This is a genomic window from Bradyrhizobium sp. CCBAU 11386, from assembly GCF_028128955.1.
Classification (GTDB): domain Bacteria; phylum Pseudomonadota; class Alphaproteobacteria; order Rhizobiales; family Xanthobacteraceae; genus Bradyrhizobium.
Window position 1 is genome coordinate 57507 of record NZ_LBKA01000004.1, and the last position, 57671, is coordinate 115177.

General features: G+C 65.4%; 48 protein-coding genes (2 of these 48 cut by a window edge). 30 read left to right on the top strand and 18 right to left on the bottom strand.

All coding sequences use genetic code 11. The features are described 5' to 3' along the window. The 3 genes from XI09_RS01715 to XI09_RS01725 all read left to right on the top strand — a co-directional run. A protein-coding gene (locus XI09_RS01715; protein ID WP_271565412.1) for a nucleoside-diphosphate sugar epimerase/dehydratase crosses the window boundary here: on the top strand, positions 1–1580 show its 3' portion. The gene continues 334 nt to the left of window position 1, outside the view; only the last 1580 of its 1914 coding nucleotides appear in the window; its start codon lies off the left edge, out of view; the stop codon is at positions 1578–1580. A 463-nt stretch (positions 1581–2043) separates the two neighbouring features. After that, positions 2044–2259: a hypothetical protein gene (locus XI09_RS01720; RefSeq protein ID WP_271565413.1), complete on the top strand. Its 216-nt coding sequence runs from the start codon at positions 2044–2046 to the stop codon at positions 2257–2259. A 115-nt stretch (positions 2260–2374) separates the two neighbouring features. Further along, on the top strand, positions 2375–2635 hold the full coding sequence (locus XI09_RS01725; RefSeq protein ID WP_271565414.1) for a hypothetical protein: 261 nt from the start codon (positions 2375–2377) through the stop codon (positions 2633–2635). Here XI09_RS01725 and XI09_RS01730 read toward each other — a convergent pair. Then, positions 2623–3642 (bottom strand): MraY family glycosyltransferase, encoded by a 1020-nt coding sequence (locus XI09_RS01730; protein WP_271565415.1) that lies wholly within the window; start codon positions 3640–3642, stop codon positions 2623–2625. The two genes, XI09_RS01725 and XI09_RS01730, sit on opposite strands and share 13 nt — an antisense overlap. Next, entirely contained in the window at positions 3639–4598 is a 960-nt protein-coding gene (locus tag XI09_RS01735; RefSeq protein WP_271565416.1) for a lysylphosphatidylglycerol synthase transmembrane domain-containing protein, read from the bottom strand. The genes XI09_RS01730 and XI09_RS01735 overlap by 4 nt, the downstream gene beginning before the upstream one ends. Before the next feature lie 212 nt (positions 4599–4810). Here XI09_RS01735 and XI09_RS01740 point away from each other — a divergent pair, with 212 nt between their 5' ends. The 9 genes from XI09_RS01740 (at position 4811) to XI09_RS01780 (ending at position 17219) form a co-directional block, all read left to right on the top strand. Next, a complete protein-coding gene (locus XI09_RS01740; RefSeq protein WP_271565417.1) occupies positions 4811–5800 on the top strand; it encodes an SDR family NAD(P)-dependent oxidoreductase in 990 nt (329 codons plus the stop codon). Positions 5801–5807: 7 nt separating this feature from the next. After that, entirely contained in the window at positions 5808–7220 is a 1413-nt protein-coding gene (locus XI09_RS01745) for a mannose-1-phosphate guanylyltransferase/mannose-6-phosphate isomerase (protein ID WP_271565418.1), read from the top strand. A gap of 184 nt (positions 7221–7404) precedes the next feature. Beyond that, positions 7405–8409 carry a Gfo/Idh/MocA family protein gene (locus XI09_RS01750; RefSeq protein WP_092190753.1) on the top strand — a complete coding sequence of 335 codons (1005 nt, stop codon included), beginning with the start codon at positions 7405–7407 and terminating at the stop codon, positions 8407–8409. Between the two features lie 51 nt (positions 8410–8460). After that, the gene (locus XI09_RS01755) at positions 8461–9612 is read left to right on the top strand and encodes a DegT/DnrJ/EryC1/StrS family aminotransferase (RefSeq protein WP_271565419.1); all 1152 of its coding nucleotides are present in this window, start codon (positions 8461–8463) and stop codon (positions 9610–9612) included. 261 nt (positions 9613–9873) lie between these two features. After that, positions 9874–11400 carry a murein biosynthesis integral membrane protein MurJ gene (gene murJ, locus XI09_RS01760; protein ID WP_271565420.1) on the top strand — a complete coding sequence of 509 codons (1527 nt, stop codon included), beginning with the start codon at positions 9874–9876 and terminating at the stop codon, positions 11398–11400. A 771-nt stretch (positions 11401–12171) separates the two neighbouring features. After that, a complete protein-coding gene (locus tag XI09_RS01765) occupies positions 12172–12447 on the top strand; it encodes a DUF1127 domain-containing protein (protein WP_271565421.1) in 276 nt (91 codons plus the stop codon). 286 nt (positions 12448–12733) lie between these two features. After that, positions 12734–15043: a xanthine dehydrogenase family protein molybdopterin-binding subunit gene (locus XI09_RS01770; protein ID WP_271565422.1), complete on the top strand. Its 2310-nt coding sequence runs from the start codon at positions 12734–12736 to the stop codon at positions 15041–15043. Between the two features lie 125 nt (positions 15044–15168). Continuing rightward, complete coding sequence (locus tag XI09_RS01775) at positions 15169–15618, top strand: cytochrome c (protein WP_271565423.1); 450 nt, start codon at positions 15169–15171, stop codon at positions 15616–15618. Positions 15619–15935: 317 nt separating this feature from the next. Beyond that, positions 15936–17219 carry a cystathionine gamma-synthase family protein gene (locus XI09_RS01780; protein WP_271565424.1) on the top strand — a complete coding sequence of 428 codons (1284 nt, stop codon included), beginning with the start codon at positions 15936–15938 and terminating at the stop codon, positions 17217–17219. A 96-nt stretch (positions 17220–17315) separates the two neighbouring features. Here the strand turns inward: XI09_RS01780 and XI09_RS01785 are convergent, their stop codons facing one another. Continuing rightward, positions 17316–17735, bottom strand: coding sequence for a CHRD domain-containing protein (locus XI09_RS01785; RefSeq protein ID WP_271565425.1), 420 nt, complete (start codon positions 17733–17735; stop codon positions 17316–17318). Between the two features lie 154 nt (positions 17736–17889). Here XI09_RS01785 and XI09_RS01790 point away from each other — a divergent pair, with 154 nt between their 5' ends. Continuing rightward, on the top strand, positions 17890–18816 hold the full coding sequence (locus XI09_RS01790) for a c-type cytochrome (RefSeq protein ID WP_271565426.1): 927 nt from the start codon (positions 17890–17892) through the stop codon (positions 18814–18816). A 69-nt stretch (positions 18817–18885) separates the two neighbouring features. Here the strand turns inward: XI09_RS01790 and XI09_RS01795 are convergent, their stop codons facing one another. Then, positions 18886–19131: an Lrp/AsnC ligand binding domain-containing protein gene (locus tag XI09_RS01795; protein ID WP_018642903.1), complete on the bottom strand. Its 246-nt coding sequence runs from the start codon at positions 19129–19131 to the stop codon at positions 18886–18888. A 115-nt stretch (positions 19132–19246) separates the two neighbouring features. Next, on the bottom strand, positions 19247–21226 hold the full coding sequence (locus XI09_RS01800) for a hybrid sensor histidine kinase/response regulator (protein ID WP_271565427.1): 1980 nt from the start codon (positions 21224–21226) through the stop codon (positions 19247–19249). A gap of 309 nt (positions 21227–21535) precedes the next feature. Here XI09_RS01800 and thiD point away from each other — a divergent pair, with 309 nt between their 5' ends. The 4 genes from thiD (at position 21536) to XI09_RS01820 (ending at position 25556) form a co-directional block, all read left to right on the top strand. Then, complete coding sequence (gene thiD / locus XI09_RS01805; RefSeq protein ID WP_271565428.1) at positions 21536–22336, top strand: bifunctional hydroxymethylpyrimidine kinase/phosphomethylpyrimidine kinase; 801 nt, start codon at positions 21536–21538, stop codon at positions 22334–22336. A 215-nt stretch (positions 22337–22551) separates the two neighbouring features. Then, positions 22552–23364, top strand: a complete 813-nt coding sequence (locus XI09_RS01810; RefSeq protein ID WP_271565429.1) for a UDP-2,3-diacylglucosamine diphosphatase — start codon at positions 22552–22554, stop codon at positions 23362–23364. Next, a complete protein-coding gene (locus XI09_RS01815) occupies positions 23364–24407 on the top strand; it encodes a glycosyltransferase family 4 protein (RefSeq protein WP_271565430.1) in 1044 nt (347 codons plus the stop codon). Before XI09_RS01810 ends, XI09_RS01815 begins: the two co-directional genes overlap by 1 nt. A gap of 165 nt (positions 24408–24572) precedes the next feature. After that, entirely contained in the window at positions 24573–25556 is a 984-nt protein-coding gene (locus XI09_RS01820) for a threonine/serine dehydratase (protein ID WP_271565431.1), read from the top strand. Between the two features lie 70 nt (positions 25557–25626). Here the strand turns inward: XI09_RS01820 and XI09_RS01825 are convergent, their stop codons facing one another. Together XI09_RS01825 and XI09_RS01830 are read right to left on the bottom strand one after the other, a co-directional pair. Next, a complete protein-coding gene (locus tag XI09_RS01825) occupies positions 25627–26553 on the bottom strand; it encodes a hypothetical protein (protein WP_271565432.1) in 927 nt (308 codons plus the stop codon). Positions 26554–26817: 264 nt separating this feature from the next. Beyond that, on the bottom strand, positions 26818–28617 hold the full coding sequence (locus XI09_RS01830; protein ID WP_271565433.1) for a caspase family protein: 1800 nt from the start codon (positions 28615–28617) through the stop codon (positions 26818–26820). 192 nt (positions 28618–28809) lie between these two features. On the opposite strand from XI09_RS01830, the gene XI09_RS01835 reads away from it, so the two are divergent. Continuing rightward, a complete protein-coding gene (locus XI09_RS01835; RefSeq protein WP_271565434.1) occupies positions 28810–29253 on the top strand; it encodes an RbsD/FucU family protein in 444 nt (147 codons plus the stop codon). A gap of 146 nt (positions 29254–29399) precedes the next feature. After that, entirely contained in the window at positions 29400–29759 is a 360-nt protein-coding gene (locus tag XI09_RS01840) for a hypothetical protein (RefSeq protein ID WP_271565435.1), read from the top strand. A 405-nt stretch (positions 29760–30164) separates the two neighbouring features. Here XI09_RS01840 and XI09_RS01845 read toward each other — a convergent pair whose 3' ends face one another. Then, positions 30165–31583, bottom strand: coding sequence for a hypothetical protein (locus XI09_RS01845; RefSeq protein WP_271565436.1), 1419 nt, complete (start codon positions 31581–31583; stop codon positions 30165–30167). Positions 31584–31658: 75 nt separating this feature from the next. Here XI09_RS01845 and XI09_RS01850 point away from each other — a divergent pair, with 75 nt between their 5' ends. After that, a complete protein-coding gene (locus tag XI09_RS01850) occupies positions 31659–32855 on the top strand; it encodes an MFS transporter (protein ID WP_271565437.1) in 1197 nt (398 codons plus the stop codon). On the opposite strand, the gene dgcA is transcribed toward XI09_RS01850, so the two are convergent. Continuing rightward, positions 32825–33820: an N-acetyl-D-Glu racemase DgcA gene (dgcA, locus tag XI09_RS01855; protein WP_271565438.1), complete on the bottom strand. Its 996-nt coding sequence runs from the start codon at positions 33818–33820 to the stop codon at positions 32825–32827. The two genes, XI09_RS01850 and dgcA, sit on opposite strands and share 31 nt — an antisense overlap. 134 nt (positions 33821–33954) lie before the next feature. Between dgcA and XI09_RS01860 the strand changes: the two genes are divergently transcribed. The 3 genes from XI09_RS01860 to XI09_RS01870 are packed head-to-tail and all read left to right on the top strand — an operon-like array spanning position 33955 to position 36756. Continuing rightward, positions 33955–35088 carry an MlaE family ABC transporter permease gene (locus tag XI09_RS01860; RefSeq protein WP_271565439.1) on the top strand — a complete coding sequence of 378 codons (1134 nt, stop codon included), beginning with the start codon at positions 33955–33957 and terminating at the stop codon, positions 35086–35088. A gap of 2 nt (positions 35089–35090) precedes the next feature. Continuing rightward, the gene (locus tag XI09_RS01865) at positions 35091–35861 is read left to right on the top strand and encodes an ABC transporter ATP-binding protein (protein WP_027545159.1); all 771 of its coding nucleotides are present in this window, start codon (positions 35091–35093) and stop codon (positions 35859–35861) included. Between the two features lie 19 nt (positions 35862–35880). After that, positions 35881–36756 (top strand): MlaD family protein, encoded by an 876-nt coding sequence (locus XI09_RS01870; protein ID WP_271565440.1) that lies wholly within the window; start codon positions 35881–35883, stop codon positions 36754–36756. 418 nt (positions 36757–37174) lie between these two features. Here XI09_RS01870 and XI09_RS01875 read toward each other — a convergent pair whose 3' ends face one another. Then, a complete protein-coding gene (locus tag XI09_RS01875; RefSeq protein WP_271565441.1) occupies positions 37175–42883 on the bottom strand; it encodes a negative regulator of septation ring formation in 5709 nt (1902 codons plus the stop codon). A 398-nt stretch (positions 42884–43281) separates the two neighbouring features. Between XI09_RS01875 and XI09_RS01880 the strand changes: the two genes are divergently transcribed. After that, the gene (locus XI09_RS01880; RefSeq protein ID WP_271565442.1) at positions 43282–43656 is read left to right on the top strand and encodes an Hpt domain-containing protein; all 375 of its coding nucleotides are present in this window, start codon (positions 43282–43284) and stop codon (positions 43654–43656) included. Positions 43657–43826: 170 nt separating this feature from the next. Beyond that, the gene (locus tag XI09_RS01885) at positions 43827–44147 is read left to right on the top strand and encodes a 2Fe-2S iron-sulfur cluster-binding protein (protein WP_027548035.1); all 321 of its coding nucleotides are present in this window, start codon (positions 43827–43829) and stop codon (positions 44145–44147) included. An 18-nt stretch (positions 44148–44165) separates the two neighbouring features. Here XI09_RS01885 and XI09_RS01890 read toward each other — a convergent pair whose 3' ends face one another. Beyond that, entirely contained in the window at positions 44166–44633 is a 468-nt protein-coding gene (locus tag XI09_RS01890; protein WP_271565443.1) for an acyl-CoA thioesterase, read from the bottom strand. A gap of 184 nt (positions 44634–44817) precedes the next feature. Between XI09_RS01890 and XI09_RS01895 the strand changes: the two genes are divergently transcribed. Next, a complete protein-coding gene (locus XI09_RS01895) occupies positions 44818–45846 on the top strand; it encodes an NAD(P)/FAD-dependent oxidoreductase (protein WP_271565444.1) in 1029 nt (342 codons plus the stop codon). A gap of 108 nt (positions 45847–45954) precedes the next feature. Then, positions 45955–46569: a DUF2147 domain-containing protein gene (locus tag XI09_RS01900; protein WP_271565445.1), complete on the top strand. Its 615-nt coding sequence runs from the start codon at positions 45955–45957 to the stop codon at positions 46567–46569. Between the two features lie 242 nt (positions 46570–46811). Here the strand turns inward: XI09_RS01900 and XI09_RS01905 are convergent, their stop codons facing one another. Continuing rightward, positions 46812–47912 (bottom strand): hypothetical protein, encoded by a 1101-nt coding sequence (locus XI09_RS01905; RefSeq protein WP_271565446.1) that lies wholly within the window; start codon positions 47910–47912, stop codon positions 46812–46814. Positions 47913–48301: 389 nt separating this feature from the next. On the opposite strand from XI09_RS01905, the gene XI09_RS01910 reads away from it, so the two are divergent. Next, positions 48302–48658, top strand: a complete 357-nt coding sequence (locus tag XI09_RS01910; RefSeq protein WP_271565447.1) for a hypothetical protein — start codon at positions 48302–48304, stop codon at positions 48656–48658. A gap of 176 nt (positions 48659–48834) precedes the next feature. On the opposite strand, the gene XI09_RS01915 is transcribed toward XI09_RS01910, so the two are convergent. The 3 genes from XI09_RS01915 to XI09_RS01925 all read right to left on the bottom strand — a co-directional run bounded on the left by XI09_RS01915 (position 48835) and on the right by XI09_RS01925 (position 51339). Then, a complete protein-coding gene (locus XI09_RS01915; protein WP_271565448.1) occupies positions 48835–49104 on the bottom strand; it encodes a hypothetical protein in 270 nt (89 codons plus the stop codon). Positions 49105–49297: 193 nt separating this feature from the next. Then, positions 49298–50662 carry a sensor histidine kinase gene (locus tag XI09_RS01920; RefSeq protein ID WP_271565449.1) on the bottom strand — a complete coding sequence of 455 codons (1365 nt, stop codon included), beginning with the start codon at positions 50660–50662 and terminating at the stop codon, positions 49298–49300. Continuing rightward, positions 50659–51339 carry a response regulator transcription factor gene (locus XI09_RS01925; RefSeq protein WP_271565450.1) on the bottom strand — a complete coding sequence of 227 codons (681 nt, stop codon included), beginning with the start codon at positions 51337–51339 and terminating at the stop codon, positions 50659–50661. The genes XI09_RS01920 and XI09_RS01925 overlap by 4 nt, the downstream gene beginning before the upstream one ends. 351 nt (positions 51340–51690) lie before the next feature. Between XI09_RS01925 and XI09_RS01930 the strand changes: the two genes are divergently transcribed. Beyond that, a complete protein-coding gene (locus XI09_RS01930; protein ID WP_271565451.1) occupies positions 51691–52584 on the top strand; it encodes a MipA/OmpV family protein in 894 nt (297 codons plus the stop codon). Positions 52585–52590: 6 nt separating this feature from the next. Continuing rightward, a complete protein-coding gene (locus XI09_RS01935; protein ID WP_271565452.1) occupies positions 52591–53331 on the top strand; it encodes a hypothetical protein in 741 nt (246 codons plus the stop codon). A gap of 4 nt (positions 53332–53335) precedes the next feature. On the opposite strand, the gene garD is transcribed toward XI09_RS01935, so the two are convergent. From garD to gudD, 3 genes are all read right to left on the bottom strand, one after another. Further along, positions 53336–54877 (bottom strand): galactarate dehydratase, encoded by a 1542-nt coding sequence (garD, locus tag XI09_RS01940; RefSeq protein WP_271565453.1) that lies wholly within the window; start codon positions 54875–54877, stop codon positions 53336–53338. Between the two features lie 125 nt (positions 54878–55002). Next, positions 55003–56451: an aldehyde dehydrogenase family protein gene (locus XI09_RS01945; protein WP_271565454.1), complete on the bottom strand. Its 1449-nt coding sequence runs from the start codon at positions 56449–56451 to the stop codon at positions 55003–55005. 18 nt (positions 56452–56469) lie between these two features. Then, on the bottom strand, positions 56470–57671 hold the 3' portion of the coding sequence (gene gudD, locus XI09_RS01950) for a glucarate dehydratase (protein ID WP_271565455.1). The gene runs 142 nt beyond the window's last position; the window shows 1202 of its 1344 coding nt (coding positions 143–1344); the start codon falls outside the window, past its right edge; its stop codon occupies positions 56470–56472.

The window sequence follows — 57671 nt, forward strand, 5'->3', positions numbered from 1 at the left end:
TCGGTAAGGTGACGATCGTCCTCTACTGGTTCCTTGAAATTTCCTTCCTCAGCGCGTTGCGCCTAGCTTATCGCTACTTCCGCTATACCCGCGTGCGCCGCCACGCCCGCATTGACGATGCCGCGCCGACGCTTCTGATCGGCCGCGCCGCCGATGCCGAGGTGCTTCTTCGCGGCATCGAGAGCGGCGCCATCAAGCGCCTCTGGCCGGTCGGCGTGCTGTCGCCATCGCGGGCGGACCGAGGCCAAACCATCCGCAACGTGCCGGTGCTAGGCGGCCTCGACGATCTCGAGGATATCAACAACGACTTCGCCAAGCGCAACAAGGCGATCGCCCGCGTCGTCATGACGCCATCCGCCTTCGAGCCCGAGGCTCATCCGGAATCGATCCTGATGCGGGCGCGCAAGCTCGGCATAATCGTTAACCGCTTGCCGTCGCTCGATAGCGGCGACACGCCGCGGCTCACCGCGGTTGCGGTCGAGGACCTGCTGCTGCGGCCCAGCGAGAAGATTGACTATGCGCGGCTCGAAGCCCTGATCAGGGGCAAGGCGGTGATCGTGACCGGCGGGGGTGGCTCGATCGGTTCCGAGATCTGCGAGCGCGTCATCGCCTTCGGCGCCGCGCGGCTCCTGATCGTGGAAAATTCCGAGCCGGCGCTCTACGCGGTCACGGAGGCGCTGGCCGCGCATGGCTCGGCTGCTGCGATCGAGGGGCGCATTGCCGACATCCGCGACCGCGAGCGTATCATGCGCGTGATGGCCGAGTTCAATCCAAACATCGTGTTCCATGCGGCCGCGCTCAAGCATGTGCCGATCCTCGAGCGCGACTGGAGCGAGGGCGTCAAGACCAACATCTTCGGCTCGATCAACGTGGCCGATGCGGCGCTAGCCGCCGGCGCCGATGCCATGGTAATGATCTCGACCGACAAGGCGATCGAGCCGGTGTCAATGCTCGGCCTGACCAAGCGTTTCGCCGAGATGTACTGCCAGGCGCTCGACCATGATCTTGCCGCAGGGAGCGGTGGCGCCAAGCCACCGATGCGGCTGATCTCGGTCCGGTTCGGCAATGTGCTGGCATCGAACGGCTCGGTGGTGCCGAAGTTCAAGGCCCAGATCGAGGCCGGCGGCCCGGTGACGGTCACCCATCCCGACATGGTCCGCTACTTCATGACCATCCGCGAGGCATGCGATCTCGTCGTCACGGCGGCGACGCACGCGCTCGGAACGCAGCGTTCGAATGTTTCGGTCTACGTGCTCAACATGGGCCAACCGGTGAAGATCGTCGATCTCGCCGAGCGCATGATCCGTCTCTCCGGCCTTCAGCCCGGCCACGACATCGAGATCGTGTTCACGGGGATGCGGCCGGGCGAGCGCTTGCACGAGATCCTGTTCGCCTCTGAGGAGCCGGCGGCCGAGATCGGTATCGCCGGCATCATGGCCGCGCAACCGAACGAGCCGCCGATGCAGACGCTGCGCAAATGGATCGCAGTGCTCGAGCAGGCGATCGCGCGCGACGATCGCGCCACCATCAGGACCATCCTGAAGGATGCGGTTCCGGAATTCGGGTCGACCACGGCCTGATTATGCAGCCTTCCGCCAAGATCGTCGTCGCGAGCCAGCATTATCCACCGGATCCGAGCATGACGGCGGCTATCATGGTCGAGATCGCTGCCGCCTCGCCGAGGAGCACGAGGTCGTTGTGCTGTCAGGCTCGCCCGGCGCGGCGCCCGTCGCGCAGACCGGCCCGGGCAGGCCGCGCGTCGTTGCCATCCGAATGGCAGGAAGGGCGGTGCTGACGTGGCGCGGCGCGTCCGAGATGCTGTCTGCACTGCGCACATTCCTTCTTGGTGTCGCAGCTCCGCCCGGCGAAGTAGTGCTCACCTTCGGAGGATGCCCAGCTCGAGGCGTTTCTGGCATCCGCCAATCTCTGGATCATTCCGTACCGGAAGGACGTTGCGGGGGTGTCAGTGCCGAGCCGGTCTTACGATCTGCTGGCGGTCGACCGTCCCATGGGACTGTTGCTGAGCCGAAGGCCGAGGCCGCGTTGACGGTGGAGAACGGGCTCGGCTGGGGCTTGACGCCGGGCCGCGCCGATCAGCTCGCCAAGTTGATCCGTGCGGCGTCCCGTTCTAACGGCAGTGCCGTGGCGGCGCGCGCGGCGGAGGCCGCAGCGAGATTCAACCGCACGACGGCGATGAACGCCTATGCAGGTCTGATCGACGAATTGTTGCGCAATCCGGACCTTTCGGAGCAGCGATGACCGAGGGCAAACCGGTCGTACTGGCGACGGGAGCGCGCGGCTTCGTCGGCCGTGATGTTCTCTCACGCTGTCGGCGGGGCGGTCTGTTGCCCCTGAGGGTATTGACGGCGAAGTCGTGATCGAATCGATCTTCGTGACACTTGCGCGCGACAGCAACAAGAAGATCTCGGTGATCAGGCCGCCGCTGGTCTATGGTGTGGGCGCCAAGGGCGACCTGCTCGGCACGCTCCTCAACGTGATCGGACGGCAGGATACGCACGACAGCCTGATCGGCTCGCTCGAGCTCAACATCTCCAAGGCGATCGCAACCGGCTGGGAGCCGCAGGTCTCCCTCGACGAGGGCTTGCGGCTCGCGCTGTTGGCTCAGGACGCCTGAGGGAAGGAGAAGCGCCGCAGGACGAAGCCGATCGCGATCGCGCCTGCGAGCAGCGCGAGCAGCGTGACCGGCATCGAGCCGGCGCGCACGGTGACGATCGCCAGCAGTGCCAGCACGAGATTGAGCGCGAAGACCTCGCCGACCACGCGCGGGACCTTGAAGCCATTGTCGGTCGCACGCTGGTAAAAGTGCGAGCGGTGCGCCGACCAGAATTGTTCGCGGCGGGCGATGCGGCGAAACAGCGTGATGGTGGCATCCGCGAGGTAATAGGCCGGCAGCAGCAGCGCCGCGGCCGGCTGCCCGTGCCAGGCGAGCTCCAGCAGGCACCAGCCGAGCAGAAGGCCGATCGGCAGGCTGCCAACATCGCCGAGAAACACCTTTGCGACGGGACGATTGAACGGCGCAAAGCCGATCATGGCGCCGCACAGGGTAGTGGCGAGCAGTGCGGCCGGCCAGGACAGGTCGCCGAGCCATCCCAGCAGCAGCAGCGCCGCGGTGATCGGCACCACTTCCACGACCGTCATCAGGTCGAGCCCGTCCATGAAATTGACGAGGTTCACGAACCAGATTCCGGCGAGCAGGACGAGGCCGCGCTCCAGCGCGAGCGGCACCGCGGGCACGATGCGCGCCGTTTCGGGCGCGGTGAAAACGACGGCGCCGACGGCCGCGGCTTGCAGCACGAGCCGAACCAGCACCGGCAGCGAGACGATGTCATCGGCAAATCCCACCAGGGCGATCAAGACCGTGGCAGCCATCAGCGCCGGCGGGATCGCGACGTTTGCCCATGCTGCCCAGGTCGATGCGACCAGCAGCGTCGCTGATATCACCGCGATGCCCGCACCCTGCGGGGTCGGAACGCGGTGCGAGGATCGCGCGTTGGGCCGCGCCAGTGCGTAGCGCTGGAGCAGGGGACGGCTGGTCCAGGTGATGACGGCCGACACCAGCGCGGCGATCGCAACGCCAAGCAGCGAAGGTGCGGCGGCGAGCGCGTCGGCGGCCGGGTTCACTCCGGCACTCCGAGCGGGGCCGACCCTTGCGCGGCTTTCTCCGCGCTGAGGATCCAGACCAGGCCGCCGATCGCGCCGACGATGAAATACACGGCGCCGAACAGCAGCGAGACGTTGACGCCCTCGCTTGCGGCCAGCCCCGCGAAGCCGAACGCCAGGCCCATCGTGGCTTCACGCAGGCCCCAGCCGGCGATCGAGATCGGCATCATCGTGATCAGCATCACCGGCGGCACGAGCAGGAAGACGTCGCTGAAGCGGACGGGAGCGGCGATCGACTGCACGACGCACCAGGCGACGACGGCGGCGAGCACATGCACGATCAGCGACAGGATCGCGACGATCGGCCCGCGCCTGCGGCTGAAGATCACGCGATTCGCGATCACCGCGCAGGCGTGGATGTGGTGGGTGGCCCACCACGTCTTCAGCCATCGCCATTTCAGCGCGCCGAAGACCAGGAAGCCGAGGCCGCCCGCGAGCGCGGCGAGGTCGACGAGCAGCAATGCCGAGCGCCCGTGCGGATCGGTGATGAGGGTGTAGCTCCAGGGCAGGCTCGCGACGATGAGGATCGCGAGCGCGATGAGGCCGATCGCGCGATCGACAAAGATGGAGTAGGTGGCCGCACGCCATCCGGCGCCGCCGCGCGCGACCAGCCACAGCCGGACCGCATCGCCCCCGATCGCCGATGGCAGGGTCTGGTTGAAGAAGGATCCGATCACGTTGTAGCGCATGGCCCGCTCGAGCTCGAGCGGCGCGCCGCATTCGGCGCTGATCTCCCGCCAGCGCAGCACACCAATGAAGATCTGCAGGAAGGTGATGGCGATCGCGACCCCGATCCAGAACAGGCTGGTCACGGTGAAGCGCGATAACAGTTCGGTCAGATCGACCTTGCGCAGCGCCAGGTAGAGCAGCGCCGCGGAAATCAGGATCTTGGCCGTCGACAGCAGGATTCGGCGCATCTCGTCCGCATGAACAGGGTTTGCGAAGATTTGAGGCAACCCGACGCGAGGCGCCGAATTAGGCCGCTTTGGTATGGTTTTGGCGCCGATCTTGCAATAGCGGTGACGAGGTGCGGTTATGAACGGCCGTTATGACGTGCGGCGGGGCTATTGCGACGCCCACGATACCGGCTAAAGAGGCGGCGCGGGCCAGGGGTCCCCTTGGGAACAGGATGACGGATCAGGCGATTTTGGTCACGGGTGCCGCCGGCTTCATCGGCTTTCACGTCGCCCGGCAGCTGCTCGCCGAAGGCCGGCCCGTGATCGGGCTCGACAATCTCAACAACTATTACGATCCGGCGCTGAAGAGCGCGCGCCTGGAGCTGTTGCGCAGCGATTCCCGCTTCTCCTTCGTCAAGGCTGACCTTGCCGACCGCGAGGCCATCGCGGCGCTGTTCGGACGACACCGGTTTGCCAAGGTCGTGCATCTGGCCGCCCAGGCCGGCGTGCGCTACTCGATCGAGCATCCGCAGGCTTACGCCGATTCCAATCTCCAGGGCTTTCTCAACGTGCTGGAGGGCTGCCGCAACAACGGCTGCCATCATCTGGTCTACGCCTCGTCATCCTCCGTTTACGGCGCCAACACAAAACTGCCATTTGCCGTGCAGGACCGGACCGATCATCCCGTGAGCCTCTACGCCGCGACCAAGAAGGCGAACGAGGTGATGGCACAGTCCTACAGCCATCTCTACCGGCTGCCGGTCACGGCCTTGCGCTTCTTTACCATATACGGCCCGTGGGGACGGCCCGATATGGCCATGTTTCTGTTCGTGAACGCCATCATGGCGGAGAGGCCGATCCGGCTCTTTAACCATGGCAGGATGCGCCGCGACTTCACCTATATTGACGACGTCACCCGTGTCGTGTCCAAGCTGATCGATCGGGTGCCTGCCGACGACCCGGCTGCCGCAAATGCGCCGTCTAAGGTCTACAATGTCGGCAACCACCGCCCCGAGGAGCTGATGCATGTCGTCGGACTTCTGGAGCAGGAGCTGGGTCGGACGGCGATCAAAGAATTGCTGCCGATGCAGCCGGGAGACGTTTTGGAAACGTTCGCGGATGTCGAGGACCTGATGCGCGACACCGGCTTTGCACCGTCAACGCCGATCGAGCAGGGGGTTCGTAATTTTGTCACCTGGTATCGGGACTACTTCAAGGTTTGAGATGACGATGGACAAACGCATTATCCCCCTGATCATGTGCGGCGGTGCCGGCACGCGGCTGTGGCCGGCCTCGCGCGAGGTGCGCCCAAAACAGTTCCTGCCGCTGTTCGGCTCGCGCTCGACCTTCCAGGACACGCTGCTGCGCGTCTCGGACGCCTCGCTGTTTGAGCGTCCGATCCTCATCACCAACGCGTCCTACCGCTTCATGGTGCTGGAGCAGCTCGCCGAGATCGGTATCGAGGCCGACGTGATCCTCGAGCCGATGCGGCGCGACTCCGGCCCCGCGATCGCCGCAGGGGCGGTGTTCGCGCAGAACCGCGCCAGTGAGGCGATCGTGCTCGCGGTCGCCGCCGATCACGTGGTGCAGGACAAAGCCGCCTTCGTCGCGGCCTGCCGCGAAGGCCTCACCGCCGCGAGCGCCGGGCGCATCGTCACCTTCGGCGTCAAGCCGGAGCGGCCGGCGACCGAATACGGCTATATCAGCCTGGGCGAGGTGATCTCCGGCGAGGTGCACGCGGTCGCACGCTTCGTCGAGAAGCCTGACGCGGTGAAGGCGGCCGACTACGTCAATTCGGGCTATCTCTGGAACAGTGGCAACTTCATGTTCCCGGCGACCGTCCTGCTCGACGAATACCGCAAGGTCGATGCGGCCAGCGTGGAGGCGGTCTCCAATGCGGTCAACAACGCCGGCCGCGATCTCGGCTTCGTGACGCTGGAGCCGGAGGCGTTCGGTTCGGCGAAGGCGATCTCGATCGACTACGCGGTGATGGAGAAGACCGCGCGGGCGGCCGTCGTGCCGGTGTCGTGCGGCTGGTCCGACGTCGGCTCCTGGCACGCGGTGTGGGAATTGTCGGAGAAGGACGCGCTAGGCAACGCCGCGCACGGCGCCGCGGTGTTCGAGGATTCTCGCAACTGCAACGTCACCACCGATTCCGCGCTGGTTGCGCTCGAAGGCGTCGACGATCTCGTCGTGGTCGCGACCGCCGATGCGGTCCTGGTCTCGCGCCAGAAGGATGCCAACGGCCTGAAGCGCCTGGTGACCAAGCTCAAGGCGGTCGCCCCGAAGGTCACCGAGGAGCATCTCAAGGTGCACCGGCCGTGGGGCAGCTACCAGTCGGTCGACAATGGCGAGCGTCACCAGGTCAAGCGCATCGTGGTCAAGCCCGGCGGGCGGCTGTCGCTGCAAAAGCACCATCACCGTGCCGAGCACTGGATCGTGGTGCGTGGTGCCGCCCGGGTCACTGTCAACGAGACCGTGAAGACGGTGCACGAGAACGAGTCGATCTACATCCCGATGGGCGCGGTGCACCGGATGGAGAATCCCGGTAAAATCATGCTGGAGCTCATCGAGGTCCAGACCGGGAGCTATCTCGGGGAAGACGACATCATCCGGATTGAAGACGACTATCAAAGGTCGTAACCAGCAGGCTCCGAATCACGCGACCCGGGCCGAAAGAGCCGTATCTTTCAGCGGCTTAAGGCCCGGGGGACGTGTAACTTTTTGAATCAAATCGTGTCCGGACCGGAAGCTGTGCATTCGCCACAAATGTGGCGTCCGTGCTAGAAGCGGCCCGGGGATTTGCGTTGAATCGGGGTTTGCTCAAATGAGTTCCAAAGGGTCAGCACCTGCCAAGGCAGGCTTGCGCGTCGGCGTCATTGGCGCCGGCGTGATGGGCAGCAACCACGCGCGCGTGCTCGCGGGTCTTCCCGGAGTCACCCTCGTCGGCGTGGTCGATCCCTCGCCGGCGCACCTGACGCGCACCAGCGAGCTTGCCAACTGCCAGGGGTTCGAGACGCTCGACCAGCTCTTCGCCGCCGGCGTCGATGCCGTCACCATCGCAGCGCCCACCCATCTGCATCACGAGGTCGCGCTCGCCTGCATCGCCAAGAACATCCACGTGCTGGTCGAGAAGCCGATCGCCTCCACGGTCGCTGAAGGCCGTGAGATCGTCGCCGCCGCGCAAAAGGCCGGCGTCACGCTGATGGTCGGCCATGTCGAGCGCTTCAATCCGGCGGTCGCCGCCGTCAAGCAGGCGATCGCGGGCGAGGACATCCTCTCGATCGCGATCACGCGCGTCGGTCCGTTCCCGCCGCGCATGTCCAATGTCGGCGTCGTCATCGACCTCGCCGTGCACGACATCGACCTGATCCGCTGGTTCACCGAATCCGACATCGTCGAGGTGCAGCCGCAGCTGTCGAGCGCAGTCGCCGAGCGCGAGGACATCGCGCTCTTGCAGTTCCGCACCGCCAACGGCGTGCTCGCGCACATCAACACCAACTGGCTGACGCCGTTCAAGGCGCGCAGCGTCACGGTCGCGACCCGCGGCAAATACGTGATGGGCGATCTCTTGACGCGCCAGGTCACCGAGTGCTTTGGCTTCAAGCCCGATGGCAGCTATTCGATGCGGCATCTGCCTGTCGGCCACGACGAGCCGCTCCGCGCCGAGCTGATCGCGTTCCTCAAGGCCGTGCGCCACGGCGAGACGCCGGCGGTCACCGGCGACGAGGGCGTCGCCAGCCTCGAGATCGCCACGCAGTGCCTGGAGACGCCGTCGCGCCCCGCCGCGACGTCGCCCGCCCGCAAGGCTCCGCGCCGCGTCGCCGGCTGATCTCCATCCATGTCGGCTTCTCCAACTTCGCAGGACAATCAGCAAGGCGCCATGAACCAGCATCTGCGCTCCGAACCCATTCCCTTCATCGACGTCGGCTCGCAGCGCCGCCGGCTCGGCGCCTCGCTCGATGCCGCCGTCAAGCGCGTGCTCGACCATTGCCAGTTCGTCAACGGCCCTGAAGTCGCCGAGCTCGAGAAGCAGCTCGCGGCCTATTGCGGCGCCAGGCACGTCATCGGCTGCGCCAGCGGCACCGACGCGATCCTGATGGTGATGATGGCGAAGAATGTCGGGCCCGGCGATGCCGTGCTGTGTCCCTCCTTCACCTTCATCGCAACCGCCTCGCCGGTGGCGCGGACCGGCGCGACGCCTGTTTATGTCGACGTGGACGAGGCGACCTTCAACATGAGCCCGGAATCGCTGAAGCGCGGCATCGCGACCGCGCGCAAGGCCGGCCTCAAGCCCGCCGCGGTCATTCCGGTCGACCTGTTCGGCCAGCCTGCCGATCACGACGCCATCGCCGAGATCGCAAAGGCCGAAGGCCTGTTCGTGCTCGACGATGCCGCCCAGGGTTTTGGCGCGAGCTACAAGGGCCGCAAGCTCGGCACCCTTGCGCACGCCACCGCCACCAGCTTCTTCCCGGCAAAGCCGCTCGGCTGCTTCGGCGACGGCGGCGCGATCTTCACTGATGACGACGAGCTCGCAGCTAAGCTGCGCAGCATCCGCGTGCACGGGCAGGGCGTGGACAAATACGACAACGTCCGCCTCGGCCTGACCGGCCGGCTCGACACCATGCAGGCCGCGGTCCTGATCGAGAAGCTGAAGATTTTTGACGACGAGATCGCCGCCCGCAACCGGGTTGCCGAACGCTATGAGCGCGGGCTCAGCAACGTGGTCACCGTGCCGCGCCTTGCGCCGGGCCATACCTCGGTCTGGGCGCAGTACACGATCCGCCTCCCTGAGGGCACCGACCGTGACGGCTTTGCCGCCGCGCTGAAGGCCCAGGGCGTGCCGACCGCGATCTATTACGGCAAGTCGATGCATCAGCAGACCGCCTACAAGCAGTATCCGGTCGCCGAGGGCGGCCTGCCTGCTTGCGAGAGCCTGTCGCAGGACGTCATCAGCCTGCCGATGCACGCCTACCTGACCGAAGCCGACCAGGAGCGAATCATCGCCGCCGTGCGCGGCGCGCTTGCGGGCTGATTTCGCCGTTTTGCGGCGCTGGTCGTCATGCCCGGGCTTGTCCCGGGCATCTACGTTCTTTGTGTGCGTGGCAAGGCGTGGATGGCCGGGACAAGCCCGGCCATGACGCTGTGGAGACTGTCGGCGTTCCTGACGCGCAGCTCATGTGCAATTGCCCGCAAGCAGGGGAGGGAGCAAACCTTCCTGCAGCTTGCTCCTAGACCTAATCTCGCCATGCTGTAGAGCCTTATCGATTGACCGATAAGGCTCTACAAGAGACGCATGCTCGGACGTATCTTCACAGTCGGTGGTTACACGCTGCTCTCGCGGCTGACGGGATTTGCCCGCGACATCATGCTCGCGGCGATCCTTGGCGCCGGCCCGGTGGCCGACGCCTTTTTCGTGGCGCTGCGGCTGCCCAATCATTTCCGTGCGATCTTTGCCGAGGGCGCCTTCAACGCCGCCTGGGTGCCCGCCTATGCGCATGTCCATGGCGAGCGCGGGGAGGGGGCGGCACGGCTGTTCGCCGACCGCATCTTCACGCTGCTGCTGGCCTCGCAAGTTCTGCTGCTGATCGCCGCCTGGCTGTTCATGCCGCAAGCCATGAGCATTCTGGCGCCCGGCTTCGGCGAAGACGCCGAGCAGCGCAAGCTCGCGATCGAGCTGACCCGGATCACCTTTCCCTATCTGCTGCTGATCACGCTGGTGACGCTCTACGGCGGCATGCTCAACGTGATGCAGCGCTTTGCCAGCGCCGCGGCCGCCTCGATCTTCCTCAACGTCGCGATGATGATGACGCTGGCAGTTGCCGTCTGGTTTCCGACCGCGGGCCACGCCGCGGCCTGGGGCGTCCTCATCTCTGGCTTCCTGCAATATTTTTTGCTGGCGGGCGATCTCGCCCGCCATGGCGGCCTGCCGCGATTTGCGCCGCTCAAGCTCGACGAAGACGTCCGCGGCTTCTTTAGGGCGTTGGGGCCCGCGACGCTGGGCTCGATGGGCACGCAGGTCGCGCTGTTCGCCGACACCATCATCGCGACCTTCCTCCCTGCGGGTGCGCTGTCGGCGCTGTATTACGCCGACCGCCTCAACCAGCTGCCGATCGGCGTCATCGGCATTGCCATCGGCACGGTGCTGCTGCCGGAGATGTCGCGGCGGATCACCGCCAACGACCATGATGGCGCGATGAAAGCGCAGCGCCGCGCGTTCGACTTCACGCTGCTGTTCTCGATCCCGTTCGTGGCGGCCTTTATCACCGTGCCGGATGCGATCATGCGCGCGCTGTTCGCCCGCGGCGCGTTCTCGAAGGCCGATGCCGCCGCCGCCGGCGCCACGCTCGCGGCCTATGCCATCGGCCTGATCCCCTTCGTGCTGATCCGCAGCGCGGTCGCGACCTTCTATGCGCGCAAGGACACGGCGACGCCGGTTCGCGCGTCGCTGACCGGCATCGCCGTCAACGTCGCGCTGAAGGTTGCCCTGATGGGATCGCTCGCCCAGATCGGCCTTGCGCTGGCAACCGCTGTCGGCGTCTGGACCAATCTCTTGCTGGTGCTGTTCTTCGCCGTGCGGCGCGGCTTTCTCGTGCCGGACCGAGCCTGGCTGATGTCGCTCGCGAAATTCCTGCTGACCGGGCTCATCCTGGCCGCCGCCTTCTGGCTGATCGCACGCTTCAGCGGTTCTTGGCTGGGCTCGATGCACTTCCACGATGAGCTGATGCTAGTGCTGCTCGCGGTCGGCGGCACGATCGTCTACGCAGTCGCGATTCTCGCGTTGTTCGGCCGCCGCTGGCTGGTCTCGCTGGTGCGCGGCTAGGCGTGTCCCGATAGAGTTTGGCCTCTCAATGACTGCTCAGGGGGCGCGGCCTCACGTGCCGTGGGCCCTACCACTTCCGATCAAAGCTCCTGCATTGCCTTAACGATGCGGGAGATACCAGCGTCAATATTTGCGACCTGCTTATGAAGGCTCTCTATAGATAGTTGCGACTCCAATACCCCAACCACAGTGCCGCAGCGAGCGCACTGCAGAACGGAAACCTCTCGCTGTTCTCCTAACGGCACGATACGTCCGCGCTCGAAAGCGTGCCCTTCGCACTTCGAACATGTCGGAATGGTCATCTGACGCTCGCTCCTTGGAACGCTACTATTGCATGATGTGCTCATCATGGCGCGGTTCTAAGATGAGTGCATTCCAAATCGCAACTGAAACATCATAATGACTTCGCCGAGGGGCGGGAAAGCGTGGTTATCAGCGATCAACCGAGCGGCTCTGCTGTCTGTTCGCTTTCTTGCGCTTGATGTCAGGTCAAAAGTCGTCCCGCGGGCTAACGGTGCTAGGGGCTCGCCTCCAGGATGCAATCGGCCTCCGCACATCTCTTGATTTTGCGCGCTTGCCGTGGTATGGGTGTCTCATGATCAAATCCGTACGCACCGTCAACCGCAACCACATGACCCGCTTCGGCTGGGCCGTGGAAGGAGTCGTGCGCTAGGATTTCGACGACGACATCTTTCCACCAGGCCCCGCCGGCATCGGACGGGGCCTTTTCTTTGGCCACGCTCCCCGCCGGCACAACAGCAGGAGCATCCGATGCCACCCCAACAGACGAACATCGCATCCGAGACCGGGGGCGATGCCGCGAGGCTTCGCCTCGACCTCTCCACCATCTTGAGCCTGCTCAGGCGATATTGGTATGCGTTTCAGGAGCGGCGGCAGCGCCCTCGGGTCACATTGCAGGACCTGAGTGACAGGGAGCTGATGGATATCGGCCTGACGCGTGGCGAGATCGACTACATCACGCCGGAACGCGCTATCGATAAGCTGAGAGAGCGCGCCACGGATCTATGGAGCCGAGGGGGGATGTAGGTGATCAACCGTTAGAAGCGGAGATGCGCTTTGCGAACAAGCGGCAGTCAGCGCGACTACTTCTCTTTAGGAGTGCACTGCGGGACGAGTTCGGCAACTATCATGCCATCAACCGGACCGTTCTTCACATGGAAATGACCAAGCTGCGGCCTTTTCGTCGCATCCCGCTCTGACAGGCGAGGCGCCGGGCGAGTCTTCGCGGACTGTGCATGGCTAAACCCGTTTGCCTTGCCACTTTTTCCACGGCAATATGCCGGCAAAACAACCATAGGACGGGACGAGAAAAATGGCAGCCCCCATCAAGTTCGGCGTCGGCCAAAGTGTGCTGCGCAAGGAGGATGACGCGCTCATCCGCGGCAAGGGCCGCTATACCGACGATTATGCGCCGCAGGCTGCGCTCCGCTGCCTGATGCTGCGCTCGCCGCATGCGCATGCCAAATACACCATCGATGCGAGTCGCGCCCGCGGCTTGCCCGGCGTCGCGCTGATCCTGACCGCCGACGACGTCAAGGACCTCGGCAATCTGCCGTGCCTGTTCAATCTCGAGACCGATCCTTTCACCGGCCCGCCTTACCCGATCCTCGCGAAGGATGAAGTGCGCCATGTCGGCGATTCCATCGCCTTCGTGGTCGCCGAGACCATCGACCAGGCGCGCGACGCGATCGAGGCGATCGAGGTCAAATGGAGCCCGCTGCCATCGGTGACCGGCGTCGTCAATGCCGTGAAGAAGGGCGCGCCGCAGGTCTGGCCGGACAAGCCCGGCAATGTGCTGTTCGACGTCTCGATCGGCGACAAGGCCGCGACCGAAGCCGCCTTTGCCAAGGCGCATGCGGTCGCCGAAATCGCCATCGTCAATCCGCGCGTGGTCGCAAGCTTCTTGGAAACGCGCGCGGCGGTCTGCGAATATGACGCCAAGCGCGACCATCTGACGCTGACGGTCGGCAGCCAGGGCAGCCATCGCCTGCGCGACATCCTCTGCCAGAACGTGCTCAACATCCCGACCGAGAAGATGCGGGTGATCTGCCCCGACGTCGGCGGCGGTTTTGGTACGAAGCTGTTTCCGTACCGCGAATACGCCCTGATGGCGGTTGCCGCGCGGCAGTTGAAGAAGGCGGTGAAATGGGCGGCCGACCGCTCCGAGCATTTCATGGGCGACGCGCAGGGTCGCGACAACGTCACCACCGCGAAGATGGCGCTGACTGAAGACGGCAAGTTCCTCGCCATGGATTGCGACCTGATGGGCGACATGGGCGCCTATCTGTCGACCTTCGGACCTTACATTCCGCATGGCGGCGCCGGCATGCTGCCGGGCCTCTACGACATCCAGGCCTTCCACTGCCGGGTGCGCACCATCTTCACCCACAGCGTGCCGGTCGATGCCTATCGCGGTGCGGGCCGGCCCGAGGCGGCCTATGTCATCGAGCGTCTGGTCGATGCCTGCGCGCGAAAACTCGACATGACGCCGGATGCGATCCGCCGCAAGAATTTCATCCCGCCGAAGGCGCTGCCGTACAAGACCGCGACGGGGAAGGTCTATGATTCCGGCGACTTCGCCGCGCATCTCAAGCGTGCGATGGAGATCGCCGAGTGGAAGGAATTTCCCAAGCGCGCCAAGGCGGCCAAGAAGAGCGGCCTGATCCGCGGCATCGGCCTTGCGAGCTATGTCGAGATTTGCGGCGTGATGGGTGAGGAGACGGCCAACGTCCGCCTCGATCCCAATGGCGACGTCACCGTGCTGATCGGCACGCAATCGAGCGGGCAGGGGCACCAGACCGCCTACGCCCAGATCGTCGCCGAGCAGTTCGGGCTGCCGCCGGAGCGCGTGCATATCCGCCAGGGCGACACCGACGAGATCGCGACGGGTCTCGGCACGGGCGGCTCGGCCTCGATACCCACGGGCGGCGTCTGCGTGGAGCGCGCTGCGGGCGATCTGGGCAAGAAGCTGAAGGAGTTCGCAGCGCAGGCGCTGGAAGCGAGCGCGGGCGACCTCGAGATCACCGACGGCGTGATCCGGATCGCCGGCACCGACCGCTCGATCTCCTTCGCCGACCTCGCCAAGCGTCCCGGCGCCGATCCGTCGAAGCTGAACGGCAGCGCGACCTTCGCCAGCGCCGACGGCACCTATCCCAACGGCACCCATGTGGCGGAAGTCGAGATCGATCCGGCGACCGGCATCATCAAGATCGTCAACTACGTGATCGTCGACGATTTCGGCAAGACGCTCAACCCGCTCCTGCTCGCCGGGCAGGTGCATGGCGGCGCCATGCAAGGCATCGGCCAGGCCTTGATGGAGCAGGTGGTCTACGGCGCGGGCGATGGCCAGCTGATCACCGCGACCTTCATGGACTACGCGCTGCCGCGGGCGGCGGATGGCCCGTCCTTCGTGTTCGAGACCGCCAACGTTCCCTGCAAGACCAATCCCATGGGCGTGAAGGGGGCGGGCGAGGCCGGCGCGATCGGCTCCTGTCCGGCCGTCGTCAACGCCATCGTTGACGCGCTCTGGCGCGAGTACAAGATCGACCACATCGACATGCCGGCAACCCCGGAGCGGGTGTGGATCGCCATCAGCGAGCACCGTCGCCGTCACAGCCTGTAAGCCACAATCCTCCCCCGCGGGAATAAACGCCTCGCGCGGGGTTCTATCCATGAATGGACCGCGACTCCCGTGAAGCGGGGGGAGGGTCCAATCCCAAGACATCTGCGAGTCGGAGAAACTGACCAATGAAACGGACGATGATTGTCGTGACGACCCTGCTATTGGGCGCGGGCGCCGTGATGGCGCAGCAGGAGGTCGCGGTTCAGCAGGACAATCTGATGCGCTCGCAGGCCAAGAGCCTCTATACGGTCATCCAGAAGATGACCAAGGGCGACATCCCCTACGACCAGAAGGCCGCCGACGAGGCGATCGCCAATCTCGAGACCGACGTCGCCAAGATCGCCAAGACCTTCGAGGTCAATCCAAAGCAGGACGTGGTGAACGCGACCTATGGGGCCTCGCCGAAGGTTTGGAAGAACAAGGCCGATTTCGACTCCAAGATCCCGCCGGTGCAGAAGGCGATCGCGGAGGTCAAGGGCAAGATCACCGACGTCGCGAGCCTCAAGGCCGCCTATACCGCGATCAACGATCGTTGCACCGACTGCCACGAGACATATCGGCTGAAGTTGAAGTAGCGGCCCGATCTTTCACGCTCAACCTCCTGCTATTTCGTGTCATCACCCGTGAAAGCGGGCGGTACGCCGTGGCGGGGCAGGACCGTTTGACGTCTCTGGGATACTGGATTCCCCGCTTTCGCGGGGAATGACAGCGGTGAGAGACGCAGCAAATTCTATTCGCAAGGCCTGACGGATCGTTGTCGGAGCGGTTATCTTCAAACCCAGCCGACGCGACGTTGATGCGTGCCATTGGATGACGACGCATTGCTCCCCCCACGCCTCACCAGGGAGTTCCAACGCGCGACGAGGATCCAACCAGAACAGCGAGACAGGCCATGGTAAAACCGTTCCCGTCGAAGACCCACATCGGCAACCATATGCTGCATCCGGAAACGCTGATGCTGACCTATGGCTATGATCCGCAGCTGTCGGAAGGCGCCATCAAGCCGCCGGTGTTCCTGACCTCGACCTTCGTGTTCAGGACGGCCGAGGACGGGCAGGACTTCTTCGATTTCGTCGCCGGCCGGCGCGAGCCACCGGAAGGCATGGGCGCGGGCCTGGTCTATTCGCGCTTCAACCACCCCAACAGCGAAATCGTCGAGGACAGGCTCGCGGTCTATGAGCGCACCGAGAGCTGCGCGCTGTTCTCCTCCGGCATGGCGGCCATCGCAACCACGATCCTCGCCTTCGTCCGCCCCGGCGACGTCATCCTGCACTCGCAGCCGCTCTATGGCGGGACGGAAACCCTGCTGACGAACACGCTTGCGCGCCTGTCGATCGGCGCCGTCGGCTTTGCCGACGGCATCGACGAGACGGCGGTCAAGCAGGCCTCGGAGGAGGCGATGCGCAAGGGTCGGGTTTCGATGATCCTGATCGAGACCCCGGCCAACCCGACCAACGGCCTGGTCGACGTCGCGATGATCCGCCGCATCGCCGATGCGATCGGAAAGGCCCAGGGACACACGCCGATCATCGCCTGCGACAACACGCTGCTCGGCCCGGTGTTTCAGCGGCCGATCGAGCACGGCGCGGACCTTTCGCTGTACTCGCTGACCAAATATGTCGGCGGTCATTCAGACCTGATCGCTGGCGCCGCGCTCGGCGCGAAGGCGATCATGAAGGGCATCAAGGCGCTGCGCGGCGCCATCGGCACCCAGCTCGATCCGCATTCCTGCTGGATGATCAACCGCTCGCTCGAGACGCTGAGCCTGCGGATGGAAAAAGCAGATGCGAATGCGCGGCTCGTGGCGGATTACCTGCGCGATCATGACAAGGTGGCGAAGGTCCACTATCTCGGTCACCATGAAGAGGCCTCGCCGGCCGGACGCGTGTTCGCAAGGCAGTGCCTTGGGGCGGGCTCGACGTTCTCGTTCGACATCGTCGGCGGCAAGGAGGCCGCGGTCAAATTCCTCAATGCGCTGCAAATCCTCAAGCTCGCGGTGAGCCTCGGCGGCACGGAGTCGCTTGCCAGCCTGCCTGCGACGATGACCCATTCCGGCGTTCCCGCCGACATCCGCCAGAAGATCGGCGTTCTCGATTCCACGATCCGGCTGTCGATCGGCATCGAAAACCCGTCGGATTTGATCGCGGACCTCGAGCAGGCGCTGAGTGCGGCTTGAGTTCCTGGCTACTGATTTCAAATGCTTCTCTTGAATCGAAAAGGCCGGGCGCTCCCTCCAGCACCCGGCCTTCGCCGACGAAGCCGTCGTTGAAGCTTACTTCGTCACCTGACCGCGGATCTCGCCGCCCGGATTGGCCGCGGTGTGGATGTTGACGTAGAGCTTGCCGGCCAGCAGATCGGCGGCCTGCGCGTCGGTCAGGGTTGCAGAGCCCTCGACCGGGCTCGACGCCGCATTCGGGATCGCGACCGAGACGCCGGCGTTCTTGCCGGCCTCGGCGGGCCCATGGAAATGAGCGGCGGTGACAGGGCCGGAGAGGCCCGAATAGGTCACCTTCCAGGAGAGCTTCTTGCTCGCAGCGTCATAGTCCAGGGCGGCCGTTCCAGTGCCGCTGGTGGTGGTGGCGGGCACTTCGGACTTGCCGTCCAGCGTCGCCTTCAGTTTCTCCGCGCTGGCCGGCGCGGCGAACGCGACGGCAGCTCCGAGTGCCAGCGTGGCAAAAAGGGCTCTGTTCATGTGTCTCTCCCTGTTGACGCCTGATTGCTATTAACCTGCAAACAGTGCGCGTTTGAGTTTATTCCCGGATCGGGCTCAAACCATCTAAATTATTCGTGGCTGGAGCGGCCGCCGCCGAATCCGTAAGTTCGCCTGATCTCCATGGGACACCTCGATGCTGCGACGAACAATTCTTGTCATGCTGATGGCCGCCGTTGCAGGCTTGGGCGCCTATTGGTGGCTGACCGCGCCGGCTGCATCGGCCGTGCCGTTGCCATCCCGCGCGCCGGATCTTGCCAACGGGCAGGAGATCTTCAACGTCGGCGGCTGCTCATCCTGCCATGCCGTGCCCAACCAGCCCGACCGCTTGCGGCTCGGCGGGGGCCTGGCGCTCGGCTCGCCATTCGGCACGTTCTACGCGCCCAACATTTCCCCCGATCCCGCCGACGGCATCGGGCGCTGGAGCGAGACCGATTTCGTCAGTGCCGTGATGCGCGGCGTGTCGCCCGAGGGCAGGCACTACTTCCCGGCCTTTCCCTACACGTCCTACCATCTGGCGAAGGTGGAGGACGTTCGCGATCTCTTCGCCTATCTGAAGACGCTGCCGCCGGTGTCCGGCAAAGTGCGCGACCACGACCTGCCGTTTCCGTTCAACATCCGCCGCAATGTCGGAATCTGGAAATTGCTGTTCATGGATGGCAAGCCGTTCGTCGCCGACGGCGCGAAGTCGCCGCAACGGAATCGCGGCGCCTATCTCGTCAACGGTTTCGGCCATTGCGCGGAGTGTCATAGCCCGCGCAATCTGCTCGGCGGCATCATCACCGCGCAGCGCTTCGCCGGCGGTCCCAATCCGGAAGGCGAGGGATGGGTGCCGAACGTCACGCAAAAGGGCATCGGCGAGTGGAGCGCGAAGGATATCGCCTATTTCCTGAAGACGGGCGACTTGCCCGATGGCGACAGCGCCGGCGGCGCGATGAAGCGCGTGATCAGGAACACCTCGCAATTGTCGGACGAGGACATCGCGGCGATGGCGGATTACGTCAAGTCGCTGCCGCCGGTGGACGGTCCGCCGCGCCCGAAGCGCAAGGAGGGTGGCGCCTGAGGCCGGTCCTTTTCCGATTGGCACACAGGGATCGCGCCAGCATCCTTTGCTTGCGTCAATTCCGGGCAGCTAGCCGGTGCCGAATGCCTTGAAGGTGATGATGGTGAGCGTGTCCTGGATGCCCGGCAGCACCTGCACCTTCTCGTTGACGAAGTGGCCGATGTCGGTGTCCTTGTCGACGTAGAATTTCACCAGCAGGTCGTATTGGCCGGCGGTGGAGTAGATCTCGGAGGCGATCTCGGCTTCGGCGAGCGCATTGGCGACCGTGTAGGACTGGCCGAGCTTGCATTTGATCTGGACGAAAAAAGGAACCATTGCAGTCACTCCGAAGGCATATCTGGCGGCTAATAGGCCAAAACCGGCCGGGCTTGGCAAGCGAACTTGCTGGCGCCCGGGAGAGATCGCCCCGCGCGCGGACGCCGGTCCTGCCCTACGAGGTCAGGGCTGCCGCGGCGAATGCGTCCCGGAGCCGCTGCGCAAGCTCGATCTTGCGATAGGGCTTGGTCAGAAGGATCGATTGCGTGCGCGCTCGGCCCTGCTCGACCAGGGTCTCCAGCGCGTAGCCCGAGGTGAACAGGACCGGGAGACCGGGGCGAATGAGCCGGGCCTGATCGGCGAGCTCCCAGCCGCTCATGCCCCCCGGCATCACGATATCGGTGAACAGCATGTCGATGCTGGGATCGGTGCGCAGTCGCTGCAGGGCCTCCTTGCCGTTGACGGCCGCAATCACGCGATATCCAAGAGATTCCACCCTGCGGATGGCCGAGGAGCGCACGAACGGATCGTCTTCCGCGACCAGGATCGTCTCGTAGCCTCGCGGCGCCGCCTCCTCGCTCTCCGGCGCGTCGGCCACCGATTGTCCGGCGCCGGGGCGCGGCAGGTAGAGCCGGACCGTCGTCCCCAGGCCCTGCTCGCTATAGATCGCGACATGGCCGTCGGATTGCTTGGCGAAGCCGTAGACCATGCTGAGGCCGAGGCCCGAGCCCTTGCCGACTTCCTTGGTGGTGAAGAACGGCTCGAAAGCGTGCTCGATGACGTCAGGCGTCATGCCTTCGCCGTCATCGGTGACGGAGATCAGGGCGTAGCTGCCGGACGCCACTTCCGGGTGAAGGGCGCGATAGTCGTCGTCGATCGCGGCGAGCTCGGTGCTCAGGGTGAGATGCCCGCCGGCCGGCATGGCGTCCTGCGCGTTGAGCGCGAGATTGAGGACTGCGGCTTCGAGCTGGGCGCGGTCGGCGAAGGCCAGGATCGAGCCGGGGCCGAACGCCGTGTTGATCTCGATGTTTTCGCGCAAGGTCCGCTTGAGCAGCTTGTGCATGGACTCGAGGAGGTCGCGGCACTCGATCGTCCGCGGTTGCAGCAATTGGCGGCGGCTGAACGCGAGCAGCCGCTGCGTCAGCTCCGCGCCCCGCTCGCCCGACAGGCAGATATCGTCGGCGAAACGCCTGAGGTCGGGATGGGCCTTGAGCTGGTCGCTGAGAAATTCCGCGTTACCGATGATGACGGTGAGCAGATTGTTGAAGTCGTGGGCGATGCCGCCGGAGAGCTGGCCGACCGTCTCCATCTTCTGCGCCTGCTGAAGCTGCTGCTCGGTCAGCTTGCGCGTGGTCAGGTCGTGGACGATTCCGACGTAGATCAGCTCGCCGTCCTGCCACGCCTGACCCACCGACAGATTCATCGGAAAGGTCGATCCGTCCTTGCGCAGGCCGCCGGCTTCCCCGTTTGCGAAGCGCCGCGCATGACCCGTGGATGAGGGCCTCTCCTCGTTGGACATCAGCATGCCGATGTCGCGGTTCATGACCTCGTCGGCGCGATAGCCGAACAAGCGTTCGCAGGCGGGATTGAACAGGAGAATGCGGGCTTGCGCGTCGAACAGGATGACGCCGTCGACCGCGGTCTCGACCACGGCGGTGAGGCGAGTCATGCTCTCGCGCAGCGCGCGCTGGGCTTCACGGACCTGTCCGAGCAGCTGGGCTGCATCCCGGTTCTTGGTCTCCTCCTCCTCGAGCGCGGCCTGGACCTGCCGGAGCTCGAACGGCGAGGGGATCGTCAGGATCTTCGGCAACAGCGGCCAGAGCGCACCGGCCGTGAAGACCGACGCAATGGCCGTCGCCGCCTTGACCATGCCCTCGATGCCGTAGACCGGGACCCAGAGCGTGTAGATCGACAGCACATGCGTCAGGCCGCACGCCATGATGAAGACCGCGAACGCCCAGTAGACCCACCCGAATCTGAGGTCGCGCCGCTTGGTGACGAGGATCGCAAGGGCGAACGGAATCGAGAAATAGGCTGCGGCGATGCAGGCGTCCGAGACGACGTGCAGCCAGATCAGTTCGGGCTCCCAGAGCAGGCAGATCCCGTGCGGCGAGAACATCGAGGAGTCGAGGAGACGTTCGAAGAAGGCCCACATGATTCCACCCCGAGAGGCTTGCAGGTCGGGTCGGCCCGCAGCATTGGTGCCATTGGACGGCTCTGCCGCCCAAGGCCTCACTCATCGGTGTGGAGGCCAAGGGCCAAGGCCGTGTCGGGCCATATATTGCAGCATGTTCCTGATTCGGGGGCGACAATGCCGCCCCGAATCGGCTCCGCCTGATTGGCCTGGACCCCGACCGGCGGTGTCGCGAATCACCGCTGCCGCGGCCGGTCCGGCTTGCTGGCGTTCCAGGGGCGCGCTAGGACAGGCCATGGCGGTGTTCCTCTCAAACGACTGTATCCGGCGATGACGACGCCCGTGGCGCTGACCATTGCCGGTTCCGATTCGAGCGGCGGCGCCGGCATCCAGGCGGATCTGAAGACCTTCGCGGCGCTCGGCGTCTACGGCGCCTCCGCGATCACGGCGCTGACGGCGCAGAACACGCGCGGAGTCACCGGCATTCATGCGGTGCCGGCTGATTTCGTCACTGCGCAGATCGATGCGGTGTTCTCCGATCTCGACGTCGGCGCGGTGAAGATCGGCATGGTGGCCCAGGCCGCCAGCATCGATGCGATCGCGGCCGCGCTGGCGCGCTGGAAGCCCCGCCATGTGGTGCTCGATCCCGTGATGGTCGCAACGTCAGGCGATCGCCTGCTGGCGTCCGAAGCCGTGGAAGCCCTGCGCACACGACTGATGCCGCTGGCCTCGGTGATCACGCCGAACCTGCCGGAGGCCGCGGCTCTCCTCGGCGAGCAGGTCGCGGCCAGCGAGGCCGGGATCGAAAGCCAGGGGCGCCGCCTGCTGGCGCTCGGCTGCCGTGCCGTCCTGATCAAGGGTGGGCACGGCGAGGGGGCCGAGAGCATCGACTATCTCGTCACGTCCGAAAGCACAATCGCGCTCGCCGCGCCCCGCGTCGCCACCCAAAACACCCATGGCACCGGCTGTTCGCTGTCCTCGGCCGTGGCGGCAGGTCTTGCTAGGGGCGAGACTCTCGAGCAGGCGGTGCGCAACGCCAAGGTCTGGATCAGCGCCGCGATCGCGGCTGCCGACCGCTTCAGCGTCGGTCACGGCCACGGGCCGATCCATCATTTCCACAAGTTCTACTGACGCCGGCTTCGAGCTGCGCGCCGGCCCCGCCGTTAACCAATAAGGCGACGGGATCCGGGCTTTTGCGGACAGCCATGGCCGCTTCATGTCGCCTGATTGTCGCATGCGACTGATATTCGCGGGGAGGGCGAGGCGAGGTTTGATTCGTATCTGAGGGTGCCTCAAAGGTTCAATTGGTCATCCCCCTGTCACGGGATATTGTTACAGGCTGTCGCATGGGAAGCTACGATGTGAGTGACGAGAGCCCTGAAAGGCGCTTTCGCACCTTGTTCATCTCCGACGTTCATCTCGGAGCCCGCGGTTCACAAGCCGACCTTCTGCTGGACTTCCTGCGCTACCATGACGCCGAGACGATCTACCTCGTCGGCGACATCGTCGACGGCTGGGCGCTGAAATCGAGCTGGCACTGGCCGCAATCGCATAACGACCTCGTCCAGAAGCTTTTGCGCAAGGCGCGCAAGGGCGCCAAGGTGATCTACATCCCCGGCAATCACGACGAGTTCCTGCGCAATTACTACGGCACGCATTTCGGCGGCATCGACGTGGTCGAGAACACCGTCCACACCGGCGTGGACGGCAAGCGCTATCTCGTCATCCACGGCGACATCTTCGATCTCGTGGTGCAGAACGCGCGCTGGCTCGCCCATCTCGGCGACAAGGCCTACGACTTCGCGATCCAGATGAATCGCTTCGTCAACTTCTTCCGGCGCATGTTCAAGGTGCCCTACTGGTCGCTGTCGCAATGGGCCAAGCAGAAGGTCAAGAACGCCGTCAACTATATCGGCGCGTTCGAGCAGGCGCTCGCCGCCGAAGCGCGCCGTCACGACGCCGACGGCGTGATCTGCGGCCACATCCACTATGCCGTGATCCGCGACGAGGCCGGCATCCGCTACATGAACTGCGGCGACTGGGTGGAGAGCTGCACCGCGCTGGTCGAGCACGACGACGGCCATTTCGAGATCATCACCTGGGCGGATCAGCTGCAAAAGCCGGCAGCCGTCCCGCAGGTCGCAGCAAGGGCCGCTTGATGCGCATCCTGGTCGCGACCGACGCCTGGCACCCGCAAGTCAACGGTGTGGTTCGGACGCTGACCAAGCTTGCTGACGCCGCCAAAGGGCTCGGCGTCGAGTTCACGTTCCTGACGCCGCAATCGTTCCGCACCTTCGCGATGCCGAGCTATCGCGACGTGCGGCTCGCGATGCCGCGCCCGGCGCGGATCGCGAAGCTGATCGAGGAAGCCCGTCCCGACAGCATCCATATCGCGACCGAAGGGCCGATCGGCCTGATGGTCCGCCGCTATTGCCGCCAGCGCAAGCTGCCGTTCACGACCAGCTTCCACACCCGCTTTCCCGAATATGTCCGCGCCCGGGTGCCGGTTCCGGGCTCGCTGATCTGGCGGGCGCTGCGCCGTTTCCATGCGCCGAGCCGGGCCGTGATGGCGGCGACCCCGGCGCTCGCCGGCGAGCTGACCGAGCGCGGCTTTGACAATGTCGTGCTGTGGCCGCGCGGCGTCGACACGCACTTATTCCATCCCCGCGCGATCGATCTCTGCCTGCCGGCCCCGGTGTTCCTCTCGGTCGGCCGCGTCGCGGTGGAGAAGAATCTCGAGGCGTTCCTCGACCTCAAGCTGCCCGGCACCAAGGTGGTCGTCGGCGACGGCCCGGCGCGGGCTTCGCTCGAAGAGGCCTATCCCGACGCGATCTTCCTCGGCGAGAAGCACGGCGAGGCGCTGGCGGAAATCTATGCGGCCGCCGACGTGTTCGTGTTTCCCAGCAAGACCGACACGTTCGGCCTGGTCCTGCTGGAAGCGCTCGCAAGCGGCCTGCCGGTCGCGGCCTTCCCGGTGAAGGGCCCCCGCGACGTGATCGGCGATGCGCCGGTCGGCGCCCTCGATCACGATCTGCGCAATGCCTGCTTCGCCGCGCTCGACGTTTCCCGGCAGGCCTGCGTCGAATTCGCCGCCAACTACACCTGGGAAGCCTCGGCGAGGGCCTTTATCGACAGCATAAGGGCCGTCGGCGCGGTGCTGCCCGGCCGGAACGGCGGGGAACAGCCACGCTTCGTCGCCTGAAGGGGCTAGAGCCATTTCCGTTCCGATGGATCGGAACGGGCTCTAGATTCTTGTTTTGACGCGTTTTCTTCACGCGAACCGGTATCCACTTCGCTCGAAAACGCTTTCGAAACCCTCGCGCGGAGGTGTCTTGCCCGGGCCTCATCCGCCGCGATAAGGTCAGCCATGACCGAACAGCCCCTTCCGATCGGCCCTGCCGATATCGATGCCGCAGCGCGGGTGATCGCGCCCTTCGCCATCCGTACCCCGCTGTTGTCCTTTCCCGTGCTCAACGAGCGCGTCGGCGCAAAAGTGTTCCTGAAGCCGGAGATGCTCCAGCGCACCGGCTCCTTCAAGTTCCGCGGCGCCTTCAACAAGGTCGCCTCGATCCCGCAGGACCAGCGCGCCGGCGGCGTCGTGGCATTCTCCTCCGGCAACCACGCCCAGGGCGTTGCGGCGGCGGCCAAGATCCTCGACATGCAGGCGACCATCGTGATGCCCGCGGACGCGCCGCTGTCCAAGCGCGAGCGCACCAAATCCTATGGCGCCGAGGTCGTGCTGTACGACCGCGACCGCGACGACCGCGAGGCGATCTCGCGCGGCATCGCCGAGAAGCGCGGCGCGACGCTGGTCAGGCCGTATGACGATCCCTTCGTGATCGCAGGGCAGGGCACCGCCGGCCGCGAGATCGCGGAAGACATGGCAACACTTGGCCTCGCGCCCGACATCGTGGTGGCTCCGGCCTCTGGCGGCGGACTGATCGCCGGCGTCGCGACCGCCGTGAAGGCGCGATATCCGCAGGCGCAGATCGTGGTGGCCGAGCCGGAAGCGTTCGACGATCACGGCATTTCGCTGACCGCGGGTCATCGCGAGCCGCATGGGCCGGCTGGCCGCACCATCTGCGATGCGCTGATGGCGCTGATCCCCGGCGAGATGACCTTTGCGATCAACAGCAAGCTGCTAGCGCGCGGCGTCACGGCATCCGACAAGGAAGTCGGCGCGGCGGTGGCGTTCGCCTATCGCGAGCTGAAGCTGGTGGTCGAGCCCGGCGGCGCCGTCGGCCTTGCCGCGCTGCTCGCGGGACGTCTCGACGTCGCCGGCAAGAACGTCGTCATCGTGCTCTCCGGCGGCAATGTCGATGCCGATTTGTTCGCCGAGCTGGTGGCCTGACTATAGTTGAACTGCGAACAAGGGACCTCGGTCGATCCCTCTCGAAGAGGGCCATTCCGGGTCCTTTCAGCTACTTGCCAGCGACAAATACATAACCATATTGTTGCGCCAATTTCTCGCAACGCTCTCGGCGCTGCTTTAGCCGAGGGCGTCTGAAATTATCCATGGGAAGCACTGCATCGAGGAACATAAAACATTGTAGCTGCACGCTAGCCAGGATGTTCTCCGCATGCTTGAAGTTATTTTCGTGATTCGGAGAGATCAGATATTTGAGCGCCTCGTGGCCGTGCAATGTCATCAGAAAGCAGAGATCTATAATGGCGATCAGATCATCCTTCTTTTGTTGCTGGCTGTAGCCCGCCTTTGTCCAATTCGCAATTGCTCCTGTCGCATCGCGTGATGCCTTGAAGAATGTCGAGAAGGCCGTAACGTTGTTGACCACTTGTGAGCCAAGCGCACCAAGCTCCGCGGAATTCTTCTCGAATACGGTCAGGTAGCTTTCTTTGCGAGCGCTGTCGGCAAACCCAACACCGGAGTCAGGCTCCGTTGACGAATGCGAGGCGGTCGCATCACTCACCCTCAGATATTGGGCCGCGAAGTCACCGATGATGTTGGCCGCTGAAAAGACGCGTAAGATGCTGACAATCTCGGCGACAAAGAGGTCGATCGTGGTCAGTCGTTTGAATGCCGTGTCCAGCGTGCGGCGGATAAGCTCCAGAAGGGCCCCCAGAAGTGCCGCGCTGAACAGAAGTGGAATAACCTTATCTCTCTCCGAGAGCGCTTCGTATGCGAAAACCACGGAAATGATGAAGGTCGCGACGTATAGCAGAGCTGTAATCAAAAGGTCATCATTGTAGCGCGTGATCATGTCGCGCCAGCTCGTTGGCTCCCAAGTCTCTTCGACGGGGGCACCGAATGCTTTGCTCTGCTTGCGGGAGATGACCGCTGCGAGCTTTTCTTTCAGAATTGCCAAATCCTCTTCGTCGCTTCCGTTCATCGCCACCCCCTATATTCAAGCGATATCCCGTATTCCGATCTCAGTTCTTCAAAGGGCTCTATTTGCATCAGAAATGGAACTTCGGTTGGTGTGACGCCAGTTCAAGGGTCAATATTTCTCGGCGGAAATGCTGGCTGGGAATTACTGTTCATATCAAGCAAGACTCCTGCCAAGAATGACCGGACCATGATATGTGTTCGTTTCTGACGTGAAGGAGGGGCAGAGCGTTTCCGCTCTGCCCCTTTGTCGTTTCGCTTGCCGCGATCAGTGCATGAAGCCGCGGTGATTGTTGCCGTTGCTCATGGACGGCGCCTGGTTCATCGACTGCCGGAAGTTGTTGCCGCCGTTGTTGACCATACGGGTGGTCGCATTGAACTGCGGGCGGTTGTTCTGCTGGGTGTTCTGGACCTGCACCTTGTTCACCGGGTTGTTGTTGAGCTTCACGATGCCGGTGTTGCCGTTGTTGACGCGGCTCGGGTTGTTCTGCGTCTGAACAGGCTTCACGTCGACCGTTGAACCGCCCTTGCCGACATTCACCGGCATGCTCACGATCTTGCCGGGGGTGCCGTTGCCATTGCCGGCGTTCGGCGTGTTGTTGGTCGCGGGCAGCGTCACGATCTTGCCGATGCCGCCATTGTTGTTGGTGGTGTTGGTCGGCGCGGGCAGGGTGACGATCTTGCCCGGGGTCTGCGACGGCGTGCCGTTCGGCTGGTTGTTGCCCGCCGGCAGGTTGACGATCTGGCCGCCATTGCCGAGCTTGCCGATGACGTTACCGTCCACGGGCTTCTGCACGACCGGCAGATTTCCGTTCATCTGACCACCACCATTGCTCTGCTGGAGCGGCATGTATTTGGGCTGGCCGAGATTGCCGATCTTGAAGGTCGGCGCAATGTTCTGCGGGGCCAGGAACTTCGTCGCCTGCATCAAGGGGATCAGCTTCGGCTGTGCTGCGAGCTTCAGCGCGGACACGGCGTAGGGGCTGTTGCCATAGCTGTCGTAGAAGGTCTGGTAGCCGAGCGGCGAATTCGCAAGCACCGCCTTGTGCCAGGCCTGCGTGAGCAGGAGGTTGTTGAGCAGCCAGCGGATGTGATCGCACAGCGGATCGTGCGGGTACATCTGGATGAACTCCTGATAGTACTCCGGCCGTCCCTCTGACACGACGTAGTCATAGGCCTGGCGCGTCGAGCGGCTCGGCAGGTTGGAGGCCATCTGCACGACGGGTGCATTCACCGGCGCGCGGTTGGCAGCGACAGCCGTGTCGCCGAAGAAGGTGAAGTCTGATGTCAGCGAGGAGCTCTCCCACGGGATCTGCGCGCCGCTGGTGGTCTGGTTCACTTCCAGACGCACGCGCTTGAACAGCTGCTCGATCGGCACGTTGGGCTCGCGCGCGGCGTTGAGGAAGGCCTGGGTGTAGGGGCTGTGGCCGCCGGTGCCGTCGAGCGCCTCGGCGCCCGGCGCGGTCGAATAGCCGACGATCGAGCCGTTCGGCGCATCGACGATGGCAAGGCCGCGGCCGGCGTCGTTGACGCTCGGGAACGGGTTGTTGCGGCAGGCATCGAGGATGACGATGCGCATGCGGCTCGGGATCGTCTCCAGCGTCGACATCACGTCGACCAGGCGCACCGAATTGGTGACGAGCTCGGTCGGGCTGGAGACCTTGGCGTCGACGGGAACGAGATAATTCTCGCCGGCGAGCTGCACGCCGTGACCGGCGTAGTAGACCATCGCCACGGTATTCGGACCGCGCGCGGAGACCTTGGCGGAAAAGTCCTGCACCACGCGGAGCATGTCGTTCTGGGTGAGGTCGGTTGCGGCGACCACCTCGAAGCCGGCCGAATTCAGGAACTTCGCCATCGACTCGGCGTCATTGTCGGGATTCTGGAGCTGCGGCGCGTTCTGGTAGTTCGAATTGCCGATCACCAGCGCCACCCGCTGCTCCGGGCCTTGCAGTGCGGTGGGGGCCGGCTCGACCGGGGCGACTTGCGCGGAAACAGGCCCGCAGGCGAAGCCGAACAGGCTTCCGATAAGGCCCGCAGTCATCAGGAAAGGCTTTAGGCGGAACATGGCGTGCTCCTCTGGCACTGATCTCGATACGAGATTGGTTGCGAGGTAGCTTGGCCGCGTTCGACCCCGCGGTCCGTGATGGCAATCACCCTGGGTGGCTGCGTGATCTGAATCACGCTTGGAACCTGCTATGGTGAATGGCCGGTTTCGCCGGCGACAGAAAAGACAAGCCTTCAGGGGAAATGCCGTCACATGCTGAAATCGATCGATCCGATCCTGACGCCCGATCTGCTCTGGCTGCTGGCCTCGATGGGCCATGGCGACGACCTCGTTTTCGTCGACGCCAATCATCCGGCAACGCGTATCGCCAAGACGACATCCTCGCAGCGCCTGATCCAGCTGCCGGGCATGCGCATGGAGACCGCCGCCCGCGCCATCATGTCGGTCTATCCGCTCGACGATTTCGATCCCGATCCGGTGCGCGTGATGATGCCGGTGGACGATCCCGATCGCGTGCCCGACGTGCAGCGTGCGGTGCTCGCGGAGATCGAGCGCGCCGTCGGCCGCACTGTCGCTCCCGGCAAGCTCGCGCGTCCGGATTTCTATCGCGCGGCGGCGGCGAGCTTTGGCGTCGTGCAGGTCGGCGACAGCAGGGGCTATGGATGCTTCCTGATCCGCAAGGGCGTGATCAGCTAGGGATGCCTTGCGTTCGATCGACGGATCGCCGCTCTTGGCGCAAGGCGTGACGCGATTCCCGTTTGCGCTATCCTGCGCGTGGCTGCAAACAGTTCTGCACTCGGATTTGAATGGTCATCTCGCAACCGGCTGTCTATGGTCGATCCATGTCGCGCCTTGTGTGTCTATCTGTTGCTATCGTCCTGTCGCTGCTGCCGGCCACGGCGCCGGCGGAGTCCATCAAGAAACGCCCCGCGGCGGTCTGGCGCGGCTACGGCTTCCTGCCGGGCTACCGTCAACCGCTGAGCAACAGCATTCCGCTCTATAAACAGAAGGACGCAATGCGGCGCCTTGCGCGCAACGACCGGCGCCATTGGTACATCGATCCGGTTCCCCAATATTATCGCTGGGATGGCGAGTGGCACTATTTCGGCCGGCCCGGCTTCGGCGGCGGCCGCTACAATGGCGGCAGCTTCGGTCCGTGCTGGACGCGGACGCCGATCGGCCCGGTCTGGAATTGCGGGTAATGGGGCGGGTGCGGCGGTCAATCCGTCATTGCGAGCGGAGCGAAGCAATCCAGACTGTTGCCGCGGAAAGACTCTGGATTGCTTCGTTGCGCTCGCAATGACGATGTTGAGAGAGTGCTGGTCGCACTCCGCTCTCGTGCCCCGGACGCAGCGCAGCGTCTCTTCGACGGTGCGCTGCCGAGCCGGGGCCCATGTTTGCGAGAGCACCCGCGCAACAGCCTGGGTCCCGGCTCTGCGCCGCAACGCTCGCGCGTTGCAGGCTTGTCCGGGACACGAGAGGGAGCGTGGTGATCCACCTTGTTCCGTCATTGCAAGCGTAGCGAAGCAATCCTGACTGTCGCCGCGGAAAGATTCTGGATTGCTTCGCTGCGCTCGCAATGACGATGTGGAGAGAGCGCGCTCTCTTTACGAGAAGAACGCGATCTTCTCGGCCTGGGTCATGCGGCGGATCGGCGCGAGCGGGTCGTTGGCGGGCGCGCGGGGTTTTTGCAGGATGCCGCTGGCGAGGATGCTGGCGCCGAGCGAGGACTCGGGCAAGGACGCCGACAAGGGTGAGGGCATCGGCAGCGGTGCGGTCGGCGCTGCTGCGAAGGATGCCGTGGCCGCCATGGCCGGGGCCGGCTGCTCCATCACTTCGGCGGCGGCTTCCGCGATGGCATGGGTGAGGCGCGCCAGCGATTCCATCGCGATCGGCGCTTCCTCTGCGTGCTCCTTCACGATCGGCGCGGCGGCGGGTTCCGGCGCGGCCGGCTCCGGAAGCTCGGCGGCGACGGGCGCTGCGACCGCCGCAGCCACCGGCTCGGGAATGGCCGCTGCCATCTCGACCGGCTCGATGATCTCGTCGAACTCCGGATCGGGCGCGGCCATCTCCAGCGCGATGGCTTCGAGCACGGCCTCGTCCTCGGCTTCCGCCGCGGCATCGAGCGAGAACTCGTCGGTGACTTCCGCGAAAGCGGCAGGCTCGGTGGCCGGCTCTTCGAAAACTGCGTCGTCGGGCGCGGCATCTTCAAGCGCGACCTGGCTTTCGGCTGCGATCTCCGGCGCGACGGCAGCGCCCATTGCCGGCTCGGCCATTGCGAGCGCTTCAGCGGTGCCGGCCGTCTGCGCGGCGGCTTCGGGCTCGGCAGCCACCGCGCTCTCCTGCGGCGTCTCCGTAAAAGCCACGGGGGCTTCGCTCGCCATCGCGGCGGGCGCGGCCTCGACGGGCGAAGCCTCTGCGACCGGCGGTGCTTCCCGCGCCGGAGCCGGCGAAGGAGGCACTGCCGACGCCTGCGGCGTTGCGTCGCCGTCGGCATCAAGCTGCTCGACCCGATCCTTCAGCAGATCGAATGCGGCCTTGAGCTCGGTGTGGGGGTCGATGGTCGAAACCTGTCCGCAGGCGGCCTCGATCGAGGCGAGCTGCGAATCAATGAGGTCGCAGATCCGCCCGTCGGCGCCGATCTCGCGCCAGCGCCAGGAGATCTCCTTGATGATGCGCACGCCGCGCGGGATCGGGGCGAGGCTCGCCTCGATCGCGGCGGGGTCGAACGCCGCGATCGCGATCGTCTCGGCCTCGCGGATGGCGCGGCGGATCTCGACCAGCGCCTCGGGCAGGCGGTCCTCGACGACGGGTTGCCGCTGTGCCGCAAGGGTTTCTTCGATCTTGGCGACCGCATCGAGCACCATGCTCGTGTCGGCATTGCGGTTGCGCTTGGCATATTCGCCGAGGAACCAGCGGCCGCGCGCGGTCTCCATGAAGGCTTCGCGGATCGCGTCGTAATCCTGCTCGTTCGGCTCGGCCGCACGGGCTGATATAGGCGAGAGGGCGAATGCTTCGTTGGCCATGTCATTCTCGTCGCGCAAATCACTGCGCGTTACTGTAACGATCACCACGATATCGACCGAATCGCAATTAGTTTGATGGCAGGCGAATCACAAATCCCCACGCAAGCCGCCGTGAAGCGGCGATTCGCCGTGAGCCTGGCCCTGTTCTACTCGGCCTTCTTCGCGGTCCTGGGCACGCATATGCCCTTCTTCCCGGTTTGGCTGAAGGCGATCGGCATCGACGCGGCCTGGATCGGCCTCATCAACGCGCTGCCGGCGATCACGCGCTTCACCATGCTGCCGCAGATCACGGCCTTCGCCGAAAAGCGACATGCCATTCGCGCCGGCATCATGGTGTCGGTGCTGGCGACGGCGATCGGATTTGCGGCGGTCGGCCTGCAGCAGCAGCCGCTGGCGCTGTTCCTGATCTACGCGCTGACCAGCATGATGTGGACGCCGACGATGCCGCTGACCGATGCCTATGCGTTGCGCGGTGTCGCCCGTTACGGACTCGATTACGGACCCTTGCGGCTGTGGGGCTCGGCGGCGTTCGCCGCCGGCTCGCTCGCCTGCGGCTATCTCGTCGACAGCATCGCGGCGCGCGACCTGATCTGGGTCATCGTCGCGTGGGCCGTCGTTGCGGTCCTCGCCAGCCTGCTGCTTCAGCCGCTCGATGATGTCAGGCGCAGGACGACGGAGACGCATGCCGGCAAGACGCTGCTGCACGATGCCGCCTTCTGGGCCGTGATCGCCTCGGCGGCGCTGATCCAGAGCAGCCACATCGCCTTCTACACGTTCTCGGCCATCACCTGGCAGCTCCATGGTCTCGGCGGGCTGACGATCGCGGCGCTGTGGACGCTGGGTGTGATCGCCGAGATCGTCGTGTTCGCGCTGTCGCCGCGCTTCTCGCTGCATCCATCCACGCTGATGGCGATCGGGGGCCTAAGCGCCGTGGTGCGCTGGATCGTCACCGCCAACGAGCCGTCGCTGGCGTGGCTCGCGATCGTGCAGCTCGGCCACGGCCTCTCCTTCGGCATGACCATGGTCGGCACCATGAACCTCCTGGTGCAGCGCGTGCCGTCGCATCAGATCGCGCGGGGGCAGGGCTACTACGCCGCCTGCAACGGGCTGCTGGGCGCGGCGACCTCGATCGCGTCAGGCGCGATCTACGCCCGCATCGGCGATGGTCTGTATTACGTCATGGCGGCGATGGCCGCGGCCGGCGCGGTCCTGATCTGGTCGGCGCGGCATCGGCTCAAGGCTCATCCCCACAGCGATGAATCGGGCGGATAGACCAGGCTCTCGTCATAGCGCAGGCCGTGATCGCGGTCGCGCGCCAGCAGCAGCGGGCCGTCGAGATCGACGAAGCGCGCCTGCGGCGTCACCAGCATCGCGGGGGCCATCGACAGCGAGGTTGCGACCATGCAGCCGATCATGATCTCGAAGCCGAGCGACTGCGCCGCGTCCGCCATGGCGAGCGCCTCGGTGAGGCCGCCGGTCTTGTCGAGCTTGATGTTCACGGCGTCGTAGCGCGCGCGCAAGGGAGCGAGCGAGATGCGGTCATGCACGCTCTCGTCGGCGCAGACCATGAGCGGCCGCTTGATCCGCGCCAGCGCGCCGTCCTTCCCGGCCGGCAGCGGTTGCTCGACCAGGGTGACGCCGACCGCATCGCAGGCGGCGAGATTGTGCTCCAGATTGGCCTCGGTCCAGGACTCGTTGGCATCGACGATCAGCTCGGATTCGGGGGCCGCCTTGCGCACCGCCGCGATCCGCTCCGGATCGCCGTCGCCGCCGAGCTTGATCTTGAGCAGCGGCCGGTGCGCCGCTTTCGCGGTCGCCGCGGCCATGGCCTCTGGAGTGCCCAGCGAGATCGTGTAGGCGGTGGTGCGTTCGCCCGGGATCGGGCGGTCGAGCAGGTTCCAGGCCCGCAGGCCCGCCGCCTTGGCCTCGAGGTCGATCAGGGCGCAATCCAGCGCGTTGCGGGCCGCGCCGGGCGGCATGGCGGCTTGCAGCGCCTGCCGGGTGATACCGCCCGCCACGGCCGCCTGCATGGCCTCAATGGCGGCCAGGGTCGCCTCGGGGGTCTCGCCATAGCGGGGATAGGGCACGCATTCGCCCCGGCCGGTCAGGCCGTTCTGGCTCACTTCGGCCACAACGGTCACGGCCTCGGTCTTGGCGCCCCGGCTGATGGTGAAACTGCCGGCGATGGGAAAGCGCTCGATTCGCGCCCGAAGAGCCGGAACTTTGCTGGAAGTCATTTTGAACTCTGGCGAAATCTGAACCTGCTAGTTACCTCTAGCAACTAACGTTAACCAGTTGGGGATACCTTCTCTGGGTAAGGGCGCGTGCGCAACTATCTGATTTCCTCCGCCCCGGCACGGGAGCGGACATTTTGAGTAGCGATCCGAAGCTGGAACGGATTGCGAAGGGCAACGCGCTGGCACTCTGCGCCACCGGAACCTGGACCGCGAGCTTCGCGCCGGTCCTGGAGCGGATGGTGGCGGATGCCGAGAAGCTGGCCGGCGGTTCGCAAAACATCTTCATCGACGTCTCCGAGGTCGCCAAGCTCGACACGTTCGGCGCCTGGCTGATCGAGCGGCTGCGCCGCAGCCTGACCCACGGCGCGGTCGAGGCGCAGATCGCGGGGCTGTCCGCCAATTATTCGAGCCTCGTCGACGAGGTCCGGCGGGTCAGGGCGACGCCGGTGGTCGACGCCGGCACGATCACCATCACCGGCATGCTGGAGCAGATCGGCCGGGCCGTGGCGGGTGTCGCCGGCACGGTTGCGGGCCTGATCGACATGCTCGGCGCGGTGCTCGCAGCGGGCGGCCGCGTGTTGATCCATCCGCGTTCGTTCCGCCTGACCTCGACCGTGCACCACATGGAGCAGGTCTGCTGGCGCGCGGTGCCGATCATCGTGCTGATCACCTTCCTGATCGGCTGCATCATCGCCCAACAAGGCATCTTCCATTTCCGCAGGTTCGGCGCCGACATCTTCGTCGTCGACATGCTGGGCGTGCTGGTGCTGCGCGAGATCGGCGTGCTCCTGGTCGCCATCATGGTCGCGGGCCGCTCGGGCAGCGCCTACACCGCCGAGCTCGGTTCGATGAAGATGCGCGAGGAGATCGACGCGCTGCGCACCATGGGCTTCGACCCGATCGAGGTGCTGGTGCTACCGCGCATGCTGGCCCTGGTGCTGGCGCTGCCGATCCTGGCCTTCCTCGGCGCCATGGCCGCGCTCTATGGCGGCGGGCTCGTCGCCTGGCTCTACGGCGGCGTCGATCCCGAAGCCTTCCTGCTCCGCCTGCGCGATGCCATCTCGATCGACCATTTCATCGTCGGCATCGTCAAGGCGCCGGTCATGGCCGCCGTGATCGGCATCGTCGCCTGCGTCGAAGGGCTCGCCGTGCAGGGCAGTGCGGAATCGCTCGGACAGCACACCACGGCGTCGGTCGTGAAGGGCATCTTCTTCGTCATCGTCATGGACGGCGTGTTCGCCATCTTCTTCGCCTCGATCGGAATGTGACGATGGCTGGCGAGATCCAAAATCCCATCATCCGCGTCCGCGACATCACCGTGCAGTTCGGCAGCACGCGCGTGCTCGACGGCCTCAATCTCGACGTCAAGCGCGGCGAGATCCTCGGCTTCGTCGGCCCATCGGGCGCGGGCAAGTCGGTGCTGACGCGCACCATCATCGGCCTCGTGCCGAAGGTCGCAGGCTCCATCGAGGTGTTCGGCGTCGACCTCGATTCCTCCAACACGTCGCAGCGCCGCAATGTCGAGCGGCGCTGGGGCGTGCTGTTCCAGCAGGGCGCGCTGTTCTCCTCGCTCACCGTGCGGCAGAACATCCAGTTTCCGATGCGCGAATACTTGCGCGTCTCGCAGCGGCTGATGGACGAGATCACCATGGCCAAGCTGACCATGGTCGGCCTCAAGCCCGAGGTCGCCGAGCGCTTCCCGTCGGAGCTCTCGGGCGGCATGATCAAGCGCGTCGCGCTCGCACGCGCGCTTTCGCTCGATCCGGACCTCGTTTTCCTGGACGAGCCGACCTCGGGCCTCGACCCGATCGGCGCCGGCGACTTCGACGAGCTGGTCAGGACGCTCCAGCGCACTTTGGGCCTGACCGTTTTCATGGTAACGCACGACCTCGACAGCCTTTACACAGCTTGCGACCGCATCGCCGTTTTAGGGAACGGTAAGATCATTGCGGCAGGGTCGATCGCCGACATGCAGGCCTCGCAGCATCCCTGGCTGAGGCAATATTTCCATGGCAAGCGCGCCCGCGCGGTCATGGGCTGAGTGGTAGCCGGAGCACCTGATGGAAACGCGGGCGAATTACGTACTGATCGGATCGTTCACGCTGGCAGTGATTGCCGCGGCGATCGGCTTCGTGCTGTGGTTTCAGTCGCTGCACACCACCAAGCAGCGCAGCCCGCTGCGCGTGGTGTTCGAGGGCCCGGCGGCGGGCCTGCGCAACGGCGGCAGCGTCAATTTTAACGGTATCCGGGTGGGTGAAGTCGTCTCGGTGAAGCTCGACAACCCGCGGCGGGTTGTCGCACTCGCCATGGTCGAGAACAACGCCCCGATCCGCAAGGACACCCTCGTTGGCCTCGAATTCCAGGGCCTCACGGGCGTCGCCGCGATCTCGCTCAAGGGCGGCGAGGAGGCCGCGCCCGCGCCGCCGCTCGACGAGGACGGCATCCCGACGCTGACCGCCGATCCCAACAAGCTCCAGGACGTCACCGAGGCGATCCGCGGCACGCTCCAGAACATCAACAAGATCGTCGCCGACAATCAGGAATCGGTGAAGAACTCGCTCAAGAACCTCGAGACCTTCACCAACTCGCTGGCGCGCAACTCCGAGAAGATCGACGGCGTGATGGCCAAGGTCGACGGCGTGATGCTCAAGGCCGACAGCCTCATGCTTGGCCTCAACACGCTCGCCGGCGGCAGGGACGGCGGCGAGCTGTTCCAGGCGGTGAAGTCGATCCGCGAACTCGCTGATGATTTCGACAAGCGCTCCGGATTGCTGATCACGGACGGCCGCCGCACCCTCGGCGACATCAGCCGCGCCGTGAACAATTTCGACCGCAACCCGACCCGCGTGCTGTTCGGTGCCAGCAACAGCGCGCCAGCCGCCGCTCCGCCGCCCGAGCCGCCGAAGCCGGCGGCGAGCGAGCGCAAGCGGCAGTAGCGGGCCACCTGGTCCTAGCGCCAGGTCTCGTGTCCCGGACGCGCTGCAGCGCCTTGGCGCTGCTGCGCAGAGCCGGGACCCAGAAGGCAACACGGACCAATGCCGCGATATGGGCCCCGGCTCCGCAGCGCACCGCCGAAGGGGCGCTGCGCTGCGTCCGGGGCACGGGACGAGAGTGGGGCGCGTCCTTTCTCCATCCGTCATTGCGAGCGTAGCGAAGCAATCCAGACTGCCTCTCAGGAAGCAGTCTGGATTGCTTCGTCGCAAGAGCTCCTCGCAATGACGGTGCTTGTAGGAACGCCGCAATTTCCCGATGCGAAGTGAACTGCTGGCGCGATGACGCCCCAAAGCAAAAACGGAGGCCGTAAGGCCTCCGTTTTCATTCGCTATTCGCTACTCGCCATTCGCGAGCTCTGTCTTACCCAAGCCGTCCCGCGCTGTGCGCGAGCAGGGTGTAGACGAGGCCCGTCTCCGAGGTCAGGTGGCTGCGTAGCTCCTGCGGGCCGCGGCCGTCGCGGGCGACTTCGTCGAGCAGGCGTTCGAACTCCGCGACATAGCGGTCCACCGTGCCCTTGAAGTTGCGGTCGGCGCGATATTTGCGGGCGACCTCGTCGAAGGCCTTCTGGCCGGCGGGCGTGTAGAGGCGCTTGGTGAAGGCTTTGTTCTCGCCGCGCTGGTAGCGGTCCCACATCTCGGCGGCGAGGTTGCGGTCCATCAGCCGGCCGATGTCGAGCGACAGCGATTCCAGCGGATTGCTGCTGCCTTGCGGAGCCTGCGGCTGCGCAGCCGGTGCAGCTGGGCGGCCGCGCGGGGCCTCGCGGCCGGTCGGAGCGCCCTGGTTGGCGTCCGTACGGTTCAAGAGATCCGACAGCCAGCCGTCGCGGCCCTGGTCGTTGCCGCCAGGTGCAACCGGCGGAGCTTCGGTGCGGCGCGAAGTGGCCGGCATGCCGAGGTCCGGCGGCGGCAGCGTCGAGGCGCTGCCGGTGTCGCGGGTGCGGGTCTCGGTGCTGCGCGCGCCGACGGCCGCCAGCATCGGCTCTTCCTGGCGCTGCACGCTGGCGCGGCCCGCCGTCGAGACGTCGAGGCCGCGGCCATGCTGGGCCACGATGCGGTTGAGCTCGGCGAGGGCCTCGATCTGGTCGACGATCACCTTGCGCATCTGCGCAGTGCTCTCGGCGGCCTCCTGCGGCATCTCGAGCACGCCGCGGCGCAGCTCGTTGCGGGTGGCTTCGAGCTCGTTGTGCATCTCGAAGGCCATCTGCTTCATGCTGGAGACGAGGTTGGAGAACTTCTCCGTCGACTGCTTGAACATCGCATCCGCCTCGTCCGTGGTCTGGCGGTAGATGTCGTGCATGGCGTCGAGGGTCTGCCGGTGCTCTTCCTCGGATGCCGCGCGCACCGCCTCGAACTGGCGGGTGATTGCGGCGGAACCTGCGCCGGCGGTCTCCGCGACGACGCGGGCGATGTCGCGGGCACGCTCTTCGGCCGCGGCCAGCGATTCATCGAGCAGGCCGGTGAAGCGCGACAGGCGCTGGTCTAGATCGGCCGTGCGCAGGTCGATCGTGGTGACGAGCGATTCCAGCGCCTGCTTGCGTTCGGCGAGCGAGGCGGTGGTGTTCTTGTTGCTCACCTCGACGACCTGGGCGGCTTCGACGAGCGCCTTGCCGTGCGCGTCGAACTGGGTCGACAGCTCGCCGAGATCTTGGAGCGCCCGCGTGGTCTTCGTGTTGAAGACGTTGAGCTGGTCTTCCAGGTTCTGCGTCGCAGCGCCGTTGCGCGAGGTGACGTCGTTCATCGCCGAGACGAAGTCGGCAACACGGGTCACCAGCGCCCGCTCCAGCGAGTTGAGGTTGTCGTGCGCACCGGTCAGCACCTCCTGGAGGAGGATGTTGCCTTCGCGCAGACGCTCGAACAGGGCGACCGTGTCGGTACGCAGGATCTTGCTGGTCTCCTGCATCTCGGTGACGGCCGCGATCGAGACCTGGCGCGACTGGTCGATCGCCGCACGCGAGGCCTGCTCGAGGTCCTTGAGCGACTTGCCGACCGCGCCGGTGGCGATCTCGCTCGCCGCGTTGATGGTGCGGGCGACTTCCGAGCCGTTGCCCATCATGGTCTGCGAGAACGCATGGCCGCGCGTCTCGATCGACTTCAGCGCGTCCGAGGTGACGCGGTCGATGTCGAGCGTGAGCTGGCTGGTCTTGGAGCCGATCGCATCGACCAGGGCGCCGCGCTTGGCGTCGATCATGTTCGACAGACGGTCGGCCTGCTGCTGCACATAGGTGACGATCTCGTCGGTCTTGCCGGTCATGGCCTGGCCGAAGCTGCTGCTGGCGGCGAGCACCGAGCGCTCGACGTCGGCCGAGCTCGACTTGACCCGCGAGCTCGCCTCGTTGGAGGCGGAGATCAGCGCGTTCTGGGCGTTGAGCGCGCTGGTCTGGATGTCGTTGGTCGCGTTCGCGGTGGCCGCGCTCAGTGCACGCTCGATCTCGGTCGAGATCGTGCGGATCTGGCTCGCGGCATCCGCCGAGGTCGAGGTCAGCGAGGTCTGGGCCTCACGCGCGCTGTTGAGGATGGTCGAGGCGGTGTCGGCGCCGACCGCGGTCAGCGTGCGCTCGATGTCCGTGGTCAGCGACTTGATCTGGCCTGCCGCGTCCGTCGAAGCGGAGATCAGCGTGCCCTGGGCCTCGCGCACGCCGCTGGTGAGCGCCTCGATGGTGGCGCCGCCGGCGGTCGCCAGCGCGCGCTGCATCTCGGCCGCGAGCGAACGGACCTGGCTGGTCTGTTCGGCCGAGACCGCGAGCAGGGTGCTCTGGGCGTCGCGGGCGCTGGTCGTGATCGTCTCGGCGGTCGACTGGCCGACCTGCGAGAGCGAACGATGCACTTCGGCCGCGAGCGACTTGACCTGGCTCGCCGCATCCGAGGATGCCGTGACCAGGGTGTTCTGCGCCTCGCGGGCGCCGGTCGTGATGGTCTCGGCCGTCGCGGTGCCCGCCATCGAGAGCGAACGCTGCACATCCGAGGACAGTGCCTTGATCTGGTTGGCGGTCTCGCTCGAGGCCGCGATCAGCGTGCTCTGCGCATCGCGGGCGCCGGCGGTGATGGATTCCGCCGTGGTGGCGCCGGCCATCGACAGCGAGCGCTGCACGTCGGCGGTGAGCGTCTTGACGTGGTTGGCCGCGTCCGAAGATGCGGTGACGAGCGTGGTCTGCACCTCGCGGGCGCCGGCCAGGATCGAGGCCGCGGTCGCAGAACCGGCCGCCGACAGCGTGCGTTCGACGTCGGCCGCGAGCCCCTTGATCTGGTTGGAGGCATCGCCCGAGGCGGCAACCAGCGTCGACTGCGCTTCGCGGGCGCTGGTCAGGATCGAGTTCGCGGCACCGGTGCCGACCGCGGTCAGCGCGCGCTCGACCTCGGAGGAGGTCATCTTGAGCTGGGCGTTGACGTCGGAGGAGACCGTCATCAGCGACTGCTGGGCGGTGCGCGCCCCGGTCTGGATGGTCTCGCTGGTGTTGACGACGAGGTTGGTGAGCGAGCGCTCGGCGTCCTCGACATGCGAGCGGATCGCGGTCGAGATCATCTCGGCGCGGGACATCATGTCCTCGCTGGCCTGGCGGCCGCTGCTCTCGATGCGGCCGGCGACGGCCTCGACGCGCGAGCCGAGCAGGTCCTCGAACTGCGCCACGCGCACGTCGATGTCGCTGGCGACCGAGCCGACCTTGGTCTCGATGGCCTGCTGGATGTCCTGGAAGCGCGCCGTGACCGTGTCGGTCAGATGCATGCTGCGGCCGTCGATGATCTCGGCGACGCCGGTGATGCGGCGGTCGACCGCCTCGATCGCCTGCGCGGTGCCGTCGGTGAGCGTCGAGGTCAGGAGCGTGAGGCGCGTGTCGATCGACTGCACGGCCTGCGAGGCTCCGTTCGTCACCGCGGTGGTCAGGTAGGTGAGGCGGGAGTCGATGGACTCGAGCGCCTGCGAGGCGCCGCCGGTGAGCGTCGTCGTGAGGTGCGTCAGGCGCGTATCGATCGTCTGGATCGTCTGGGAGGCGCCGTCGGTCAGCGACGTCGTGAGGCTGGTGAGGCGGGAGTCGATGGACTCGAGCGCCTGCGAGGCGCCTCCGGTCAGCGACGTCGTGAGATGAGTGAGACGGGAGTCGATCGACTGGATCGCCTGCGCGGCACCGTCGGTCAGCGACGTGGCGAGCGTGTTGAGACGCCCGTCGATGGTCTCGGTGACGGACCTGGCGCGGGTGTCGAACGACTGTTCGAGCGCGGCGACACGGCCGCCGAGCTGCGCGTCGAAGGTCTTGATGTGGCCGTCGATCGTGCTGTCGAGGCTGGCGATCTTGCTGTTCAGCGAGGCATCGAGGTTGGTGACGCGTTCGCCGACCGTGGTCTCGAACTGCATCAGGCGCTGGTCGAGCACGGCCGTGATCTGGCCGCCGTTCGAGGTGAAGCGGGTGTCGAAATTGTCGACATAGGTCTTCAGCGTCTCGGCGATGTCCTGCGTGCGCTGGCCCATCCGCTCGACGACTTCGCCGCCGAACGTCTTCACGGTGCGGTCGAACTCGGAGATGTGACGGGTGATCAGCGCGCCCAGCGTGCCGGAGTCGCGGGCGAACTTCTCGACCAGCTCGGTGCCCTGGTTCTTCACCAGTTCGTCGAACGCGCTCATCTGGAGCGACAGCGAGTCGTGCGCGGTCTCGGTCTGGCTGACGACCTTGGCGACGAGGGTGTTGACGGTGGCGTCGAGCGCCTCGCTCGCCTTGTCGCCGGAGGTCATGATCTGGTTGGCGAGCCGGTGGCCGGCGTCGTCGATCTTGGCGGAGATGTCGCTGGAGCGCAGCTCGAGCTCGAGCAGCAGGGAGTCCGACGAATTCTTCAGGCTATCGTGCACCTGCTCGGTGCGCTCGGAGATGCCGTCGACGATCGCGGCGGAGCGCTGCTCGAACTCGCCGGTGATGCGGTCGATGCGCTCGTTCAGCATCTCGTGGACGCGGTCGGCGAGGTCGACGAACTCGTCGTGGACGTGGCCGGTCTTGAAGTTGAGGCTGGTGGTCAGCCGCTCGCTGGCGTCGAGCACGGCGCGCGTGGTCTCGTTGCTGGCTTCCTCGAGGCGGTCGAGCAGGTCGCCGCCGCGCTCGCCGAGCGCGAGGATCATGTTGTCGCCGGCATTGCTCAGGGCGCCGGTGATATGGGCGCCGCGCTCTTCGAGCGCGCCGGTGATGCTCTTGGCGACCTCGTCGACGCGCGAGGCGATCGCATCCGAGATCAGCGCGATGTCGTGGCGCAGGTCGATCTGCACGCCGGAGATGGCGCTGCGGACCTGCTCGGCCTGGCCGACCAGGTTGTCGCGCTGATGCGCGATGTCCTGGAGCAGGGCGCGGATGCGCACTTCGTTGTCGGAATAGGCGCGTTCGAGCGCTGCGACCTCGTTGGCGACCAGCGTCTCGAGCTCGCCGGCGCGCGCAATCGCGCGCTCGATGCCGTCGCCCATCGCTGCGACCTCGCGGCGGATGGCCTGACCGACGGTGACCATGGAATCGGAGGCCGAGCCCTCGGGCTCGGAGAAGCGGATCGCGACCTGCGCCATCGCCTGCGCGATCATGCGCATTTCCTGGCCGCGCCAGACCAGGCTCGCGAGGAAGTAGAACAGCATGATCGGCGCGAAGAACATCGCGATCAGGCCGGCGATGACGAGCACGCCGCCGCTCTGGCCCATGGCGGCCTGGATCGAAGGCAGGAAGCCGACGGTCAGCGCGGCGCAGGCGGCGAGCCAGACGCCAGCGAAGATGGTGGCGAAGGTATAGACGCTGCGGGCAGGGCGGCCCTTCTGAAGCGCCTGGAGCAACTGGCCGATGGTCTCGCGATCGTCATTGGCGGCCCGGCGCGAGGAACGCGGCTCCTCGATCGGCTCGAACGAGGCACGTTCGTTGGCCGCAGGGCGCGGCTCGAAGGTCGGCTCGTCAAAGATCGGGGGAGGCGGGGGAGCCACCGAAGGCGCCGTTTCGTTGCGCATCGAGGCGTTGCGGCTGGTGTCCGCAGCGGTGTCGCTGATGTTCAGGGCTTCCTGGATCGCAGAAAGCGCAACTTCTGTCGGGTCTTTGACCTTTTTCGGAGTGTTCGCCATGTTCAGTCCGAGCCCTCGTTACTTGTACGCGTCCCCCCGCGAGCCCCGCGCGCTACGCAAGCCCACAGACCGGATCATGCCGCTTGCGCGGATCTTCGAGCCGTCCCCACCCGGACGGCTTGTCCGCCAATTTCTGCAACATCCTATTGGCAGAGCGTCGCGAATGAAATGCCTGCGATTAAGACAATCTTAATCATCGTTAACAGGATCGCGCCGTAACGCCTTAGCAATAAATGGAATTCTCCACGGAACTCGGCCGATTGCGGCAACTTTTCGTCAAAAAACGGGCGGATTTGCGTAAGGCGGCCCAAACATTTCGTTAACCATTTCCATGCTTGGGTGGGAGGAACCGCACCGCCGAACCGGCGGAACCGTCGCGCGATGCCGGGGCCTGCGCCATGACGCCTGAACTGCAACGGATGGAATGGATGCCCTCGCCCCCGCTTGCGCCCGTCGACAGCCCGCTCGATCTCGACCACCTCTCCCGCATGACGCTCGGCGACGCCGAGCTGGAACAGGAAGTGCTGGCGATGTTTGCCGAGCAGGCGGTTCGTCTGCTCGCCGCGATGACCAATTTGCCGGCCGAGGCCGGCGCCCTCGCGCACAAGCTCAAGGGCTCGGCCCGCGGAATCGGCGCCTTTGCCGTAGCGGATGCCGCCGCTCACCTGGAGACCGCGATCCGGACCGGCCACGACCGGCTTCCCGCCTTCGCCGCGCTGAAGGAGGCCGTGGCCGAGGCCCGCGCCGCCATCGAGGCGATCCTGAAGCACTAGGCCGGCAACCCCGCAAACGGCGGTGTCTCTAGTCGCTTATTTTGACGCGTTTTCTGCACGCGAATCGGGATCCACCTCGCATCAAAACGCTATGGCGCCGGGCTAACCGACCCGTTATAGGACAGCCCGGACCCTCCTTCATTCCCAACATCGCGGCAGCACGAGCACACATGGCCAAGATTCACTTTGTCGACCACAAGGGCGAAACCCGTACGGTGGAAATCGAGAACGGCGCAACCGTGATGGAAGCCGCCATCCGCAACAGCGTCCCCGGCATCGAGGCCGAATGCGGCGGCGCATGTGCCTGCGCGACCTGCCATGTCTATGTCGACGAAGCCTGGCGCGAGAAGGTCGGCAGCCCGACGCCGATGGAAGAGGACATGCTCGACTTCGGTTTCGACGTGCGCCCGAACTCGCGCCTGTCCTGCCAGATCAAGGTGAGCGACGATCTCGACGGTCTCGTGGTGGCGACGCCGGAACGTCAGGCCTGATCCAACCGTCCCACCCGGTCAAATGCTCGGCGGCGCGACCTCGATGCCGCGCTTGTGCCAGGGTTTGAGCTTCTCGACGATCTCCGCGGTCAGCGGCGCCGGACGCCGCGTCGCCTCGTCGAGCATGACACCGACCGACGTCGCCGAGGCGACGCATCTTCCCTGCGAGAACACGACCTGCTCGAAGGTCACTGACGTCCGTCCCAGTTTCACCACGCCGAGACCGAGCTCGATCGTGTTCGGCCAGTGCAGCTCGGCGCGGAAATGGATGTCGAGCCGCACCATGATCCAGGCGAGGCCCGGCGGCGTCAGCCCGTAGTCCGGGCTCTTCATCAGCGTGACGCGGCCGGTCTCGAAATAGGTGGCGTAGACCGCGTTGTTGACGTGCTGGTTCGGGTCGAGATCACCGAAGCGGACGTTGTCGCTGAGGCGGTAGGGGTAGTCCTCGAGGCGCGGCGTCGTGTCGAGGCGGCTTGGTGCGTTCACCGGTTGATCTCCGTCATATCCAACCTCGTTACAGCCCAGTTATTTTGACCCGGCAAGTGGGCGCGGCTGCGGGGCGCTCCCGCTTTTATGCCTTCCCTGATCCATCCCCGTTGGCTAGACAGGCAGGGTCACCTCGGCCCAAAAAGGGCGCCGTCCAACCGATAACGACCGATAAAGAGACGACATGAGCGACGTGATCAAAACCGATGTGCTGATTATTGGCGCCGGCCCCTGCGGTCTGTTCGCCGCCTTCGAGCTCGGCCTTCTCGACATGAAGGTGCATTTCGTCGACATCCTCGACAAGGTCGGCGGCCAGTGCGCCGAGCTCTATCCGGAAAAGCCGATCTACGACATTCCCGGCATTCCGCATGTTTCGGGGCAGGGGCTCACCGACGCGCTGATGGAGCAGATCAAGCCGTTCCATCCGACCTTCCATCTCGGCGAGATGGTCGAGACGGTGGAGAAGATCGGCGATCCCGCATTTCGCTGCACCACCGACGCCGGCAAGGTGTTCGAATGCAAGGTGCTGGTGATCGCGGCAGGCGGCGGCTCGTTCCAGCCCAAGCGTCCGCCGGTGCCGGGCATCGAAGCCTATGAAGGCACTTCGGTGCATTACGCCGTGCGCAAGATGGAGACGTTCCGCGACAAGAACGTGCTGATCGTCGGCGGTGGCGATTCCGCGCTCGACTGGACGCTCAATCTGCATCCGGTGGCCAAGCGCATCACGCTTCTGCACCGTCGCGACGAATTTCGCGCAGCTCCTCACAGCGTCGAGCAGATGCGCGCGCTGGTCGCAGGCGGCAAGATGGATCTCCGGCTCGGCCAGGTCACCTCGCTGGCCGGCACTGAGGGCAGGCTGACCGGTGCGACGATCAAGGGCAACGACAACAACGTCACCGAAATCGCCTGCGACACCATGCTGCCGTTCTTCGGGCTGACCATGAAGCTCGGTCCGGTCGCGAACTGGGGCATTGCGCTGGAGAACAATCTGGTGCCGGTCGAGACATCCGCGTTCGAGACCAACGTATCAGGCATCTTCGCCATCGGCGACATCAACACCTATCCCGGCAAGCTCAAGCTGATCCTGTGCGGCTTCCACGAGGGTGCGCTGATGTCGCAAAAAGCCCATCACTACGTCTATCCGGAGAAGCGCCTCGTGTTCCAGTACACGACCTCGTCCTCCAGTCTGCAAAAGAAGCTCGGGGTTAGCTGACCGCGAGCGGGGCGGAAGGGCGATGCCCCATGTTTCTGGTGGTGGAACCGTTCGCGAAATCGCCGTAGTCTGCGGCCATTCCAGTCGTGGAATAGCAAGGTGATCATAATGCGGAATCCGTTTTCCAGCTTTCGGCTGCTCTCGCTCCTCACGCTCGCGCTGTCGCTCGGCGCGGTGAGCCCGGCTGCGGCGCAAGCCCCGGTTGCGACGTCGGCCCAGCCAACCGCCGCGGGACTCTGGCAGAAGGTTGAGGACGGCAAGACGGTGGGATGGTTCCTCTTCATCGACCACAACGGTGTGTTCGAAGGTGTGATCGCCAAGACGTTCCCGCGCCCCGGCGACGATCCGAACGAGGTCTGCGCGAAGTGCACGGACGACCGCAAGAACGCCCCGGTGCTCGGCCTTTCCTTCATCCGCGACATGAAGCGCGACGGGTTGAAATATGATGGCGGCAACGTGGTCAATCCGCGCGACGGCAATATCTGGAAGGCCAAGATGACGGTGAGCCCCGATGGCCAGACCCTGACCATGCGCGGCTTCCTCGGCATCTCCCTGTTCGGCAAGGACGAGACCTGGACGCGCCTGCCAGACGCCAACATCGCACAGGTCGATCCCGCCATCGTCGCCAAATATCTGCCCGCACAGGCGACCGCCGCGACGACGAAGCCGGCGCCCGCGGCGAAGAAGGGCGGCGCAATGATGGCGCCAGCGCCGAAGCAGTAGGCTGCAGCACTCTCAGTTCCACCCCCATTGCATTTTTGCGAACGGTAGTCCCGTCATCCTGAGGTGCGAGCCCTGCGATGCGAATGCATCGTGGGGCGAGCCTCGAAGGATGCACGGCCGAGATGCAGCAGGGCCGTCGCCCTTCGAGGCTCGCTCGCGCTGCTGCGCACCGCGGCTCGCACCTCCAGCGACAACGGCTTCGCCGTTGCGCGGGGGTGACGGTACCTCAATGGCGAGGCACGCTAGTACGTCCGCGCCTTCTTGCACGGCGCATAGAAGGTGCCGTTGCCGGCGACGACCCGCTCGAGGCATTGCCGGGGATCGGTGATCTCGCCGTCGACCTGGAAGTAATAGGCCTGCGTGCCCAGGCTCAGGACGTAATGTCCCGGCGGAAGTTCGAGCTCTGAATCGCCAGTGTGAAGCTCGTGCATCTCGGGTGTCCCGGGAATCGGCGACACCCGGAACGGATAGGCGAAATTGCGGATGACGCCGACGTCGTCTCCGCCACTCAAGCTCTTGCCTGCGGCGTCGGTCGAAAACTCTCTGGCGATCTTCGCCACGACCCGAACCTCGACGCGTTCGGGAATCGCGTGTGCGACGTCGCGGCGGAACACGATGAATTTGACGCGGCCGTTCGGCAGGTGCGGCCGGTCGGGCTTCTTGAACTCCAGTGAAATCGCGACGCGCATGTCCGGCGCCATGACGCCGGTCGCATTCAACTCCGCCAGCGACTTGTCGTCGATCAAGGCGTAGATGCCGTAGTCGGTCGGAAGCACGCGCGCCGGTTTCGCCGGCGGCGCGACGGCGGTCACCATTTCCGGCTTGCTGACCGTGATCGTCGTCTCCGGTTTGGACGGGACCAGCGCGATCTCCTGGGCCTGCGACGAAACCAGCCGGCGCAGCGCGGCGATATGGTCTCGCTGCGAGATGAGAAGAACGATGGCGCCGGCGGCAAGCAGGATGGCCCCTGTCCGCTTGATCACGGGCCAGAGCGGGCCTGAGATCGCAGGCCGCCTGGATGTCTCGATCCCCGATCGCAGGACCGGAGCGTCGGCGGACAGAAATGGGCCGCTTGTCTCACTTGCCTTCGACGATGTGAGTTGATGTTGCGGCAACCGCTCCAGCGGCGCCTCTTCACGCGAGAACTTCTCGACCTCCTCGATTGCGACCTCGAGCGCCCGCTTCATCTGGTCGATGTTCTTGGCGTCGGCGTAGGTGAACTGCTCCTGGAGCTTGTAACGGGCAAGATCGTAGACGAGCTGCCGCCTGAACTCCGGATCGTCCTTCACCGTCTCGAGCATGCGCGAAATCACCAGCGCAAACTGCACCTCGTTTGCGGGCAAATCGGTCGCGTCCTGCTGGCCAGGGAGCAACTCTCTCGAACTCATAGCGCTGACGGTCCAAGGCCTGTCACGCCAACACCCGATTTCTCTAATTGAAACAGTCGTTTAAGCAATGCGATAAAGTTCGCGGCAACGTTCCTACACGTCCCGGCGCGACAAGGAAAGCCTCCAGAATGGCTGCGGCAGATCGCTGGTGCGCTGAACATGTGGAATGTGCACACAACAGCCTGCGGCAGTAGTTCCCCGGAATGCGCGTTGGCGCCGGATTTGCATAGCTGTCGCAAAGCCGCTGGGGAGCGAGTCGCCGTCTCCACGCCTGCCGCCACCGTGCGGAAGGCGGACGGCGGCGTCTGTCCCTAGCGGCGCTGATTGCGATCCGCGGAGACGACATGCGACTTGCAAGACTATGTGCGGCGGCGCTGCTGGGGCTGATGGCGCCGCTTGCGACCTCGGCGCTGGCGCGCGACGACGGCCGCTACGCCAACTCGCCCCTCAAGCCCTGGTTCGAAAGCCTGCGCAGCGAATACGGACAATGCTGCTCGGATGCCGACGGCTACGTGGTCGCCGATGTCGATTGGGAATCCGACAAGGGGCGTTACCGTGTGCATCTCGACGACGAATGGGTGGTCGTGCCGGACGGTGCCGTGATCACCGAGCCGAACAAGATCGGCCGCACCATGGTGTGGAAGCACTATATCGACGGCCATCCGCATGTGCGCTGCTTCATGCCGGGCAGCATGACGTAGAAGCGTGCGAGCGCCGGATTCCTGACGGCGCGGAAGAGTTCGTTAGGCCCGGGCTGGTCACGGGCATCCACGTTCTTCGTGGCCCGGGCAAGACGTGGATGGCCGGGACGGGCCCCGGCCATGACGTTGTGGAAACTTCAGCGCACACGATGCGATCGTTGTCGGGTGACGGACGCTTAGCGCGCCTCGCTCTCCGAACCCGCGCTGGCGAGCCGCTTGACGCGCGGCGACAGCACCGAGACTTGCGCGGGCGAGGCGGGCATGCCGGCGACGGTCATCGTGGGCGCTGCCGACTGCTCCTCGACGCCTGCGCCGCCGAGCACCTGCACCTGCGTTGCCGAGATCGGAAACGACTTCATTTCGTAAGAGGGAAGCTCGCCGGCGAGCGCCCCGGCCGAGCTCGCAATCATCGCGCCGGCAATGACAATCATCGAGAGAACACGCATTGGAAAATCTCCGTGGAAGATGGCAATCGGAGGATTGGTCGCATCGATGCCGCAACAGGTTCGCTTGTGTGCGAACATTCCTGTCGCCTTCGGCGAATATATTGGTTGCTTGATGCGAAGGGACGAAACGAGGAAGAAGTTTTTCGCGCCAATGTTTCCGGACGGTTTCGCGGGAAGAGCCGATGCGCCTCGCCTAGCGCGCTTGCAGATCAAGCTGCGGAGATTTGACCGGCGCGGTGGCTGCAGGAAAGCACAGGCGCATCGTCGTGCCGCGGCCGGGCTCGGAGGAGATGACCAGCTCGCCGCCGTGGGCGGCCATGATCTCGCGGACAATCGACAGGCCGAGGCCGGCGCCGTCGCCTGCGCTGTTGCCGGTCTGAAACGGCTCCAGCAGCTTGTGCTCCGCGCCGCCGGGCAGACCTACGCCGTCATCGTCGATCGAGATGCTGTCGCGGCCGACGGTGGCGACAATGCGCCGCGCGCCACGGGCGTGGATGAGCGCGTTGCCGACGAGATTGGCGAGCGCGCTGCGAATGGCGGCGTCCACGCCCTGCACCAGGAACGGTCCCTGGCCGGCCCGCTCCAGCGCAAGCTCTATGCCGGCGTCCAGCGCGGACGGACCGAAATCGGCCAGCACGTCCAGCGTGATCCCGGCAAGATCGATCGGCCGCTTCTCGATCGCGTGATTTTGCAGGCGCGCGAGGTCGAGCATGGCGGAGACCAGCGAGGTGAGGCGGCGGACGTCCCGCACCAGCTCGATCTTCAGGGCCGGATCGGGCACATCGTCGATCTTCGCGCGCAGCAGCGTGAGCGGCGTGCGGAGCTGATGGGCGGCATTGCCGAGAAAGCGGCGCTGCATCCTGATATAGGCGTCGATCTCGCCGAAGGCGCGGTTGAGCGCCTCGACCAGCGGCTTCAGCTCGCGGGGGACCTCGCACAGCGAGATCAGACCTTGCGGCGCTGCAGGGTCGATCGCGAGCGCGCGAAGCGCGACACGTTCGATGCCGCGCGAGACGAAACGCGCGGCCAGCGCCGCGCCGACGGCAACGGTCGCGGCAAAGGCCAGCGCCAGCAGCATGATCGAAAAGACACTGCGGATGAGAAAGTTTCTTGCAAGCCGGCCGAAACGGACTTGAGGCTCGCCGACCATCATCGCGAGCTGCAGCGAACCCCTTTGCACGACGGCGAGGCAGAAGGTGCTCTTCTGGTCGAGCGTGCTGAAGACCGATGAGCCGACGGGCCCGTGATAGGGAAACGCGAAGGGGAGGTCCGGCCGGCGTTCGCTACCGTACTCGCTGACCAGCTCGCCTGCGGACACGACGTACCAGAGGTTCGGGCTGTCCGCCTTCAGCTCTTCGAGGGCGCGCGTCGGGCGCACCGTGAGGTTCTGCCCTTCGATATTGGTGGCGCGGTCGAGAACGGCGGCCACGACCCGGCAAGCCCTGAACTCGCGCTCCTCCATCGGATAGCGCCAGATGAAGAGGCCGAGCATGATCAGGAAAATCGTCGTTGCGGCGATGCCGAGCGACAGCGCAAAAGTCCGGGCGATCGACGTCATCGCGGTGTTGCCAGCCGCAGGATGTAGCCGATGCCCCGCATGCTGCGGATCTCGACGTCGCCGCCGAGCGCGGCCAGTTTCTTCCTCAGGCGCGAGACCTGCGCTTCGAGCGTGTTGGATTCGATCTCGTCGTCGAAGCCGTAGATCTCCTCGATCAGGGCGGTGCGGGTGATCACGCGGTCGCGGCGCATAAGGAGAGCTCCGAGGATCAGCGCCTCGCGCCGCCGCAGCAGGATTTTGGTGTCGGCGACCACCGCTTCGTTGCTGCCGAGATGCAGCTCGACATTGCCGAGCGACAGCACCGCGGGTGCGAGCAGGCGAGGCCGCCGCAAGACGGCGCGCACCCGCGCGATCAGCTCCTGCGGCTCGAACGGCTTGCCGAGATAGTCGTCGGCGCCGCAATTGAGGCCGTCGACGACATCCTCCTTGGCGTCCTTGGACGTCAGCATGATGATGGCGGGGCGTTCCGGCGACCGGCTCAGCGCCGTGACCACCTCAAGCGCATCGCCGTCCGGCAGCATGCGGTCGACGATGGCGAGATCGTATTTGAAATTGTCCAGCGCCTGGCGGGCGTCGGCAATCGAGCCGACGAGGTCGACGACGCCGTGCAATTGCCCGAGCAGGCGGCTGACATAGGCGCCGATCTGCGGTTCGTCTTCGATCACGAGCGAGCGCACGCGGGTCGTCCTTGACTCTGCTGGGGCAACAAAACCCCGACCTTGACGCTCCCTGGCCGAATTCCGGCATTTCGGTTCGTGCGCGAGGTTCCCTTTAAGGCAGCGAGCTTGGCGAATAAAAGGCAGGGACGAAGGCGCTCGCCGGCACGCGCGGTCAGAGTCAGGAGCGTGAACCTGTCCCGGGCAATGTTCGGGCAATGTTGGTCCGGCCGCGCACCTGGCGCACGCCGGGAACGGATTGGGGCGGTGGCCCTGCGCCCTGCAATCTTGGGGCAATTTTGCCGGACCACATGCTGTGGCTCCAACCACACCAGTCGACCAGGCCCAGCAGGGCCGGTCCGGGGCCCCGTAATGAAGCATTTTGACGAAGCCGCTCTCAATCGTGCGGCGAGCGCGCAGCAGAGCTTGTTGAGCGCATTTCTTGCCGTACTCGGCGCGATCATGGCGATCCCTCAGTCTGCCTCCGCGCAGACCGCGTTCACGCTGCCGGCCCCGCCGTTCGACCTGCCGATGCTGCCCTCGCCCTCCGGCAACTGGACCGTCATGGTCGGCATCGGCGGCGAATACACGCCGGACTTCGTCGGGTCGAAGAACGGAAAATTCCGCCCGATCCCGATCTTCTCCATTCGCCGTGCTGGATCGATCGACCAGTTTCGCGGGCCCCGCGACAGCGCCAGCATTGCGCTGCTCGACGTCGGCAATTTTCGCGCCGGGCCTGCGTTCAAATACGTTTCCTCGCGCAAGAGCGACAAATATTCCGAGCTGACAGGCCTTGGCGACGTCAAGGCCGCATACGAGCTCGGCGGCTTCGTCGAATATTATCCGGTCGACTGGCTGCGCCTGCGCAGCGAACTGCGCCAGGGCGTGGGTGGCCATACCGGCACGGTGGCCGACGTTTCCGCCGACGTCATCGTGCCGCTGATCCAAAGGCTCACGATCTCGGCCGGCCCGCGTTTCACCTGGAAAAGCACCAAGGCGACCGCACCGTATTTCGGCGTCGATGCCACGCAGGCGCTGGCGTCGGGACTGCCGACGTACGATGCCAGGGGCGGTGCGCACTCGGTCGGCTTCGGCAGCCAGATCTCCTATCGCATCAATCCCCAGTGGGAGGTCCATGCCTATGTCGAATACGAGAAGCTGCTCGGCGATGCCGCGGACAGCCCGCTGGTGAAGCTGCGGGGATCGTCGAACCAGACCACGATCGGCCTGGGCGCGTCGTATTCGTTCGACTTCAGGATTCGATAGGTCGCCATGCGCCGTCATGCTGTTCTATGGATTGCCCTCGCGGTCACTTCCGTCGTCCTCAGTGCCGCCGCGGCGTTCGAGACGCGCGCGAGCCGGCTCCAGGCGATCAAGACCGTCGGCATCGTCTCGGCCATCGGCGAGGAGATGAGCCTGACGCAGGCCGGGCTGACCGCGCTCGGCAATACCGGGCAGAGCGCCTCGATCAGCGCCTGGGGGCTCGACGAGATGATCGTCCAGCAGGCGACGAAGCTCTTGAGCCCGCGCTTTCGCGTGCAGGCCGTGAGCTACAGACGCGCCGCGTTTGCCGCGATCAGGGATTCGGCGGTCGCGCCCGTCAATCTGCTGCGCAGCGATCCGTTCAAGGAGCTGGTTCGCACCGATGTCGCTCCGCAGGGGCTGGATGCCTACATCGTGATCACAAGGGCAAGATCCAAGCTGGGCAACGGCCGCAACGTCGAGGGCATCGGGCTCGCCCAATACCGGACGCTGCTTGCAGACTACGGCCTGATCCACGCGCTCTACGAGGTTCGCGTGATCGACGGCAAGTCGTTCGATGTGATCGAGAAGCGGGCGGCCGCGCCGCTCGACAACACCGGGACCATGCGGCTCGCCGGTCCGAGCGGGCCGGTCGACGAGACGTTTGACGGTCCGGCGTCGGGGGAACGGCTGCGCACGGCGATTGTGGATCTCATCACGCGCAGCCTTCCGGTCACGCTGAGCGACATGCACCTGATGGAAAGTCAGTGACCCCTCAGGTCACCGGCGCCGGATTGAACAGCGTGAGGTCGTTGTGGATGCCCCAGCGGTCCGACCACGGTTTGGTGCGGCCACTGGCGACGTCGAGGATCAGGCGGAACAGGTCCCAGCCGCATTCCTCGATGGTCTTCTCGCCGGTGGCGATGCTGCCCGAATCGAAGTCGATCAGGTCCTTCCAGCGCCGCGCGAGCTCGCTGCGGGTTGCGACCTTGATCACGGGCGCAGCCGCAAGGCCGTAGGGCGTGCCGCGGCCGGTGGTGAACACTTGCAGCGTCATGCCGGAGGCGAGCTGGAGCGTGCCGCAGATGAAGTCGGAAGCGGGCGTTGCCGCGAACAGCATGCCCTTCTGCGTCGCCTTCTCGCCGGGCGAGAGCACGCCGGTGATGGCGGACGAGCCGGACTTGACGATCGAGCCCAGTGATTTTTCGACGATGTTGGCGAGGCCGCCCTTCTTGTTGCCGGGCGTGGTGTTGGCGCTGCGATCGGCACCGCCGCGGGCGAGATAAGAATCGTACCAGGCCATCTCGCGCACCAGCGCGCGGCCGACGTCCTCGTTGATCGCGCGCCGCGTCAGGAGCTGGATGGCGTCGCGCACTTCGGTCACTTCGGAGAACATCACGGTGGCGCCGGCGCGCACCAGGAGGTCGGCGGCGAAGCCGACCGCGGGGTTCGCGGTGACGCCGGAGAACGCGTCGCTGCCGCCGCATTGCAGGCCGATGACGAGGTCGGAGGCCGGGCAGGTCTCGCGGGTGCGCTTGTTGAGGATTTTCAGGCGTGCATCGGCCTGGGTCATGATGGCATCGACGATCGCGCCAAAGCCGTCGAAGGCCTCGTCCTGCATGCGGACGATGGCGTCGCTGATGCCTTCCGGCACCAGCCGCTCGGGCGCGAGCTTTTCGCATCCCAAGCTGATGACCAGAATCTCGCCGCCGAAATTCGGGTTGAGCGCCAGGTTCTGCAGCGTGCGGATCGGCACCACCGCATCGGGCGCGTTGATGGCGACGCCGCAGCCATAGGCATGCGTCAGCGGCACGACGTCGTCGACGTTCGGGTACTTCGGCAGCAGCTCGGCGCGGATGCGCTTCACCGCATATTCCATTGTGCCCTTGACGCATTGCACGGAGGAGGAGATGCCGAGGATGTTCTTGGTGCCGACCGAGCCGTCCGGATTGCGGAAGCCTTCGAAGGTAAAGCCTTCGAGCGGCGGCAGCGGAGCGGGCACGGCGGTCGAGATTTCGAGCTTGTCGAGGGCGGGGGCTTCCGGCATGCGGATGCGCGCCTCGTCGACCCACTCACCCGCCAGGATCGGCGAGAGTGCGTAGCCAATCACCTCGCCATAGCGGACGATCGGCGCATCCTGCGCGATGTCGACCAGCGCCGTCTTGTGCCCCTGCGGCACGAAGGCGCGCAGCGTCAGCCCGCAGGCAAAGCGGGAGCCGGCGGGAAGCCCGAAATCATTGACCACGATCGCGACATTGTCGCGCTCGTTGAGCTTGATGTAGCGGGGCTGCTCTTTCGCTGCGACGTCCTGGTCCATCGAGGACTCCGGGATTTGTAGGGTGGGTTAGCGCAGCGTAACCCACCAATGTCTCTGTCCGCGGAAGCAGAAGAGGTGGGTTACGCTGCGCTAACCCACCCTACGATGTCTACGATATCAGCCCATCAACCCGGGTAGGTATAGGCGGTCTTCACCGTCGTGTAGAACTCGCGGGCATAGGAGCCCTGCTCGCGGGCGCCGTAGCTCGAGCCCTTCCGGCCGCCGAACGGCACGTGATAGTCGACGCCGGCGGTCGGCAGGTTGACCATCACCATGCCGGACTCGCTGTTGCGCTTGTAGTGCGAGGCGTATTTCAGGCTGGTGGTGCAGATGCCGGAGGCGAGGCCGAACTCGGTGTCGTTCGAGATCGCGAGCGCCTCCTCGTAGTTCTTGGCGCGGATGACGGCGGCGACCGGGCCGAAGATTTCTTCACGCGCGATGCGCATGTTATTGTTGGCTTCGGTGAACAGCGCCGGCTGGAGGTAGTGGCCGGGCGTCTCGCGCTTGAGCAGCTCGCCGCCGAAGGCGAGCTTTGCGCCCTCGTCCTGGCCGATCTTGATGTAGCGCAGGTCCTGGTCGAGCTGGCTCTGGTCGACGACGGGGCCGATATGCACGCCGGCCTTGAGCGCGTCGTCCACCGACAGGCCCTTCAGGCGCTCGGCCATCGCGGCGACGAAGCGGTCGTGGATGCCTTCGGTGACGATCAGGCGCGAGGAGGCGGTGCAGCGCTGGCCGGTCGAGAAGTAGGAGCCGTTGACGGCGACTTCGACGGCGGTCTTGAGGTCCGCGTCGTCGAGCACGACCAGCGGATTCTTGCCGCCCATCTCGAGCTGGAACTTCTTCATCGGATTCGACAGCACGCAGGCCTGCGCGATCTTGCGGCCGGTCTGCACCGAGCCGGTGAAGGAGATCGCGGCGACGTCGGGATGATCGAGCAGGGTCTGGCCGACCACGGAGCCGGAGCCGACGACGAGGTTGAAGACACCGGCCGGAATGCCGGAGCGGGTGATGATCTCGGACAGCGCATGCGCGGAGCCCGGCACCAGCTCGGCGGGCTTGAACACGACAGTGTTGCCGTAGCAGAGCGCGGGCGCGATCTTCCAGGCCGGGATCGCGATCGGGAAATTCCAGGGCGTGATCATGCCGACGACGCCGATCGGCTCACGGGTGAGCTCGACGTCGAGGCCGGGACGAACCGAGGCACCTTTCTCGCCGATTAGGCGCAGCGCTTCGCCGGCGAAGAACGCAAAGATCTGGCCGGCGCGGGCGACCTCGCCGATGCCTTCGGGCAGCGTCTTGCCTTCCTCGCGGGCGAGCAGACGGCCCAGCTCTTCCTTGCGCGAGAGGATCTCGAGAGAAATCTTGTTCAGCGCGTCGTAGCGCACCTGCGGCGTCGACTGCGCCCAGGCGGGGAAGGCGGCCTTGGCGGCTGCGATCGCCTTCTCGGTCTGCGCCTTGTCGGCCTTGGCGTATTCGCCGACGAGGTCGTTGGTATTGGAGGGGTTGATATTCTTCGTGACGCCGGAGCCGTCGACCCATTCGCCGCCGATGAAGTTCTTCAGGATCGCTGTCATATATTCCTCCAGAGTTTCTTAGCGAACGAGGCACGGGCGCTTGTCGTCAAACGTCCAGCCAGGGATCAGGTCCTGCATGGCAATAGCGTCATCGCGGGCGCCGAGTCCATGCTGCTTGTAGAGGTCATGCGCGGCGTCGATGGCCGCCCTGTCGATTTCGATACCCAGGCCCGGCCTGTCGGGGACCGCGATCTTGCCGCCCTTGATCTGGAGCGGCTCCCTGGTCAGCGCCTGGCCGTCCTGCCAGATCCAGTGGGTGTCGATCGCGGTGACCTTGCCCGGGGCCGCGGCGCCGACATGGGTGAACATGGCGAGCGAAATGTCGAAATGGTTGTTGGAGTGCGAGCCCCAGGTCAGGCCGATGTCCCGGCAGGTCTGGGCCACGCGCACCGAGCCTTGCATGGTCCAGAAATGGGGATCGGCCAGCGGAATGTCCACCGCCCCCAGGCGCAGCGCGTGGGAGAGCTGGCGCCAGTCGGTGGCGATCATGTTGGTCGCCGTGGGCAGGCCCGTGGCGCGGCGGAACTCGGCCATGATCTCGCGGCCGGAGAAGCCGGCCTCGGCGCCGCAGGGGTCCTCGGCATAGGCGAGGATGCCGTGCATGTCCTTGCAGAGGCTGACAGCCTCGTCGAGCGACCAGGCGCCGTTCGGGTCCAGCGTGACACGCGCGTTGGGGAAGCGCCTGGCGATCGCGGTGACGGCCTCGATCTCCTGCTCGCCGCGGAGCACACCGCCCTTGAGCTTGAAGTCGGCGAAGCCGTAATGATCGTGGGTGGCCTCCGCGAGCCGCACCACGGTCTGCGGCGTCATCGCTTCCTGATGGCGGAGGTTGAACCATTCCGCCTTGCCGGTCTCGCCGCTGACATAGTCGAGCCTGGACTTGCGGCGATCGCCGACGAAGAAGAGATAGCCGAGCGTCTCGACGCTCTTGCGCTGCTGGCCTTCGCCGAGCAGCGCGGCGACCGGCAGGTTGAGATGCTGGCCGAGCAGGTCGAGCAGCGCAGACTCGATCGCCGTGACCGCATGGATCATGACGCGGAGGTCGAAGGTCTGCTTGCCGCGGCCGCCGGCGTCGCGATCGGCGAAGGCCGCGCGGACGTCGGCGAGGATGTTGTTCATCGCGCCGACGGTCTTGCCGATGACGAGATCGCGCGCGTCCTGGAGCGTCTGCCAGATCTTCTGCCCGCCCGGCACCTCGCCGACGCCGGTGTGGCCGGCAT

Coding starts and splice junctions, on each gene's coding strand:
- garD (WP_271565453.1), bottom strand. CDS start 54,877: ATGGACCAGGACGTCGCAGCGAAAGAGCAGCCCCGCTACATCAAGCTC.
- murJ (WP_271565420.1), top strand. CDS start 9,874: ATGCTCGGACGTATCTTCACAGTCGGTGGTTACACGCTGCTCTCGCGG.
- XI09_RS01840 (WP_271565435.1), top strand. CDS start 29,400: ATGTCGCGCCTTGTGTGTCTATCTGTTGCTATCGTCCTGTCGCTGCTG.
- XI09_RS01825 (WP_271565432.1), bottom strand. CDS start 26,553: ATGAACGGAAGCGACGAAGAGGATTTGGCAATTCTGAAAGAAAAGCTC.
- XI09_RS01915 (WP_271565448.1), bottom strand. CDS start 49,104: ATGCGTGTTCTCTCGATGATTGTCATTGCCGGCGCGATGATTGCGAGC.
- XI09_RS01830 (WP_271565433.1), bottom strand. CDS start 28,617: ATGTTCCGCCTAAAGCCTTTCCTGATGACTGCGGGCCTTATCGGAAGC.
- XI09_RS01865 (WP_027545159.1), top strand. CDS start 35,091: ATGGCTGGCGAGATCCAAAATCCCATCATCCGCGTCCGCGACATCACC.
- XI09_RS01850 (WP_271565437.1), top strand. CDS start 31,659: ATGGCAGGCGAATCACAAATCCCCACGCAAGCCGCCGTGAAGCGGCGA.
- thiD (WP_271565428.1), top strand. CDS start 21,536: ATGACGACGCCCGTGGCGCTGACCATTGCCGGTTCCGATTCGAGCGGC.
- XI09_RS01770 (WP_271565422.1), top strand. CDS start 12,734: ATGGCAGCCCCCATCAAGTTCGGCGTCGGCCAAAGTGTGCTGCGCAAG.
- XI09_RS01935 (WP_271565452.1), top strand. CDS start 52,591: ATGCGCCGTCATGCTGTTCTATGGATTGCCCTCGCGGTCACTTCCGTC.
- XI09_RS01815 (WP_271565430.1), top strand. CDS start 23,364: ATGCGCATCCTGGTCGCGACCGACGCCTGGCACCCGCAAGTCAACGGT.
- XI09_RS01755 (WP_271565419.1), top strand. CDS start 8,461: ATGAACCAGCATCTGCGCTCCGAACCCATTCCCTTCATCGACGTCGGC.
- XI09_RS01765 (WP_271565421.1), top strand. CDS start 12,172: ATGCCACCCCAACAGACGAACATCGCATCCGAGACCGGGGGCGATGCC.
- XI09_RS01785 (WP_271565425.1), bottom strand. CDS start 17,735: ATGAACAGAGCCCTTTTTGCCACGCTGGCACTCGGAGCTGCCGTCGCG.
- XI09_RS01750 (WP_092190753.1), top strand. CDS start 7,405: ATGAGTTCCAAAGGGTCAGCACCTGCCAAGGCAGGCTTGCGCGTCGGC.
- dgcA (WP_271565438.1), bottom strand. CDS start 33,820: ATGACTTCCAGCAAAGTTCCGGCTCTTCGGGCGCGAATCGAGCGCTTT.
- XI09_RS01780 (WP_271565424.1), top strand. CDS start 15,936: ATGGTAAAACCGTTCCCGTCGAAGACCCACATCGGCAACCATATGCTG.
- XI09_RS01810 (WP_271565429.1), top strand. CDS start 22,552: ATGGGAAGCTACGATGTGAGTGACGAGAGCCCTGAAAGGCGCTTTCGC.
- XI09_RS01790 (WP_271565426.1), top strand. CDS start 17,890: ATGCTGCGACGAACAATTCTTGTCATGCTGATGGCCGCCGTTGCAGGC.
- XI09_RS01930 (WP_271565451.1), top strand. CDS start 51,691: ATGAAGCATTTTGACGAAGCCGCTCTCAATCGTGCGGCGAGCGCGCAG.
- XI09_RS01775 (WP_271565423.1), top strand. CDS start 15,169: ATGAAACGGACGATGATTGTCGTGACGACCCTGCTATTGGGCGCGGGC.
- XI09_RS01795 (WP_018642903.1), bottom strand. CDS start 19,131: ATGGTTCCTTTTTTCGTCCAGATCAAATGCAAGCTCGGCCAGTCCTAC.
- XI09_RS01870 (WP_271565440.1), top strand. CDS start 35,881: ATGGAAACGCGGGCGAATTACGTACTGATCGGATCGTTCACGCTGGCA.
- XI09_RS01910 (WP_271565447.1), top strand. CDS start 48,302: ATGCGACTTGCAAGACTATGTGCGGCGGCGCTGCTGGGGCTGATGGCG.
- XI09_RS01875 (WP_271565441.1), bottom strand. CDS start 42,883: ATGGCGAACACTCCGAAAAAGGTCAAAGACCCGACAGAAGTTGCGCTT.
- XI09_RS01820 (WP_271565431.1), top strand. CDS start 24,573: ATGACCGAACAGCCCCTTCCGATCGGCCCTGCCGATATCGATGCCGCA.
- XI09_RS01740 (WP_271565417.1), top strand. CDS start 4,811: ATGACGGATCAGGCGATTTTGGTCACGGGTGCCGCCGGCTTCATCGGC.
- XI09_RS01885 (WP_027548035.1), top strand. CDS start 43,827: ATGGCCAAGATTCACTTTGTCGACCACAAGGGCGAAACCCGTACGGTG.
- XI09_RS01835 (WP_271565434.1), top strand. CDS start 28,810: ATGCTGAAATCGATCGATCCGATCCTGACGCCCGATCTGCTCTGGCTG.
- XI09_RS01800 (WP_271565427.1), bottom strand. CDS start 21,226: ATGTGGGCCTTCTTCGAACGTCTCCTCGACTCCTCGATGTTCTCGCCG.
- XI09_RS01880 (WP_271565442.1), top strand. CDS start 43,282: ATGACGCCTGAACTGCAACGGATGGAATGGATGCCCTCGCCCCCGCTT.
- XI09_RS01900 (WP_271565445.1), top strand. CDS start 45,955: ATGCGGAATCCGTTTTCCAGCTTTCGGCTGCTCTCGCTCCTCACGCTC.
- XI09_RS01845 (WP_271565436.1), bottom strand. CDS start 31,583: ATGGCCAACGAAGCATTCGCCCTCTCGCCTATATCAGCCCGTGCGGCC.
- XI09_RS01920 (WP_271565449.1), bottom strand. CDS start 50,662: ATGACGTCGATCGCCCGGACTTTTGCGCTGTCGCTCGGCATCGCCGCA.
- XI09_RS01745 (WP_271565418.1), top strand. CDS start 5,808: ATGGACAAACGCATTATCCCCCTGATCATGTGCGGCGGTGCCGGCACG.
- XI09_RS01945 (WP_271565454.1), bottom strand. CDS start 56,451: ATGACAGCGATCCTGAAGAACTTCATCGGCGGCGAATGGGTCGACGGC.
- XI09_RS01735 (WP_271565416.1), bottom strand. CDS start 4,598: ATGCGCCGAATCCTGCTGTCGACGGCCAAGATCCTGATTTCCGCGGCG.
- XI09_RS01895 (WP_271565444.1), top strand. CDS start 44,818: ATGAGCGACGTGATCAAAACCGATGTGCTGATTATTGGCGCCGGCCCC.